The sequence below is a fragment of the Nocardiopsis ganjiahuensis DSM 45031 genome (assembly GCF_000341085.1).
GTDB lineage: Bacteria > Actinomycetota > Actinomycetes > Streptosporangiales > Streptosporangiaceae > Nocardiopsis > Nocardiopsis ganjiahuensis.
Genome location: NZ_ANBA01000002.1, coordinates 342,371 through 400,041, shown reverse-complemented (window position 1 = coordinate 400,041; position 57,671 = coordinate 342,371). Strand labels below are relative to the sequence as shown.

Below are 57,671 nucleotides of genomic sequence, written 5' to 3'. Positions count from 1 at the left end.
CTGGACCTGGTCCAGGGCACGGTCGCGCTGGTCGCGGTACTGCTGGTGATCCTCCTCGGGCTCATCGCGTTCATGATCACCCGCCTGGTGGTCACACCGGTGCGCTCGGCCGCGCAGTCGGCCGAACGCCTGGCCGCGGGGGACCTCACCGAACGCATGACGGTGCAGGGCGAGGACGACCTCGCCCGGCTCGCGATGTCCTTCAACGACATGGCGGGCAACCTCCAGGAGAAGATCCAGGAGCTGGAGGAGCTGTCCAAGCTCCAGCGCCAGTTCGTCTCCGACGTCTCCCACGAGCTCCGCACCCCGCTCACCACCATCCGGATGGCCGGGGACCTGCTCTTCGACGACCGCGAGGAGCTCGACTCCTCCCACCGGCGTTCCGTGGAGCTGCTCCAGAGCCAGGTCGAACGGTTCGAGGAGCTCCTGGCGGACCTGCTGGAGATCAGCCGCCACGACGCGGGCGCCGCCACCCTCGGCATCGAGTCCGCGGACATCCGCGACTCGGTGATGAAGGCGGTCGGTGACGCGGAGCAGATCGCCGAACGCCGCGGCATCAAGGTGGTCCTGCGCCTGCCCGCCGAACCCTGCGTCGCCGAGTTCGACACCCGGCGGATCAACCGCATCCTGCGCAACCTCGTGGTCAACGCCATCGAGCACAGCGAGGGGCGGGACGTGGTGGTCGCCGCCGCGGGCGACCGCGACGCCATCGCGGTGGCCGTGCGCGACTACGGGGTGGGTCTCAAGGAGGGGGAGGAGCACCTGTGCTTCGACCGCTTCTGGCGGGCCGACTACTCCCGGGTGCGCACCACCGGGGGCACCGGTCTCGGCCTGTCCATCGCCAAGGAGGACGCCACCCTGCACGGCGGCTGGCTCCAGGCCTGGGGCCTTCCGGGGCAGGGCTCGCAGTTCCGCCTGTCCCTGCCGCGGCGCTCCGGGGCCGAACTGCGCGGGTCCCCGCTGCCCCTGGTTCCGCCGGAGATCGCCCTGGGCCGCAACTTCACGGCCTTCGGTGACAAGGAGGGCGGCGCCAAGGAGCACGGCGCGGCCAGGGACGGAGACAGCGCGGCAGGGGAACCGAAGGGCCCGGCGAGGGGCCGAGCCGGAGTCGACGAAGAGGAGGCTCTGTGAGCGACGTGAGGAGTCCAGGACGCCTGGTCCGGGTCGCGCGTACCGCCGCGGCGGGAGCGCTCGCCTGCGTGTCCCTGGCGGCCTGTGCGAGCGTTCCCATGACCGGCCCCGTCGTGCCGGGCGAGGGCGGCGACAGCTCGGGCGACCCCTACGGCGGTTACGTGCGGCTCCTGCCCGCCGGGCCCCAGCCCGGTGTGGAGCCCGAAGGCCTCATCGACGGCTTCCTCAAGGACCTCGGCAGCTTCGAGGAGGACCACAAGGCCGCCCGCAGCTACATGCTCCCCGAGATGAGCGAGGAGTGGTCCCCGGACGGAGGCGTGCGGGTCTTCGCCGACCTGGACGCCGTGGACATGGACTCCGAGATCTCCACCGACGGCCTCAGCGCCACCGTGCGGATCCGCAGCAACGAGACGGCCACGATCGACGAGAGCGGCAAGTACGTTCCGACCGAGACCGGCACCGTGCTCGAGGAGACCTTCACGCTCGCCCGCGAGGACGGCGATCCCGAGGGCGAGTGGCGGATCCAGGACCTGCCCGACGAGATCATCCTCAGCCAGCTCGACGTCGAGCGCACGTACCGCCCGTTCAACCTCTACTACCTCAACCCGGCCGGGACCGCGCTGGTCCCGGACCCGGTCTACCTGCCGGTGAGCACCGACCAGCTGGCCGACCGCCTGCTGCGCAAGCTCACCGGCGGTCCCACCGACTGGCTGGACCCGGCCGTGGTGTCCGCTTTCCCCGAGGGGACCGTCCCCCGCACGGAGGTCGACTCCGAACGTGCCCTGATCAGCGTCAGCGGTGTGCCCGACCCGGACGAGTACAGCATGGGCGCCCAGATCGCCTGGACCCTGCGGCAGCTGCCCGAGATCCAGGAGTTCACCCTCCGGGTCAACGGCGAAGAGGTCGGCTTCCCGCATTCGGACTGGGACAGTTCCGAGCGGCCGCGCCCGGGCAGCGACTACTGGGCCCGGCTGAGCCCCGGAGCCACCTCCCCGGACGTCAACGCCTACTTCACGCACGAGGGCCAGCTGTGGTCCGCCTCCGACTGGGAGACCGACACCTTCGACGACGCCGAGCGGGTCCCCGGCCCCCTGGGCGCCGGGGACATCCAGCTGGACCGGTTCGCGGTCTCGCTCGACGAGAGCACCGTCGCGGGCATCACCCTGGGCGGCGGGGAGGTCGTCACCAGTTTCGCCAGCCCCGGGGCGGAACCCCGGGAGGTCCTCGGCGACGGCATGTTCACCGAGCTGTCCTGGGACGTGAACGGCGATCTCTGGGTGGTGGAGGAGACCAGGGACAGCGCGCGCTCTGACGACGAGGAGGACGAGCAGGCGGAGGACGCGGACGCCGAGGACGGGATGGACGCCACGGGCGGCCAGGACCCCCCTGCGCCCGGGGACACCGCGCTGTGGCTGCTGCGCGACGGGGACGAGGTCGTCCAGGCCGAGGTCAGAGGGCTGAGGGACCACTCCTTGGTGCACTTCAGGATCTCCCGGGACGGTACCCGCGCCGCCGTGGTCACCGAACGGGACGGGGAGCGCTCGCTCCAGGTCGGCCGGGTGGTGGAGGACGAGGACGGCCAGGTCTCGGTCGGCGCCTTCATCAGCCTCGCGGACCAGGAACTGGAGGACGTCACCGGCGTCTCCTGGCGTTCGAGCGACCAGTTGGTCATCCTGGGGAGCCGGGACGGCGGCACCACCCAGGCCCTGTTCGTCGCCCTGGACGGCGGTACGCCCGCAGCCAGCGCGGGCGCCCCGGTCGCCGGGATGATCACCATCTCCGGCGCACCCGGCCAACCCCTGCTCGCGGGTTCGGACGACGGTAATATCTGGGTGTCCAACGACCCCTTGAACTGGCAGAACGTGGTGGAGGGCGGTTCGCCGACCTTCCCCGGCTAGGGCCTGTTCCCCTGGTTGCTCCCGCGGATCCTTCCGGACCCGCCGCGCCCGTTCCGCCCCGGTCCCGGGGCAGGTCTTCCTGCGGGGGGCCGAGTTGTCCACAGGCTGGGGAACGGCGCTGGCGCGGGCGGCCGGAGCAGCCGATGCTGGAGACATGGACCAACGGACCGGTGCCCCCCGCGGGCGGCGGACGCCCGGTGTGCCCTCCCTGGTGCGCCGCCTCCTCGCCCTCCTTCTCGACCCCCTGCTCGAACTGCTGCTGCCGCGCGCCTGCGCGGGCTGCTCCGGCCCGGACGGCCCCCTCTGCGGGATCTGCCGCACCGTGCTGGAGCGCCGACCGCACCGGGCGGATCCGCGTGAGCGCTGCCCGCCGGTCTGGGCGTCCGGTCCCTACGCCGGACACCACCGGCGGGTCCTGCTCGCCCACAAGGAGCGCGGGGACGAACAGCTGACGGAACCCCTGGGGGAGCGGCTGGCCGCCGCCTACCGCGTCTCGGGGTGGGCGGCCCCGGACACGCTGCTGGTACCGGTTCCGGGACGCCTCGGGGCCTCGGCCCGGCACGGTCCGGTCGTCCGGCTGGCGCGGGCCTGTGCCCGACGGGCCGGGCCCGGGATGGTGGGCGGGGTCGCCCCGGTGCTGCGCTACCGGCGTCGAGCGCGGCCCCAGGTGGGCCTGGGGCGCTCGGAACGCCTGGCCAATCGTCTGGGGGCCTTCACCGCGGCGCCGAGGCCGCCAGGGCCCTTTCAGGGGCGCGGACGGGCATCTGAGCGGGGTCGGTGGGATCTGCGCGGGCGCAGGGTGGTCGTGGTGGACGATGTACTCACCACCGGCGCCACGGTCGCCGAAGCGGCCCGCGCCCTGCGCGAGGAGGGCGCCGAGGTGGTGGGCGCCCTGGTGCTGGCCGAGCGCTCCCGACCTTCGGAGCGTCCGTATCCGGTCATTCGGAGGGTGCCGGAAAGAAGGTTTTACAAACCCCCCTGAACAGGCGAAAGATGCCTGTTCGCAAGGGTTTGCGTCGCTTGCCGGGCGCTTGGGACTCCGTTCGCTACCTGACATCCGCGCTGGGACAGGTTACGGTCCAGGTATGGCACCCGTCCGGGTCCGTGGTTGCGCCGGATTTTCAGAGCCCTCGGGAACACCGAGGAGCGACTCCGGCAAGCCGATGCCAGGCGCAGGCGAAACGGCCCACGTAAGGCGACTTTTCGTCGACCGATCACGGTGCGCCTTAGAGGTAAGTCCTGCCCCGCGGAGGGTCCCGATGTCCCTCATGACAGGGAGAAGAGCAGTAGTCGCGGATAAGAGCGGCGAAACTCTCAGCAGGCGGATGTGGGGACGAAGACCAGGTCGGCCGGACGGGTGGCATGCCGACGTGCGGGGGTCCGTCGTTCCCGGAGCGAGAGCTCCGGGGGCGCGGACCCCCACCCGGCCCCTCGGTGTCCGTTCCACCCGAGTCCTCCCGGCCCGGACTCCCGCCCCCCGGGTCCCCGTCGGCCAAGACCTGTCCACCAGGGCCTCCGCGCCCGGTGAGCGAATCGCCTCAAACGGGTCAAACATCTTTCTTCCCAGTTCAGGGGTCCCGGGTAATCGTGTCCCTGGGGCGCGTGATGACCCTGCCTCTGATGGGTATACGCACTTCCAACCGAGTCGTGGCCCGGAAAAGAACGGGACACAGACGGAAGGGGGCTAGCGCGTCACACCCTCCCCACCGCAGGAGGGGAGCAGAGCCAGCCTGGCCGTCGCCTTCACGGCGGCCACGCGATGAAGGGGGTCCTATGGACATCATCGTCAAAGGTCGACGCACCGGCGTGAGTGAGAAGTTCCGACAGCACGTCGAGAACAAGCTCGACAGGCTCTCCAAGTGGGAGCGGAAGGGCATGAGCGTCGATGTGGAGGTGTCCCAGGAGCGCAACCCCAAGCTCGCCGACGTCCGCGAGCGGGTTGAACTGACCATCCACTCCGACGGCCCGGTCATCAGGAGCGAGGCTGCATCCGTGGACCGTCACGGCGCTCTCGACCTCGCGATCGACAAGATCGAGGCCCGACTCCGCAAGTCCGCGGACCGCCGCAAGGTCCACCGCGGCAATCGCACTCCGGTCTCCGTCGCGGCTGCTACCGCCGATCTCCCCGGGGATCTGCCCTCACCCACCCCGACATCAGCCGAGGCGCCCCCCGCCCAGCGCAGTGGGGACGAGGAGATCGACGGCGTCGAGGTCGACGACCGTTTCTCCGACGAGTTCGTGGAACTCGACACCCAGGGGGACGTTCCCGTGATCGTGCGGGAGAAGTTCCACCGGGCCAAGCCGATGAGCATCGACCAGGCGTTGATGGAGATGGAACTCGTCGGACACGACTTCTACCTCTTCCATGACGAGGTCAACGACACCCCGAGCGTCGTCTACCGCCGTAAGGGATTCAACTACGGCGTTCTCAGGCTCGTGGACTAGCACCCCGTCTCCCGACATCCCCCGCACGGGAGGTGGGAGAGCCGAACGCGCACCGCGGCGGGCCCGAGAGGCCCGCCGCGGTCCTGTCGTGGCCCGTGTCGTGGTCGGGCGCGGGCCGGACGGCCGCCGGTCAGGTCTCCTCCTCCTGCTTGATGTGGTGCAGCGGCGTCTGGTGCGGTTCCTCCGCCTCGTAACGCGGGGGGTCGAGCACCACATCGCTGAGGATGTCGAAGACCACGGCCACCACGGCCGCCGCGGCCATCAGGACCCCGGCCGCCACCAGGAGCGGGATCGACCAGTCGAGCACGATCGCCAGGCCGCCGAGGGCGAAACCCCCCACGGCGAGGGCGACACAGGCCCAGGAGGCCGCGCTGCCCCGGTGCCCGTTGGTGGGGGCGAGGGAACCGCCCTGGCGCTGGAAACCCCGGATCCGTCCTCGGCGGGACTGCTCCTCCTCGGTGGGGTGGTGTCGCTCCCACCCGAGCCCGGGGTCGTCCTCGTCCTTGGGGCCGAGGACGGTCGGACGTTTCCCCTCGACGAACTCGTCGACGGCGTCGACCGGGGTTTCCGGAAGGCGGGTGGACTCGTCCTTCGGGTTCGAGGTTCGTCGGCGTTCTCTCTTCGTCGGCATGGTGATCCCCCTGGGGACGCTGTTGCGTTCGGCGGTACTCGGACCGATCGCTCTGACGCGCAAACGTCCGGAACCGCCTCTCTCCCATTGCACTACCCGGAGAATTGCGCGAGTCTGCACAAACATCATGAAAAGGGCGGGAACATCTATACCCATCCCACTCGTTTGTCGGGAGGACGGGAAGCGGTTCCGGGTCCTCTAGGATGTAGGCCCGAGGACCCAGGATTCCCCCTGACCTCCGTTGCCACGGGAAGCGGTCAGCGGGCCTAGATCTGACTCTCCACCCCCTCCGGTGGAGCCAACCGCGATCTGCGAGGAGCGCATAGGAAGTGCCAGGCATACTCGACAAGCTCCTGCGCGCGGGTGAAGGTAAGATCCTGCGCCGGCTCAAGAAGTTGAAGGACCAGGTCAACGCCCTCGAGGACGACTACGTCGACCTCAGCGACGAGGAACTGCGCGACCTGACCCAGGAGTACAAGGAGCGCCACGAGGACGGGGAGTCCCTGGACGACCTGCTCCCCGAGGCCTTCGCGACCGTCCGCGAGGCGGCCAAGCGCACCCTGGGCCAGCGACCCTTCGACGTTCAGATCATGGGCGCGGCCGCCCTGCACCTGGGCAACATCGCCGAGATGAAGACCGGTGAGGGCAAGACCCTGACCGGAAGCCTCGCGGTGTACCTGAACGCCCTCGCGGGCAAGGGCGCCCACGTCATCACCACCAACGACTACCTCGCCCGACGCGACGCCCAGAACCTGGGCCGCATCTTCCACTTCCTCGGGCTCGAGGTCGGCGTGGTCGGACCGCAGATGACCGCGGAGGCCCGCCGCAAGGCCTACCAGGCCGACATCACCTACGGAACGAACAACGAGTTCGGTTTCGACTACCTGCGCGACAACATGGCGCTCTCGCTCAAGGACACGGTCCAACGCGAGCACTTCTTCGCCCTGGTCGACGAGGTCGACTCCATCCTCATCGACGAGGCGCGCACCCCGCTGATCATCAGCGGCCCCTCCGAGCAGAACTCGCGCTGGTACGCCGAGTTCGCGAAGATCGCGCCCCGCCTGAAGAAGGAGACCGACTACGAGGTCGACGAGAAGAAGCGCACCGTCGGCATCACCGAGTCCGGTGTGGCCAAGGTGGAGGACTGGCTGGGGATCGACAACCTCTACGAGGCCGTCAACACCCCGCTGATCAGCTTCCTCAACAACTCCCTCAAGGCCAAGGAGCTGTACCGCAAGGACAAGGAGTACATCGTCAAGGACGGTGAGGTCCTCATCGTCGACGAGTTCACCGGACGAGTCCTCGCGGGTCGCCGCTACAACGAGGGCATGCACCAGGCCATCGAGGCCAAGGAACGCGTCAAGATCAAGGACGAGAACCAGACTCTCGCCAAGGTCACGCTCCAGAACTACTTCCGCCTCTACGAGAAGCTCTGCGGTATGACCGGTACCGCCCAGACCGAGGCGGCGGAGTTCACCCAGACCTACGGCGTCGGTGTGGTCCCCATCCCCACCAACAAGCCGATGGTCCGCGAGGACGTCAAGGATGTCGTCTACAAGCACGAGGACGCCAAGTTCCAGGCCGTGGCCGAGGACATCGCCGAGCGCCACGAGGAGGGACAGCCGGTCCTGGTCGGTACGACCAGCGTCGAGAAGTCCGAGCTCCTCTCCCGGATGCTCAAGCGCGAGGGCGTCCCGCACGAGGTCCTCAACGCGAAGAACCACGCCCGTGAGGCCTCGATCATCGCCCGCGCGGGCAAGCTCGGCAGCGTCACCGTGGCCACCAACATGGCCGGTCGCGGTACCGACATCATGCTGGGCGGCAACCCCGACTTCATCGCCAACGAGGAGCTCCAGAACCGCGGCCTGTCCCCGCTGGAGACCCCGGAGGAGTACGAGGCGGCCTGGCCCGAGGCCCTGGAGAAGGCCACCGCTGAGTTCGAGGAGGAGCACGAGAAGGTCGTCGAGGCCGGCGGTCTGTACGTGCTCGGCACCGAGCGCCACGAGTCGCGCCGGATCGACAACCAGCTCCGCGGCCGTTCCGGCCGTCAGGGTGACCCGGGTATCTCCCGTTTCTACCTGTCGCTCCAGGACGACCTGCTGCGTCTGTTCAACTCCAGTCGTCTGGAGGTGTTCATGAACCAGCTGAACATCCCGGACGACCAGCCGATCGAGTCCGGCATGGTGAGCAAGGCGATCGCCTCCGCCCAGGGCCAGGTCGAGACGCAGAACTTCGAGATCCGCAAGAACGTCCTCAAGTACGACGAGGTCCTCAACCGCCAGCGCAAGGTCATCTACGCCGAGCGCCGCAAGGTGCTCGAGGGCCAGGACCTGCGCGACCAGGTCGTGGAGATGCTGGAGGAGGTGCTCCGCGGCTACGTCGTGGAGGAGACCGCCCAGGGCGACCCGGACGAGTGGGACCTCGACAAGCTCTGGCGGGCGTTCAAGCAGGTCTACCCGATCAGCTTCACCGTCGACGAGTTCATCGAGCAGAACGGCGACCTCCACACCCTGACCGGCGAACTCATCGCCACCCAGGTGGTCGAGGACGCCAAGGCCGCCTACGACGCCCGCGAGTCCGACCTGGGCGAGGAGGCGATGCGCGAGGTCGAGCGCCGCGTCATCCTCCAGGTGATGGACCGCAAGTGGCGTGAGCACCTCTACGAGATGGACTATCTCCAGGAGGGCATCGGCCTGCGCGCGATGGCCCAGCGCAACCCGCTGATCGAGTTCCAGCGCGAGGGCTTCGACATGTTCCAGCAGATGCTGGAGGCCATCAAGGAGGAGTCTGTCGGCTTCCTCTTCAACGTCGAGGTCCAGGTCCGCAAGAAGGACGAGCCGACCATCACCGCCTCCGCCGCCGCGCAGACCGCCGCCGCGGTCGGCGGGGCCACCGGTGCGGCCGCCGTCGCCACCGCCGTCCAGGAGGACACCGAGGCCGCGGAGGCCGACGCGCCCGCCGAGGAGGCGGAGCCCGCCGAGGACGTGGTGGTCCCCGGATTCGGCGAGGACCAGCCGAACCGGCTCCAGTACTCCGCGCCGAGCGAGGACGGCACCGTCGAGCAGCACAGCGAGACCGTGGACAACGAGTACGCGGGTACCGCCCGCAACTCCCCCTGCCCCTGCGGCTCGGGCAAGAAGTACAAGAAGTGCCACGGTGACCCCACGGCCAAGTAGCCGCTGAGGAGCACCGAGAACACGCGTGTGGGCGCGGTCCCTTCGGGGCCGCGCCCACACGCGTGTCAGCGGGTGTTGATCCGGGCGGCCCTGCGGGTCAGGTGGTCGCGCTCGGCGAGGTTGGTCGCCTTGCGGGCCGCCTCGGCGTACAGCCGCGCCGCGCCCTCCAGGTCGCCGTCGCGTTCGTGCAGATGGGCCGCGACCGCCGTGTACCGGGGGAGGGAGTCCTCGAGCTCCGCGAGCGCCGCCAGGCCCGCGCGCGGCCCGTCGGCCTCCCCGACGGCCACCGCGCGGTTGAGCCGGACCACCGGGCTGTCGGTCAACCCCACGAGCTCGTCGTACCACTCCACGATCTGCGGCCAGTCGGTCTCCTCGGCGGTGGGCGCGTCGGCGTGCAGCGCGGCGACGGCGGCCTGGGCCTGGAACTCGCCCAGCCGGTCGCGGGCCAGGGCCGCCTGGAGGATCCGGACGCCCTCGGCGATCGCCCCGGTGTCCCACCGGCCGCGGTCCTGCTCGTCGAGCGGTACGAGGCTCCCGTCCGGAGCGGTCCGGGCGGCGCGCCGGGCGTGGTGGAGCAGCATGAGGGCGAGCAGCCCCGCCACCTCGGGGTGGTCGATCACCGCCGCGAGCTGCCGGGTGAGCCGGATGGCCTCGGCCGCGAGGTCGACGTCCCCGGAGTAGCCCTCGTTGAAGACCAGGTAGAGGACGCGCAGCACGGTGGTGACGTCACCGGGGCGGTCGAACCGCACACCGGAGACGGTTCGCTTGGCCCGGCTGATGCGCTGCGCCATGGTCGCCTCGGGCACCAGGTAGGCCTCGGAGATCTGGCGGGTGGTCAGCCCGCCGACGGCGCGCAGCGTGAGCGCGACCGCCGACGAGGGCGTCAACGAGGGGTGGGCGCACAGGAAGTAGAGCTGGAGCGTGTCGTCCACCGCGCGCGCGGGCCCGGGCCGGGGTTCCTCGTCGACGAGCGCCTCGCGCCTGCGCCGGGAGGTCTCCGCCCGGGCCGTGTCCAGGAACCGGCGCCAGGCCACGGTGACCAGCCACCCCTTGGGGTCCCGGGGCGGGTCGGCCGGCCAGGTGCGGACCGCCTCGACCAGCGCTTCCTGCACGGCGTCCTCGGCCGTCGCGAAGTCGGCTCCGCGGCGGACGAGGATCGCGAGGACGCCCGGTGTGAGGCCCCGGATCAGGGCGGTGTCCGTTCCGGGGTTCACGTCGGCGCTCACTCCGTGACGGTGGGCGGTTCGGTCAGGAACGGGCGCAGCTCCAACCACTCGTGGATGGGTTCCCCGCCGGCCCCGGGAGCGGCCGACAGCTCCCCGGCGAGTTCGACGGCGCGTTCGTGGCTGTCGACGTCGATCACCATCCACCCGGCGATGAGGTCCTTGGTCTCTGCGAACGGGCCGTCGGTGACCGGCGGGCGGCCCTCGCCGTCGTACCGGACGAAGGTCCCCTCGGGGGCGAGCGCCTGGGCGTCGACGAACTCGCCGGTCTCCTCCAGCCGGGCCGCGAAGTCGTTCATGTACGTGATGTGGGCCGAGATCTCCTCGGGCGTCCACCGGTCCATGGGCACGTTGTTGATCGCGGCCGGGGCGCCCCGGTAGTGCTTGAGCAGAAGGTACTTGGCCATGATGTCTCTCCTCGACGCTGGTGCGACCCATTGTGGTCGCGTTCACAGCGGGGACGGAACCAGCCACGGCTTCTCGACACCATCGGCCGAACTTCTCCGACTTCTTTTCTTCAGCTCCCGCGCCGAAGGGGGAGGACCGGACAGAAAGGGGCCCGGCGCCGCCGTTGGGCGGGCGCCGGGCCGAGTGGGGGACCGGGGTCGCGGTGTCCCCGGAGACGGCTCAGGGGTTCGGTCTCAGGAGGTCTGGGTGACCTTGTTGAGCCCGCGCGGAACGTCGGGGTTGTAGCCCAGGCGGCGGGCGAGGTGCTCGGTGAGCAGCTGGGCGGGGACGATGAGGTTCATCGGTGACACCCACTCGGGCACGTCCGGGACGGGCACGGACAGGTCGCTCGCGGCGGCCAGGGCGGAACCGCCGCCGAAACCGAACACCGGGGCGCCCGCGGAGCGGACCCGCTCGGCCAGGGCGACCGTGCCCTCCAGGGTGGGGCCGCTGGGTGCGGCGACCAGCAGGGCCGGGGTGCGCGGGTCCACCACGGCGATCGGGCCGTGCAGCAGGTCGGCGTAGGACAGTCCCATGGCGTGCAGGTAGCAGGCCTCCTTGAGCTTGAGCGCCGCCTCCAGGGCCGTGGAGAAGGCCATGCCGCGCCCGGAGATCACCGCGCCCTGCACGGCGACCATCCGCTCCACGATCTCCTCCAGGGAGTCCGTGGGCGCCGCGAGGATCTGCTCGATGCCCTCGGGGACCAGCTCCAGCTCTCCGGCGTCCAGGTCGGCGCCCAGCCCCAGGGCGAGGACCGCGAGGGCGGCCAGCTGCGTGTTGTAGGTCTTGGTGGCGGGGACGGCCAGCTCGTTCCCGGCCCGGGTGACCAGAGCGACGTCGGCCTCGGCGGCGAGCGGGGAGTCCGCCCCGTTGGTGACACCGACGGTCCGGGCACCGCAGTCGGCGGCCCAGCGCATGGTCTCGACGATCTCCTCGGTCCTGCCGGACTGGGAGATGGCCACGGCGAGGACGCCCGAGAGGTCGATCTTGGCGCCGTAGGCGGTCGCGATGGAGGGCGAGCCCAGCGTGGCCAGGCGGCCGGTGTGCGCCTGGAGCAGGTAGCTCCCGTAGACAGCGGCGTTGTCCGAGGAGCCGCGGGCGATGAACAGGACGTGTCTGGTGGTGCGGCCGAGTGCCTCGATCTCGCCGCGCAGGGGCAGTAGCTCGGTGAATGTGCGGCGCAGGGCCTCGGGCTGTTCGGCGATCTCGGAGCGCATCACGCTCGTCGTGGTGGTCATGACGGAGCCTTCCGGTGTGGACGGGCGGTCCTGGACGAACGCCGGGGGCCGCGCTGGTCGCTCGTGGGCGGCCCGGAACTTTCTCTCTGGCCAGCCACGATGATGGTTCGCTCCGCGTGCCGCAAGGAGGATTGACACGCGGGTCGAGCTGTGGTCTAGTCCGGACTATACCAGTCGGAAACCGACATCCCCCGGCAAGCGCCAGATGCCGGGGCAGACGCCGCGCTAAGGTCTGACACCAGCCCGAATCGCCGACCGAGAAGGCCGCCCGCTCCATGTCGATCGACGCCAGCAACCCACTGCCCAAGTACGTCCAACTCCGCGACCTGCTCCTGGACTGGATCACCGCGGCCGGGCTGGGCGTGGACGACATGGTCCCCTCGGAGCGCGAGCTCAGCACCACCTACGGCCTCTCCCGGATGACCGTGCGCCAGACCATCGACCTCCTGGTCGCCGAGGGCCGCCTCTACCGGGTCCCCGGCAAGGGCACCTTCGTCGCCCGGCCCAAGATCGAGATGTCCCTGGTGCTGGCCTCCTTCAGTGAGGACATGCGGGCCCGCGGCTTCGAGCCGGGCGCCCGCGAGCTGATCCGGCAGGTCATCCCGGCCAGCGGCCACACCGCACGCATGCTCGACATCGCCCCCGGAACCCTCGTCCACCACATCGAACGCATGCGTACCGCCGACGACGAACCCATGGCGGTCGAGCGTTCCAACATCCCCGCGGCCATGGTCCCCGGCCTGGAGGACTACGACCTCGCCGAACGATCTCTCTACGAGGTCCTGGAAAACGAGTTCGACATCCTGTTGGATTCCGGAGAACAGACCATCGAGGCCGGGATCTGCGACTCGGCCGACTCCCGTCTCCTTGGCCTACCCGCTGGAAGCCCGGTGCTGATCATGCAGCGCCGCAGCTTCGCCAAGGGACAGTGCGTCGAACTCGCGCTGTCCACCTACCGTGCCGACCGCTACCAGCTGCACTCCCGGCTGGACCCGCGGCAGCACGGCGACTGACGTCTCGCGCCCTCGGGGCGCGTGTCCGAGAGGGAGGACCCCCCCACCATGTCGGACCCGACACCGACCAAGAAGTCCTCGGCCCAGGCCGGGGACGCCACCAACGCCAAACGCGGCTCCTCCACACTGGCCGTGCTCCAACGGCTCGGCCGCAGCCTGATGATGCCGATCGCGGTCCTGCCCGCCGCCGCGATCCTGCTCCGTCTCGGCCAGGACGACCTGCTCGGAGCCGACGGCCTGGCCGGGCTCAGCGGGATGGGCTGGATGCAACCCGTCTCCGGGGCGATCGGCACCGCCGGTGAGGCGATCTTCGAGGCGCTCCCGCTGCTGTTCGCCATCGGTGTGGCCATCGGCTTCGCCAAGCGCGCCGACGGCTCGACCGCCCTGGCCGCCGTGGTCGGCTACCTGGTGTTCGACCGGGTGGCGACCTGGACGATGGTGACCTTCGACGGCGCCACCGGCGACATCGGCTCACGGTTGACCACGTACCCCCTGCCCACCGATCCGGTGACGAGGGAACCGATCACCGACCCGGAGGCGATCAGCGCCGTCGCGCCGATGATCAACCACGCGGTCAAGAACCCCACCGACGTGCTCGGCGGGATCGCGATCGGCCTGGTCGCCGCCGTGCTGTGGCAGCGTTACCACCGGATCAAACTGCCCACCTGGCTCGGTTTCTTCGGCGGCCGCCGCTTCGTCCCCATCGTCACGGCCCTGGCCGGCCTGGGGATGGGCGTGGTGCTGGGCCTGCTCTGGCCGATCGTCGGCATGTGGATCCAGAACCTGGGCGAGGGCATCATCGGCGCGGGTGCGCTCGGCGCCGGTGTCTACGGCGTCATCAACCGCATCCTGCTGCCGATGGGCCTGCACCACGTGGTGAACTCGTTCATCTGGTTCGTCTCCGGTACGTACACCGCCGACGACGGAACGGTCACGCACGGCGAGATCACCCGCTACTTCGCCGGGGACCCGACCGCGGGCGGCCTGCTGTCCGGCTTCTTCCCGGTGCTGATGTTCGGTCTGCCGGGCGCGGCGCTGGCCATGTGGCTGACCGCGTCCAAGGCCCGGCGGACGCAGATCGGCTCGATCATGATCCCGGCGGCGCTGACCGCGTTCGTCACGGGCATCACCGAACCGGTGGAGTTCGCGTTCATCTTCGTGGCGCCGGTGCTGTTCGCCGTGCACATCGTGCTCACCGGCGTCTCGATGGCGGTGATGAACTTCCTCGACGTCCAGTTGGGCTTCGGCTTCTCGGCGGGCCTGATCGACCTGTTGCTGAACGCCACGAAGGACAACACCCAGGGGTTGGGGGTCCTGTTGCTGTTCGGGGTGTTCTACTTCCTGGTCTACTTCGGGGTCTTCTACCTGCTGATCACGAAGTTCAACTTCCCCACCCCGGGACGCGAGCGCGATGAGGAGGACCTCGAGGCGGCCGCCCCGCACACCGCCCCGGCCACCGCCGACGGCACCACCGAGCCCGGCACCGACCCCCCGTCCGGCGGGGAGTCCGGCAAGGGGCCCGATCGTGCGGACTGACCGCCGCGCCGCCCCTGGCATGTGAGCCACACCACCTCTAAGCTCTGCTCAGACCCCCCGGGTCACGTGAGCCCGGGTAGAGCACGGAGGACACATGGCGGACAAGGCAGCGGCGATCGTCGCCGGTTTGGGCGGCGCGGCCAACATCGAGGACATCGAGGCCTGCATCACCCGGCTGCGGACCGAGGTCGCCGACCCCGGTCTGGTCCGGGAGGCCGATCTCAAGGCGGCGGGAGCGCACGGGGTCCTCGTCTCGGGCAACGTCGTCCAGGTGGTGGTCGGTCCGGAGGCGGACAGCCTCACCGACGACATCCGGGACCTGATCGAGTGAGCCCGAGGGGCGGGCTCGGAAGAAGTCAGGACTTTGTCCTCTTCTGGTTGACCGATTTCCGGGTTAAGTCTCGCCCCAAGGGAAGGTTTCCTCCATGTCAGACGTGATCGGTGCGCTGCGCGTACTCTCCCCCGTAACCGGAACGGCCATGCCCCTGGAGACGGTGCCGGACCCGGTGTTCTCCCAGAGCATGGTCGGACCCGGGGTGGCGGTCCACCCCGAACCAGGTCAGGAAGGCGGCCAGGAGTCCCAGCACGAGGCCGTCGCGCCCATCGCCGGGACCCTGGTCAAGCTCCACCCGCACGCCTTCGTGGTCATGGCCGCCGACAACCGGCGCGGTGTCCTCGTCCACCTGGGCATCGACACCGTGCAGCTCGCGGGCGAGGGGTTCACACTCCTCGCCCAAGAGGGCTCGGAGGTGGCGGCGGGCACCCCGGTGATCCGCTGGTCGCCCGGCATGGTGGCCGCCCTCGGAAAGCCCTCGGTCGTGCCGGTGGTGGCCCTGGACGCCCGGCCGGAGGCCCTCTCCGAACACGCGAGCGGTGCGGTCGCCCCGGGGGAGGTGCTGTTCGTCTGGGAGTGACGCCGGGGCACCCGCCCCGGCGTCCTCCGGGGGTGACCTCGCCCCGAACCCTCCGCACCCCGGCGGGGTGCGTCCTGCCTGGTCCCGCGACCGGGTAGTCTCCGGCCGCAACCAGCGACCCGGCGGAGATGAAGTCCCACATGAGACCGTCCTTTCCACGCGCCCTGGCCCCGGCCTGCGTGGCCCTCACCCTGATCACCACAGCCTGTTCCACACCTGAGGAGGTGGACCCCTCGCCTGAGAACGACGACCGGAGCACCGACGCTTCGGCCGAGCCCTTCGAGCCGGTCCTGGCGCCGCAACTGCTCGCGGACATGGACCTGGACGACAAGATCGGCCAGCTCCTGGTGCTCACCGCCCAGGGAACCACCGCCGCTGACAACGCCGCCCAGATCGAGGCGCACCGACCCGGCGGCATCATCTACTTCGACGCCAACCTGAACGACGCCGAACAGATCGCCGAGATGTCGGCCGGCGTGCAGGACCTGGCGGCCGAACAGGGGCAGGGCGTCCCCCTGTTCGTCAGCATCGACCAGGAGCAGGGCCGGGTCGTCCGCATGCCCGTCGGCACCCTGTTCCCCGACGCGATGGCGGTCGGCGCCACCGGCGACACCGAGCTCGCCGCCCTGCGCGCCGCCACCACCGCCGACGAGCTCACCGCGGTCGGCATCAACATGAACTACGCGCCCGACGCCGACGTCAACACCGACCCCGACAACCCGGTCATCGGGATCCGCTCCTTCGGCTCCGACCCGGAGCGGGTGTCCGAGATGGTGCTGGCCGAGGCCGCCGCCTACGCCGAACACGGTGTCGCCCCGGTGATCAAGCACTTCCCGGGGCACGGGGACACCGACGTCGACAGCCACAGCGGACTGCCCGTCATCGACCTGCCCCGTGACCGGTGGGAGGCCGAGCACCTCCCCCCGTTCCGGGACGCGGTCGAGGCGGGCGTGGACGCGGTCATGACCGCCCACGTGCTCATGCCGCAGCTGGACACCGGCGAGGACCCGGACCCGGCCACCCTGTCCCCGGCGATCATCGACGGCATCCTGCGCGACGAGCTCGGCTACGACGGCGTCGTCACCACCGACGCCCTCAACATGGACGGTGTGCGCCAGCGCCACGGCGACGGTGAGATCGCCGTCCGGGTGGTGGAGGCCGGTGTGGACCAGCTCCTCATGCCGCCGGACCCGGGCGCCGCGGTCTCCGCGATCCGGGAGGCGGTCGAGAGCGGCCGTCTCACCGAGGAGCGCATCGACCAGTCGGTGCTGCGGATCCTCACACTCAAGGAGAAGCGCGGGATCCTCGAAGCCGAGTCCGCGGACCCGGCCGAGGCCGAGCAGGCCCTGGAGGACCCGGAGCACGCCGAGGCCGCCCAGCGGGTGGCCGACGCCTCCGTGACCCTCGTGCAGAACGTCGGGGACCTCCTGCCCCTCGCCGAGGGCACACGCGTGCGTGTGCAGGGAGTGGGCGCCGACCGGATCGCCCCGGCTCTGGCCGACAGGGGCCTGGAGGTCGTGGACAGCGGCGAGGAGGTGCTCGTGGTGGGCACCGACGGCGCCCGGGGTTCGCAGGAGCAGCAGGGCCAGGTCTCCGCGGGCGAGGCCGCGGGCACGCCCGTGGTCGTGGTCGCCCAGGGCGGCCCCTACGACCTGGAGGCCTTCCCCGAGGTGGAGGCCTTCATCGCCCTGTACTCGTCGGTGGAGGTCTCCCGGGTGGCCGCGGCCAAGGCGATCACCGGTGAGCTCGACCCGTCCGGGACGCTGCCGGTGGACATCCCCGGTGCCGGGGTGAGTTCCGGGACCGGGCTGAGCTACTGAGCGTTCCGCCCGCCTCACCCGCTTCGCGGGTTCTCGAAGGTTGAACCGGACGGGGAACGGGAAGAACCGTTCCCCGTCCGGCCCTTCGGACGCACGAAGGGCCGGACGGCTGTTCCCAACGGCGAAGGAGGCGATTGGATGAACGGCACCCGGCGCGGGGTCATCTCCGACTGGGGCGGTGTGCTCACGCCGCCTCTGCCCGACGGCATCCAGGCCTGGCTCAGGGCCGACCGGATCGACGTCGAGCACTACTACGAGGTCACACGCCCCTATTTCGACGGCAGCCTGCCCGACAACCCCGTGCACGCACTGGAGCGGGGCGAGATCGACACCCGCCAGTTCGAGCGCGACCTCGCGGCCGTGCTGCGCTCCACCCACGGCGGCCCGGTGCGGGCCGAGGGCCTGATCCAGCGCATGTTCTCGAACTTCGACCCCGTCCACGACATGTACGAAGCCCTCCGCCGGGCGCGGGGGAGCGGGCACAGCACCGCGCTGCTCTCCAACTCCTGGGGCAACGGCTACCCGCGCGAGCACTTCGCGTCCACCTTCGACACCGTCGTGATCTCCGGCGAGGTGGGGATGCGCAAGCCCGAGGAGCGCATCTACCTGCACACCTGCCGGAGCCTCGGCCTGGAGCCCGAGGACTGCGTGTTCATCGACGACCTGGCGCACAACGTCGAGACCGCCGAGTCGCTGGGCATGACCGGCATCCTGCACACCGACGTCGAGAGCACCCTCCGGGAGCTGTCCCGCTTCCTGGCCCCCGAGGGCGAGCCAGAACGCCAGCCGGCCTGACCACGGGAACCGGCTCCGACGGGGCGCCGGTCCGGTCACCTCGGGTTCTTTGGGAAACTCGTAGGACCCGACCGCGCCCTGGAGTGCCCATGTACGTCTTTCTGCCCAGCACCGTCCCCGCCCTGGCGGCCCTGCTCGACGCGGGTCGCCTGGAGGGTGAGGCCCTCACCGCCTTCACCGCCGAACCCGGTCCCGGCGGTGACCCCGAGGAGGCCGAGTACGACGCCATGTACGCGGCCGCCGACGCCTCGCTCGGGCTCCTCGCGCAGGAGCCCGAGGCGCCCCGCCGCCGTGTGGTGCTCGCCGCAGAGATGCCCGACCACGTCGTCGAACACGGGGCCCGCCACGCCGACGGCGTCGCCCGGGTCAGCGTCCGGGGCGGAGTGCCCTACAAGAAGCTGAGGTCCGCGCACGTGGACGACGCCGCAGCGGCCGCGGACATCGCCAGGGCCGCCGCCGACCCCGGCTCCGCGACCGCCGACGAGGTCACCGCCGAACACGAACTCATGTGGTTCGCCGTCCAGGAGCTGCGCTTCCTCGTCGAGGAACAGGCGTAGTCGAGGAACGGGCGTAGCGGCGCCCGAGCGGCTGGCGCGGTTCGTGCCGACCTTCGGTCCCCGGAGTTTTGTATTTTCTGGTCTTTCCCGCTGTGGCCTCGGCTGATTTTCTCCCGCAGTCCGAATCAGGGTGTCGCACCGGAAAATTTTCCACAATGGCTGGTCTGTTGGGAAACTGTTTTCCACATCGCTCTGACCAGGAAGGTTTGACAGTCTTTTCGGTGGTGGTACAGGATGCTCCACCAGCGCGCGGTTACCGGCCGTGACGGCCTTCGCGCGTTCACCGGCGGTTTTCCCTTGAACGACCCCCAGTCCCCGCTGCCGCCGGTCGAAAGGAAATCCATGTCCACTCCGAAAAAGAGACCTGCCCTCGTGGGGCTCGCCGCCACCGCCGGCCTCGGCCTGTTCGCGGGAGCCTGGTTCCTCGTCCCCGAAAGCACCGGCGGCGGTGAACTCAGCGGGAACACCGACCCGCTCGGGACCACGGCCGCCCCCGACCCCCTGAGCGACGAGCCGGTCGGCTACGCCTCGATGAACGGCGGCACCACCGGAGGCTTCGGCGGTGAGACCGTCAACGAGTACCTGCTGAGCGAGTACTCCTCCTGGAGCGACGAGAGCACCCCGGGCGAGGCCCTCTACGCGGTTCTCAAGGACCACAGCGGCTCCGACGACGGCCTGGTCGTCCACGTCGACGTCGCCGTGACCGCGGACCAGGTCAGCGAGGACAAGATCGACGTCAAGGACGTCTCCAACGTCTCCGTCCTCGGCGTCGGGGACGAGGGGCGGTTCGACGGGATCGGCTTCAAGGTCACCCGCTCCGAGAACGTCGTCTTCCGCAACCTGGCCGTTCGCGAGGTCTCGCAGGGCGAGGGCGACGCCCTGGAGGTCACGGAGAACAGCTCCAACGTATGGATCGACCACAACGAGTTCAGCAGTGAGAAGGAGGGCGTCGACAAGGACTTCTACGACGGCCTGGTCGACATCAAGCACGGCTCCGAGTACGTCACCGTCTCCTGGAACAGGTTCGAGGACCACTGGAAGACCTCGCTGGTCGGCCACAACGACACCGCCGGCTCCGCGCCCGACCGGATCACCTACCACCACAACCTGTTCAGCAACCTGAACAGCCGGGTGCCCCTGGTCCGCCACGCTGACGTGCACATGCTCAACAACGTCTTCGAGGACATCGACGGCTCCGCGATCAACGCCCGGATGGGCGCCCGCGTCCTCGTCGAGGGCAACCACTTCGACAACGTGGGATCCGGTGAGACGGACGGCCACGACGGTCAGATCCAGGGCCCGGTGGGCTGGTGGTACGGCAGCCCCGAGACCGGCTACTGGAACCTGGTCGACAACGCCTTCGTGGACACCCCCCACGAGCACCTGGAGTCGACCACCGACTTCACCGTGCCCTACGACTACGAGGCGGAGAGCCCCGAGGACGCCAAGGCCTCCGTCGAGGCGGGCGCCGGAACCGGCGTGATCGACGTCCAGCCCTAGGAACCGGGAGAATTCCGGCTCCAGGAACCGGGTGAACCCAGGATCTGGGAGAAGTCGTACCGGGCGCCGAGGACCGCGAAGGTCTTCGGCGCCTTTTGGTGTTCCGGAAGAAGACGCGATCCCAGAGGGCGGCTCGAACACGAACGACGCGCGGTCCCGGGTCGGATTCCGGGCCGGCAGAAGTTCTCTCCGGTAATCCCGGGGAACCGTTCACACAGTGAACGGCGATACCCCGGTTGTCTGTGATTCTCCGCAGAAGAGCGTTGCCCCCCCGGAAGAACGTCGCCCCCCAAGGAGAAGTGTATGAAGCGTGGAGCGCTGCTCCCCCTGATTCTCGTGCCAGGGCTGGCCGTCCCCCTCATGGCGCCGCCCGCCCTGGCCGACCCCCTCCCCGAGACCCCGGTCCGGAGCATCGACTGGGAGACGTGCGGGGAGGAGGAGAGTCCCGACGCCGAATGCGGCACCCTGACCGTCCCGATCGACTGGGACGACCCCGACGGCGAGACGATCGACCTCGCTCTGGCCCGTATCCCCGCGAGCGATCCCGACTCGCGGATCGGATCCCTGGTGATCAACCCCGGAGGTCCCGGCGGCTCCGGGGTGGGCTTCGCGCTCTTCGCGCCGGAGGTCTTCAGCCCCGAGGTCCTCGACAGGTTCGACATCGTCGGTTTCGACCCCCGCGGGGTCGGCGGCAGCCACCCGGTCCTGTGCTCGGTCGAGACACTGCAGGACAACCCCGGCGCCCTGTTCGACAGCCGGGCCGAACTCCAGGCGCGCGCCGCCTACAACGATGAACTGCGCGAGGACTGCCGGGAGAACACCGGACCGCTGCACGACCACGTCGACTCCCTCAGCGTCGTCCACGACATCGACGCGATCCGGGCCGCCCTCGGCGACGACCAGCTGTCGTTCTTCGGCGTCTCCTACGGGACGCTCATGGGCCAGCAGTACGCCCAGACCTACCCGGAGCGGGTCCGGGCAGTCGTGCTCGACAGCGTGATGGACCACAACCTCGACACCGGTGAGTACCTGGCGACCCAGGCGGAGGCCGCGCAGGACTCCTTCGACGCTTTCGTCGCCTGGTGCGAGGGCAGCGCTCAGTGCGCCCTGGACGGACAGGACCCGCGGGCGCTCTGGACGGACCTGCTCAAACGCGCTGATGCGGGCGAGCTCGTCATCGAGGACCCCGAAGGTTCGTGGGAGGTGACCGCGGAGGACCTCATCGGCATGGCGTTCTCCTCCGGCTACGGGCCGGACTGGCATGACTTCGCCTCGACCCTGGCGTGGCTGGACGATCCGGAGAGCGTCGGGTTCCCGGAGGAGGACGACCTGGCTGAGCCGGCGGAGACGGCTGACGGTCCGGCGGGGGACGACGAGTCGGTGCCCTACCCCTACCCGGCGGTGCTGTGCAACGACTACAGCCTTCCGGTGCGCGGCTACGGAGACTGGAGCGCGCTCATGCGCAGCGGCCAGAGGCTCTTCGCCCCCGACGTGCGCTACGGCATGCTCGCGGTCGACGACGTCGCCTCCTGCCTCGGACAGCAGGAGGTGCGCAACCCCCAGGCCCCGACCGACGTGAGCGGCAGCGAGCCCCTGATGGTCATCAACTCGCTCCACGACCCGGCCACCGGGTACAACTGGGCGGTCAACCTGGCGGACCAGCTCGGCGACGACGGCGTGTTCGTCACCTACGAGGGGGCCGGTCACGGTGTCTACGGCCGTACCGAGTGCACCACCGAGGTCGTCGACGACTACCTGATCCACCAGAAGCTGCCCGCGGACGGCACCCGCTGCGAGGCGGCCCCGGTCGACTTCGAGGAGGACCTGCCGCTCCTGGAGGCGGTGCCGGAGCCCGATGTCGCGTCGGTCGACGACGTCATGAGCCGGGCCCGAGCCGGGGCCGGCCGGGAGTAGGCCGGGACAGCGGCCTGGAGGGGCCGGGAGCGTGGAACCACGGTCTCGGCCCCTGCCCCGGAACCCGTGGTCAGGCTCAGGGGGAGGCCTCCTCGAACGGGCCCCTCTCCAGTGTTCCCTGGCCATGAGCCCTGTTCGGTCGTGCCGGACCCGCCCCGCACGGGCGCTGCCATGGAAGGATCGGGGTGTACCCGGCCACCCCCTTCCAGAAGGACTTCGCTCATGCACGACGAGAAGATCGGCGACTTCCTCGCCCGGCTCGCCGACCGCGTCCCGGCCCCCGGCGGCGGCGCCACGGCGGCACTCCACGCGGCCCAGGGCGCGGCGCTCCTGGGCATGGTCGCCCGCTACAGCTCCGGGGAGAAGTACGCCGAGCACGCCGGGGAGATCACCCGGGTCAGGGACCTGACCGACCGGCTCCGCGCCGACGCCCTGCGGCTCGCGGAGGAGGACGCGACCGCCTTCGGCGCCGTGGCCGACGCCTACAAGCTGCCCAAGGACACCGACGAGGCCAAGACGGCACGCTCGGCGGCCATCGCCACGGCCCTGGCCGGGGCGAGCAGGCCCCCGGCCGACGTCATCCGGCTCTCCGAGAGCCTCGTCGAACTCAGTGAGGCGCTGCTGCCGATCGGCAACCGCAACGTCGTCACCGACGTGGCCGCCGCGGCGGAGGCCGCCCGCGCCGCCGCGACCACCGCCCGGGTGAACGTGGAGGTCAACCTCGGCGGGGTCGAGGACCCCCGCGTCAGAGAGGAGCTCCTCGCGCTCACCGGCCGCGTGGACGGGATCGCCGCCCGCGCCGACCAGGTCACCCGCCGGGTCCGCGAGGTGATCAAGTGACCACCGGATCCCCTGACAGGACCGTGCTCTCCGGCAAGGAGCCGGCCGCGGCTATCCGCCAGGACACCAGGGCCACGGCCGAACGCCTCACCCGGCAGGGCACCCCGCCCGGGCTCGCGGTTGTGGTGGCCACGGCCGACGAGTCCAGCGCCTGGTACGTGCGCTCCATCGCCCGGGCCGCCGAGAAGGCGGGCATCGTCTGCGAGGTCGCCGACCTCGGCCCCGACGCCACCCCCGACCGGATCCGCGAACGCCTGCTCGGGCTGAGCGCCGATCCCGCGGTGCACGGGATCATCCTCCAGACCCCGCTGCCCGAGGGCGCGAACGCCGCCGACCTCGCGGGGGCCATCGCCTTCGAGAAGGACGTGGACGGCGCCGGCCCGGTCTCCCTGGGGCGGCTCGCGGCCGGTCTGCCCGCCTTCGCCCCGGCCACCGCCGAAGCCGTGCTGGCGGTGCTGGACCACCACCGGATCGACCTCAGCGGCCGTTCCGTCGCCGTGGTCGGCCGTTCCACCGTGGTCGGCAAACCCGTGGCCCACCTGCTGCTGGACCGGGACGCCACGGTCACCGTCTGCCACTCCCGCACCAAGGACCTGGCCTCGGTGACCTCCACCGCCGACATCGTCGTCGCGGCGGTCGGCCGTCCCCGCCTGCTCACCGGCGAGTACGTCCGGGAGGGGGCCGTGGTGGTGGACGTGGGCACCAACCCCACCGAGGACGGCGGCCTCGTCGGCGACGTGGACGCCGAGACGGTGGGACCGAAGGCGGCCGCCCTGACCCCGGTCCCCGGCGGCATCGGCCCGGTCACCACCGCCCTGCTCCTCCGCCACACCGTTCAGGCGGCGGACCGGGCCGCCGAGGGCTCTCGGAACCGACCGCCGGAGTGACGGGGCACGGAGCCCCCGGGGCCGGCGAACGCGTGCGTGCCGGGCCTGAGGGGCTCCCGCTCCCGGGCGGCTGGAACCGTGCCCCCGCCCTGCCTCCGCGTTCCGGACCCGCGCTCCGACCCCCGTGCCCTGGCCGGGTCCGGCCGCCGTTTCCTCCATGAATCGCCCATCCGGCACAATGGTGGCGTCCCCGAACCCCGATCGCCGAGGAGTCAGCCATCAGCCGCCTGGTGCTATGGAACATCGACCTCACCCTCCTCGATGTGGGGCAGGTGATGAGGGCCGCCTACGCCGAGGCCTTCGAGAAGGTCACCGGTGAACCGCTGGTCTACCTGACCTCCTCCGCCGGGCGGACGGACTCGGAGATGTTCTTCGAGTTCTGCGCCCGCAACTACGTCGACGTGGAGGCCGACACCGAGACCCTGGCGGACTTCCTGGCCGCCCTCGAGACGGCTTTCAGCGCCCGCCACGACCAGCTGCTGGCCAAGGGCCGGGTCATGCCCGGGGCGGCCGCCTCGCTGGCCGCTGTGGCCGCCCTTCCGGAGACCGTGCAGACCGTGGTCAGCGGGAGCACCAGGGCCAACGCCACCGCCAAACTGGTGGCCTTCGGCCTGGACACGAACCTCAACCTGGCCGTGGGCGGGTTCGGTTCGGTGAACTACCCCAAGTCCAGCCTCATCCAGTCCATCCGCCTGCACGCCTCGGGTGAGGGCGGCCGGGCCTACACCGAGGAGGAGACGGTGTTCATCACCGGTTCCGCCCCGGACGTGCGTGCGGCGCTGATCGGCGGGGCGACCCCGGTCGCGGTGCTCAACGGTTCAGCGACCGAGGGGCAGCTGCGTGAGGCCGGGGCGCAGATCGTGCTTCCGGACCTGAGCGATCCCAGAGCGGTGATGACCGCCGTTCACCAGGCGACGGCCCGATAACTAGACTGGGTCCGCGGTGCGCTTCCGCGTCCGCCGCGACCACTGCCGCAATCCGCTTCTAACAGTACGTAACTACCGTGTAACGGTGTTGGTCCTGTTCTCGGGCGCGAAAAGCAGTAGCCTGGTCACGGTCCCCGCCTGGCGGGGGCAGTGCAGAGGCAGGGACAACGACGTTCCACCGCCTCGTTTGACGCCACCTGTGCGCACAGGTACCAACCCAACCAACACCCTCGTGGGTTCCTTGCGGCCCAAGGTCCTCACGAGAAGTCACAACTCAGCACAGAAGTTCACAGGTCGACTGACGAGCCATACACGTCACATGACCGGGTGTTCTCCCATGCGCTCGTGCGACGTTGCTCACAAAGGAGTGAGAGATCCCTATGTCCGGGCAATCCGACGTCATCCTCCAGAAGCTGCTCAGCGACGCGGCCTCCCGCTGGAGTCCCGGGGACCGACTGAGCCCCGAGGCCGCCGACGCGGTTCGACGTTTCCTTCCCCTCTACTACCGGCACACGGACCCCGAGGAGATCAGCGGACGCAGCGCTGATCAGGTCTGCGGGATCGCGGAGGCGCACCGCTCCTTCGGCGCCGAACGCGCGCCGGGGCGGGCCAAGGTCCGGGTCTACACCCCGACCCTCGAACGCGACGGCTGGGAACAGCAGACCAGCATCGTCGAGATCGTCACCGACAACGCACCCTTCCTCGTGTCCTCGGTGACCATGGCCCTCAGGGAGCTGGGCGCCGGGGTGCGGCTGATCATCCACCCCCAGATGACCGTCGGCCGCGACCTGTCCGGCCGCCTCGTCGAGGTCGACCCGGAGATCGGCGGCGACGGCCTGCTGCCGACCGACGAGTCGTGGATGCACATCGAGATCGACCGGCAGAGCGACCCCGAGCGGGTCAAGGAGATCACCACCAAGCTGGAGCGCGTCCTCAACGACGTCCGCTACGTGGACGAGGACTCCGCCAAGATGAGCGACCGGGTCATCCGGATCGCCGACGAGCTCTCCGCCTACCCGGACCGCCTGGTCGCGGGCGGTGTCGACCCCCGTGAGATCGGCGAGAGCGTCGACTTCCTGCGCTGGATCGCCGGCCGCCACTTCACCTTCATGGGCTACCGGGAGTACTCCCTCGTCACCGACGAGAACGGCGACGACTCGCTGCGCCCCGAGCCCGGCACCGGACTGGGCGTCCTGCGCATGGACTCGCCCGCCTCCACCAGCTTCGCGGCCCTGCCCCCGGAGATCCGCGGCAAGGCCCGCGAGCCCTACGTCCTGGTGCTCACCAAGGCCAACTCCCGGGCCACCGTCCACCGGCCCAAGTACCTCGACTACATCGGCGTCAAGAAGTTCGACGCCCAGGGCAACATCGTCGGCGAGCGCCGCTTCCTCGGCCTGTTCACCTCCCAGGCCAACACCAGCAGCATCGCCCAGATCCCGATCCTGCGCCGCAAGCAGGCCGAGGTGCTGGCCCAGGCCGGTTTCGACGCCGACAGCTACGACGGCAAGGACCTGATCGAGCTCCTGGAGACCTTCCCGCGCGAGGAGCTCCTCCAGATCCCCGTGGGCGAGCTCTACAGCATCGTCCGCGGCGTCCTGCGCCTGCGCGACCGCCGCGGCACCAAGCTGTTCATGCGCCGCGACCCCTACGGCGGCCGGTACATGTCCTGCTTCGTGTACATGCCGCGCGACGAGTACAGCACCCAGGTGCGGCTCGACATCCAGAAGGTCCTGGCCGAGGCCTTCCACGGCGCCACCATGGACCACAACGTGATGATCGGCGCCGCCCCGCTGGCCCGCCTGTACCTGGTGGCCCGCGCCCAGCACGGCGAGACCCTCGCCGACATCGACCAGGTCGCCCTGGAGGAGAAGGTCCGTCAGGCGGCCCGCTCCTGGGACGTGGACTTCGACGACGCCCTCGTCGACGAGTTCGGCCCCACCCGCGCCACCACGCTCAAGGAGCGCTACGGCCCCGGGCTCACCGAGACCTACAAGGTCGACAACGACCCGACCGTGGCCGCCAAGGACATCGCCCGGATCGAGGAGCTGCTCCAGCGCACCACGCCGGGCGACCGCCAGGGCGAGTTCTCGGCCAGCCTCTACCAGCCCGACGGGGCCGACATCGCCACCTGGCGGTTCCGCCTCGCCCGGATCGGCGAGCCCATCTCGCTGTCGCGCGTGCTGCCCGTCCTGGAGCACCTCGGTGTCGAGGTCGTGGACGAACTCCCCTACGACATCACCGTCGGCGGGGTGGGCCGGGTCTGGATCTACGACTTCGGGCTGGGCCCGCTGGAGTCCTCCGACCTGTCCCCGGCCCGCCTCAAGGCGCTCTTCGAGGACGCCTTCGACGCCTCCTGGCGCGACCTCGGCGAGTCCGACCGGTTCAACGCCCTGGTCGTGCGCGCCGGTCTCGACTGGCGCCAGCTCACCGTGCTGCGCGCCTACGCCAAGTACCTGCGCCAGACCGGTTCGACCTTCACCCCCGACTACCTGGCCGACGTCCTGGTCGCCAACGTCGGGATCGCCAACCTGCTGGTGGAGCTCTTCGAGACCCGCTTCGACCCGGACCAGTCCGACGAGGGCCGTGAGGAACGCGGCTCCGTGCTGGTGGGCAAGATCGAGGGCGAGCTGGAGGGTGTGGCCAGCCTGGACCACGACCGCATCCTGCGCTCGTTCCTCGCGGTCATCCAGGCCACCCTGCGCACCAACCACTACCAGGGCGGCTCCGAGGGGCGCCCCTACCTGGTGCTCAAGCTCAACCCGCAGGAGATCCCGGACCTGCCCCACCCGCGGCCCCGGTTCGAGATGTACGTCTACTCGCCGCGGGTCGAGGGCGTCCACCTGCGGTTCGGCTCCGTGGCCCGCGGCGGCCTGCGCTGGTCGGACCGGTTCGAGGACTTCCGGACCGAGATCCTCGGGCTGGTCAAGGCACAGATGGTGAAGAACTCCGTCATCGTGCCGAGCGGCGCCAAGGGCGGGTTCGTCTGCAAGCGCCTGCCCGCCGGCGGCAGCCGCGAGGAGGTGATGGCCGAGGTCGTCTCCTGCTACAAGCAGTTCATCAGCGGCCTGCTCGACGTCACCGACAACCTCGTCGACGGTCGCGTCGTGCACCCCGAGCGCACGGTGCTGCACGACGGCGACGACTCCTACCTGGTGGTCGCCGCGGACAAGGGCACCGCGACCTTCTCCGACACCGCCAACGCGATCTCCATCGAACGCGGCTTCTGGCTGGGCGACGCCTTCGCCAGCGGCGGCTCGGTGGGCTACGACCACAAGGCGATGGGCATCACCGCCCGCGGCGCCTGGGAGTCGGTGAGGTACAACTTCCGCGAGATGGGCGTCGACGTCCAGGAGGAGCCCTTCACCGTCGTCGGTATCGGCGACATGTCCGGTGACGTGTTCGGCAACGGCATGCTGCTGTCCAAGCAGATCAAGCTGGTGGCCGCCTTCGACCACCGCCACGTCTTCCTGGACCCCGACCCGGCCCCGGCCGCGTCCTGGGCCGAGCGCGAGCGCGTGTTCCACCTTCCGCGCAGCACCTGGGAGAGCTACGACCCGTCGCTGATCTCGGAGGGCGGCGGCGTGCACCCGCGCACCGCCAAGTCCGTCCCGATCACCCCGCAGGTGCGCGAGGTCCTCGGGATCGAGGAGGGCGTCACCGCGCTCACCCCGGACGAGCTCATCCGCCACATCCTCACCTCGCCGGTGGACCTGCTGTGGAACGGCGGTATCGGCACCTACGTCAAGGCCAGCGGCCAGACCCACGCGGACGTCGGCGACAAGGCCAACGACCAGGTGCGGGTGAACGCCGCCGACCTGCGCGTCAAGGTGGTCGGCGAGGGCGGCAACCTGGGCCTGACCCAGCCCGCCCGGATCGAGTTCGCCCGCGAGGGCGGCCGGGTCAACAGCGACTTCATCGACAACTCCGCCGGTGTGGACACCTCCGACCACGAGGTCAACATCAAGATCATGCTGGACCGCGAGGTGCGCGCCGGCGAGCTCGAGAAGGCCGACCGCGACCAGCTGTTCATCGACATGACCGACGAGGTCGCCTCGCTGGTCCTGGACAACAACTACGCCCAGAACACGGTGCTGGCCGCGTCGCGCAAGCAGTCCCACGAGATGCTGCACGTCCACGGCCGCTACATGCGCCACCTGGAGCGCACCAAGGTCCTCAAGCGCAAGCAGGAGGATCTGCCCTCCGACAAGGCGATCGCCGAGCGGCGCTCCCAGGGCAAGGGGCTCACCGGCCCCGAGTTCGCGACGCTGCTCTCCTACACCAAGATCAGCCTCAAGGAGCAGATCGGCCTGTCCGACCTGGCCGACGACCCCTACCTGGCGTCCACCCTGACGGATTACTTCCCGACGCCGCTGCGATCGGACCGCTTCGCCTCGGGCGTGCAGTCCCACCCGCTGCGCCGGGAGATCATCGTCAACCAGGTGACCAACCAGCTGGTCAACCGGTCGGGCATCACCTACGCGTTCCGCCTGAACGAGGAGCTGGGCTCCAGCTCCGCGGACATCGCCCGCGCCTACCTGGTGACCCAGGAGATCCTCGGCCTGCGCCAGTTCTGGGGCGAGATCGAGGAGCTGGACCACAAGATCTCCGTGGACAGCCAGCTGTTGCTGCTGCTGGAGATCCGCAAGCTCGCCGAGCGCTCCGCCCGGTGGCTGCTGCGCAACCGCACCTTCCCGTTCGACCTCAGCAGCGAGATCGGGTTCTTCGCCGAGGGTGTGGGCGAGGTCCTGCCGCAGCTCAAGAACCTGCTGCGCGGCCGGGACCTGGAGGCCTTCGAGGAGCGCCGCGACCGGTACACCTCGCTGGGCGTGCCCGCCGAGCTCGCCGAGCGGATCGCCGTCATGGTGCCCGCCTACTCCACCCTGGACCTGGTGGAGATCGCGCACCGCACCGGCCGGCCGGTCGACCGGGTCGCCAGCCTGTACTTCGAGCTGGCCGACCGGTTCAACATCAGCTGGTGGCGTGAGCGGATCATCGACCTCCCGCGGGACGACCGCTGGGGCACGATGGCCCGTTCGGCGCTGCGCGACGACCTCTACTCGGCGCACGCGGACCTGACCGCCCGTGTCCTGGAGTCCGGCCCGGCCGAGTCCAACACCGAGCTGGTCGCCCAGTGGGCGGCCCAGAACGAGGCCTCGGTGCAGCGCGCCGGGATCACGCTCTCGGAGATCCAGGAGCACGAGCGCTTCGACCTCGCCACCCTGTCGGTGGCCCTGCGGTCGATCCGCTCGCTGGTCGACTAGCGGACGGTCCCGCCGACGGGGACGCGCACAGGAGGGGCGTACGGGAGACCGTGCGCCCCTCCGGCCTTTCCGAGGACCTTCTCACCCCTCGGAGGGCCCCGGTGCCCCCGTCTCCCGGTTCCCGAAGGGCCGTGGAAAGTCGCGGATGAGGGCTGCCCGTCCGCTGGGTCCTACACTGGGTCCCGTGGCAGAACTGGACCCAGCAGAGAAGATCAAGGAACTCGCGGCGACCCTGGCGAGTGTGACCGCCGTGTTGGACCTGGAGGCGATGCAGACCCAGATCGCCGAACTGCGCGAGCAGTCCGCGGACCCCGAACTGTGGGCCGACCAGGGCAACGCGCAGAAGGTGACACGCAAGCTCTCCGTCCTGGAGTCCATGGTCAACAAGGTCAACGGCATCGACCAGCGCCTCGACGACCTCGGGGTGCTCTTCGAGCTCGCCGAGGCCGAGGACGACTCCGACACCAAGGCCGAGGCCGACCGTGAGCTCGAGCAGCTCCGCAAGGAGATCGGTGAGCTCGAGGTGCGCACGCTCCTCAACGGGCCGCACGACGAGAGCGAAGCCATCGTCACCATCAACTCCCAGGCGGGCGGCGTCGACGCCGCCGACTGGGCGCAGATGCTCCAGCGCATGTACCTGCGCTGGGCGGAACGGCACGGATACCCCACGGAGGTCTACGAGACCTCCTACGCGGAGGAGGCGGGCATCAAGTCCACCTCGTTCGCCGTCAAGTCACCCTTCGCCTACGGCACCCTGAGGGGCGAGCACGGCACCCACCGGCTGGTGCGCATCTCGCCCTTCGACAACCAGAACCGGCGCCAGACCTCGTTCGCGGGCGTGGACGTCGTCCCGATGGTGGAGCAGAGCGACCACGTCGACATCGACGAGACCGAGCTGCGGGTGGACGTGTACCGCTCCAGCGGCCCCGGCGGTCAGGGCGTCAACACCACGGACTCCGCGGTGCGCATCACCCACCTGCCCACGGGCATCGTGGTCTCCTGCCAGAACGAGCGTTCGCAGCTGCAGAACAAGGCGACCGCGATGACGATGCTCCAGGCCAAGCTCCTGGCCCGCAAGCGGCAGGAGGAGCAGGCCGCCCTGGACGAGATCCGCGGCGACTCGGTGAGCAGCTGGGGCACCCAGATGCGCAACTACGTGCTGCACCCGTACCAGAGCGTCAAGGACGTGCGGACCGGAGCCGAGACCGGGAACACCTCGGGTGTCCTGGACGGCGAGATCGACGCCTTCATCGACGCCGAGATCCGGTGGATGCGCAGCCGGGAGAAGAACGAGCAGAGCTGACCCGCGGTGTCCCCGCCCACGGGCGGGGACACGCCCGGTCGCGTGAAGGGCACCCAGCGTGAGTGAATCCGCGCTGCCGGCGTCCCGTATCCCAATGGTGACGCCCGCGTCTCCGCAGTTTTACCGAAACTGCTATATGTGAACGTTATCATCGGTTGACACCTCCGATATGCTCGTGGCTGTTGTCCGATAGTGCTCTGATCTCCACAGATCTCACGGGTGCGACGGGACCTGGACAATCCGGGCCGCTGCCCCCTCTAAACTGTCGGTGGCCATGCGGCCGGTACGATCCCGAGCGGTGCTCAGTCCGCCGGGTGCCCATACCTTCGAGAGCCTTGTGATGCGCCTGTGATCCACTTCGATAACGTCACCAAGCTGTACCCGACTCAGAAGCGCCCCGCGCTCGACGGTGTTTCCATCGACGTGGACAAGAGTGAGTTCGTCTTCCTGGTCGGTCCGTCCGGTTCGGGCAAGTCGACCTTCCTCCGGCTGGTGCTCAAGGAAGAGAAGCCCAACGAGGGCCGCGTCCACGTAGCGGGCAAGGACCTCGCGCGGCTGTCCAACTGGAAGGTCCCGCACCTGCGCCGCCGTATCGGCTGCGTCTTCCAGGACTTCCGCCTGCTGCCGAACAAGAACGTCTTCGAGAACGTCGCCTTCGCACTGGAGGTCATCGGCAAGCCCAGGCGGTTCATCAAGAAGGTCGTGCCCGAGGTCGTCGAGCTCGTCGGCCTCGAGGGCAAGGCCGGACGCATGCCCGGGGAGCTCTCCGGTGGTGAACAGCAGCGCGTGGCCATCGCCCGCGCCTTCGTCAACCGCCCGCAGATCCTGCTGGCCGACGAGCCCACCGGAAACATCGACCCGGCGACCTCCATCGGCATCATGAAGGTGCTGGACCGAATCAACCGCACGGGCACGACCGTCGTCATGGCGACTCACGATGCCGCCATCGTCGACTCGATGCGCAAGCGCGTGATCGAGCTTGAAGAGGGCTTGGTAGTGCGCGACCAGACGCGCGGCGTCTACGGCCAGGCGTACTGACCTCTGGCACGTCGTCGCCGGGCGGTCGGTCGGCGACCGCGAGACCACCGGCACGGCGAAGCCCCGAAGGATGGACCTTTAACAGATCATGCGAGCACAATTCGTTCTCTCAGAGACGTGGATCGGCCTACGTCGCAACCTGACGATGACCATCGCCGTCATCACGACGGTGGCCATCTCCCTCACCTTGTTCGGGGCCGGTCTGCTGGTCAACCAGCAGGTCTCCGAGATGCGCAACTACTGGGACCAGCGGATCACGCTGACCATCTACATGTGCAGCGACATCTCGCCGTCGCCGGCCTGCCAGGAGAACGGCGCTGCGTCCCAGGAGGACCGGGAGGCCCTCGAGGCACAGCTGGACTCGCTCAGCGAGGTGGAGGACTACCGCTACCTCAACGCAGCCGAGGCCTGGGACGACTTCCAGGAGCGCATCGGCTCCTCCAACGAGGCGCTCGCGGAGGCCGCGAAGGAGGGTGACATCCCGGAGAACTTCCGGGTGCAGCTCACCAACCCCGACCACTACGACACCGTGCGCGCGGCCGTCGACGGTGCGGCCGGTGTCGACTCCGTCTCCAACGACCAGCGCATCCTCGAACAGTTCTTCGGGCTGCTCGACGGTCTCAAGTGGGCCGCCCTCGTGGTCGCCGGCGTCCAGCTGGCCGCCGCCGCGCTGCTGATCGGCAACACGATCCGGCTGTCGGCGTACAGCCGCCGCCGGGAGACCGGCATCATGCGCCTGGTCGGCGCGTCGAACTTCTACATCCAGTTGCCCTTCCTCCTGGAGGGCGCCATCGCCGGTCTGATCGGTGGTGTGATCGCGTCCGGGTTCATCGTGGCCACCAGGTACACGCTGCTCACCCAGATCGAGGAGTGGTTCCAGTTCGACGTGGCGCTGGGCACGGGCGCGCTGCTCTACGTCATCGGTGTGTCGATGATTCTCGGTGTGCTCCTGTGCACCATCACCTCGTTCCTCACTCTGCGCCGCTACCTGAAGGTCTGACGGGTCACCGCCGGGCACAGGCGGGCGCCGGGTACCGGGGGGCCACACACGTGGCCCCCCGGACGCATGAAGGGATACAACCGTGGCCAAGGAAACCGGGCGGAAGCTGATCGCCCAGAACCGCCGGGCCCGGCACGAGTACCACCTCGACGAGACCTACGAGGCGGGGCTGGTCCTGACCGGTACCGAGGTGAAGTCCCTCAGGGAGGGGCGCGCCTCCCTCGTGGACGGCTTCGCGCACATCCACGACGGTGAGGTGTGGCTCGAGGGCGTGCACATCCCGGAGTACTCACAGGGCACCTGGACCAACCACTCGGCCCGCAGATCACGTAAGCTACTCCTGCACCGCGAGCAGATCTCCCGGCTCATCGGTAAGACCCGAGAGCCCGGGCGCACACTGATCCCGCTGTCCCTGTACTTCAGCGACGGCCGGGCCAAGGTCGAGATCGCTCTGGCCCGCGGTAAGCGAGAGTACGACAAGCGCCATGCCATCGCCGAACGTGAAGCCAAGCGTGACATGGAACGCGCGCTACGCCGTCGGCGTTGAGCTGTCCCAGTTGAGTGCCACCGAGTCGAGTGTCACAGCCGAGGCGCCTGAAAGGAACACATAGAGGTGTCCCCCCGTCCCCTCGGCCGCAAGATCGCGGCCGTCAGCAGTGGCCTGATCGTCGCCCTGAGTCTCGCGGCGTGCACGACCCACCCCAGTCCGGAGGTGGCCGTCAGGTCCTTCCTGCTCGCCTGGCAGGACGGGAACCACGCCGAGGCCGCCCGCAACACCAACGGCGACCCCGAAGAGGTCGAGCGGGCGCTGACCGACGCGCACGACCAGCTGGACCTCGCCTCCATCCGGTTCGACCTCGGACGGATCTCCACGGAGGGCGGTTCCGCGACCGCCGAGTTCGGCGCCACCGCGGACCTGGGCATCGGCGACCCGGTGTGGAACTACACCGGTGAGATGTCCCTGACCAACGGCCCCTCGGGCTGGCTGATCGACTGGTCGCCGAGCGTGATCCACCCCGATCTCGGGGAGGGCGAGCGCCTCGCCGTCAGCTACGAGATCGAGGAGCGCGGCCAGATCCTCGACCGGTCCGGGGAGCCCCTGGTCTCCGCGGACAGCGTCACCGCCTTCGGTGTGCTGCCCGCCGACATGGAGGACAAGGAGGCGGGCGTCACCGAGCTCGCCGAACTCCTCGACGAGGACCCCGACCCGCTGCTCAACCGGGTGCGGTCCGCTCCGCCCGAGCAGTTCCAGCCGCTCGTCCTCATCCGCGACGCCGACAACGCCCTCATGCGCGAGGCCGGGAACATCGCCGGCGTCGACACCCAGGAGGTCGAGGTCAACCTGTCTCCGCGGGTCGCCCCCTTCGTCCTCGGCGAGGTCGCGGGCACCGCGGAGCACCGGGTCTCCTCCCGGGTCGCCGGCCCCTACCAGGCGGGCGACACCGTCGGCCTGAGCGGCCTGCAGAACATCTTCCAGCAGGAGCTCGCCGGAACGGCCACCACCCAGGTGGTGACCCTCGGCGACGACGGTGAGCAGACCGACGTCCTGGAGGCCTGGGAGGGCGTGCGCAGCGGCGGCATCGAGACCACATTGGACCTGGCCACGCAGAACGCCGCGGAGAACGCCCTGGAGTCGCTGCCCGGCGACGGGTACGTCGTCGCGGTGGACACCACCAACGGTGAGGTCCTTGCCGCGGCCAACGCCTCGGGCAGCGCCGCCGACGACGGAGCCTTCACCGGCGCCTACGCCCCGGGCGGCACGTTCACCATGGTGTCGGCCCTGGCCGCCCTGGACACCGGAGCGGTCACCGCCGACAGCCCGATGCCCTGCGGCTTCCAGTCCGAGGTCGGAGACCAGGTCTTCACCAACCCCAGCAACGGCTTCCTCGCGGAGAACCCCACGCTGGTCCGCAACATGACCTACCTGTGCACCGTCGGCTTCGTCGACATCGCTCCCGAGGTCGGCCCGGAGGCGCTCACCGAAGCCGCCGCCCGGCTCGGTCTGGGCGCCGACTGGCAGCTCCCGCTCCCCGTCTCCTCGGGGACCGTCGACATCGACGACGACGCCGCCGAACTCGCCTCGGCCATGGTCGGCGACCACGGTGTCCAGGTGAGCCCGCTCGCCATGGCCCTGGCCGCCGGAGCCGTCGCCGACGGCTCCTGGCACGGCCCCACCCTCGTCCGCGAGGAGGGCCCGGCCCCGGCCGGCTCCACCGAGCTCGACGAGGCCCACCTCGAAACCGTCCGCGAGGGACTGCGGGACGCGGTGAGCCTGCGCATCCCCGAGGTGAACGTCGGCGAGGAGCAGGTGTTCGGCCAGGCCTCCCGCACCGAGCAGGACGGCACCGCCCTGCACTGGTTCGTCGGTTACCAGGGCGACGTCGCCTTCGCCGTGCTCGCCGAGGTCGACCCCGAGATGAGCCAGTGGCAGCAGTACGCCGTCACCGCCGCCACGAGCTTCCTCGACGGCCTCGCCAACGGGACCACCGTCGGAGACGAGAGCCTCGCCGCCGAGGACCCGGCGCCCCCGGCGGACCTTCCCGTCGAACCGGGTCTTGAGGGCGAGCAGGGCGCCGAGGCCGACCTCAACGGGAACTGATCGGAAGACCCCGCGCAAAAAAGACGCCGCCGGAGCAACCCACGGGTGCTCCGGCGGCGTCTTTCCCTATGACTGGGACCGCCACAGGGGGTAGCGGACCAGTGCAGAGACAGGACCTCGTCTCGGGGGAGGCCCTGTCGGTTCCGAAGGTCGGCTCCGACCCTGGCCGACCGCCCCCGTGAGTTGCGTCGACCTCTCTTGCGTCCGCCTCACGGGGGTTTCTCCCTGCCCGGTGAAAGAACTTCGGGTTCCTCGCCCCCACCGGGAATCTACTTGGACCCCGCACTGTTCAACAGGTAGAGTGACGAACACGCGAGTGCTCGTTCACTCGCATGTCGGCCTCCCGGAGCCCTCGGGTGACAGGTGGTCTTGACAACTTCACAGGGGGTGATCGGTTTCGACTTCGGTAGTCGTTCCAGGGGAAGCGGGTCGAGGGTTGTGTTTGTGACCTCGTTAATCCTGCATTCGCATAAATTCAAGTGCCAATTCCAAGCGCACTGAGTTCGCTCTCGCTGCTTAAGCGATTGTGACTCTGTCGGTCCGGGCTCGTCATCGGCTCGGGATCCGGCACCATTTAGATGACTCACTGCTCAGATCAGGCCACGGGGTCTGAGCGGGACATTTTCGTGGCTGGGCCTGTCAGCGATGTGTCTGTACAAGCGCTGAGGCCGAGCAGAACGACACTACAGACTGCACCCGGAGAAGCCCTGGCTCGGTGCTGAAGGACGCGGGTTCGATTCCCGCCACCTCCACGAGAAACGGGCCGCTGCTCGGGGGACTTCGTCCTCCTCGCCGCGGTCCGTTCCTGTTTTCGGGGGGACGACCCCCCGGCCCCCCCCGAAGCTCTCAGGCGGCCCTGCTCGCGCGTGAACGCGCTCGCCGGGTCGCCTTCGTTGTGCCCTCTGGGGGGCGACCTCCAGACCCCCGATGGGCGCAAACGGGCCGCTGCTCGGGGGACTTCGTCCTCCTCGCCGCGGTCCGTTCCTGTTTTCGGGGGGACGACCCCCCGGCCCCCCGAAGCTCTCAGGCGGCCCTGCTCGCGCGTGAACGCGCTCGCCGGGTCGCCTTCGTTGTGCCCTCTGGGGGGCGACCCCCAGACCCCCGATGGGCGCTCGCATCCGACGCGCCCCTGAGGTGTGGGGCTTCGTCCCCTTCCTCCGGGGCGCTTTGTCGTGTGCGGGGTCGGTGAAAGGGTGATCTGTGGTTCAGGTCCCTGTGGTGAGGAATGGTGTTTGTGTGACGCGCCCTTGTGGTGTGGGGGATTTCGTCCTTCTCGCCGCGGGGCGCTTTGTCATGTGCGGGGTCGACTGACCCGGGCTGGGGAGACATCCCCTCACGAATTCCCGGAGCGCCGCTGTCCCTGTGCGGTGAGGGCGTTTCCCAGCGGCGAGCGGGCGTAGAGGACCTGGCGGCCCACGCGCCAGGACTCCAGGAGGCCTGCGTCCCTCAGCGCGATCAGGTTGGTGGAGACGGTGGCCCGGGCGAGGCCGAGGCGGATGGCCAGGTCGTGAGTGGTCTCCGGTTCGGTGAGGTGGATCAGGATCCGGGCCCGGGTGCGGCCCACCACCCCGGCGAGGGCCTCGGGCGGGCTGCCCGGAGCCGCCCACAGGTCGCCCACGCCCCGGACCGGGTAGACCAGGGTCGGTTGCCAGGGTTCCTCGCTGATGAGGATCAGCTCCGGCCAGATGAAGGCGCTCGGCATCAGGACCAGGCCCCGGTGGCCCAGGTGGAGCCTCTCGGGGGCGGAGGGGCCCGCCACGTTCAGGGTGTCGCCCTTCCAGCGCAGGCGGTCGTCCAGGCCCGTCAGAAGCGCTTCCAGGCCCTCGAGGGCGAGGACGCGCGAACGCAGGGAGATGTCGGCGTCCAGCAGGGCCTGGAGGCGGGGCCAGTGGGGGCGGACCAGGTGTGTCCAGCAGGTGGTGAGCAGGTCGGCCAAGGTGTCGCGGGTGGCGGCGGGGTCGGCGAGGAACGGTTCCGTGGTCGCCGGTGGGAGACCGCGGTGCGGGGCGAGCAGGCTCAGGCGCAGCTCGTGCTCCACGCGGTCGGCCGGAGCGGACCGCAGCCGGGCGATCCCGTCCTCGAAGCTGGTCAGCGGCGAATCCGGCGGGGGAGTGAGGAAGTCCGGCACGTATCCCGGGCGGGGGAGCAGGAGCCGGAGCGGGGAGAGGTCGACGTGCTCGGGCAGCCGGGCGGTGCGGACCCACGGCAGGTGGAAGCTCTGCCGGTGCGGTTCGAACAGGGTGTGCACGGCGGCGAGGGTCTCCCACAGCGGGGAGACGGCGAACCGGCAGCGCATCAGGTCCTCGCGTGCGAAGACCACCTGGCCTGGCATTCCGTCCACCTTTCAGGAGGATTCGAAGATATCCGAATCCGTTGAGCCGCACGGGCGGCAGGCCCAGAGTGGGCGCCATGTCCTCTTTTCGCCGGGTGCTGTCCGTACCCGAGTTCCGTGTCCTCTTCCTCGCGGAGGTCCTGTCGATCCTGGCGCTGGTCGCGGTCCAGATCACCCTTTCGGTGCTGATCTTCGAGCGGACCGGCTCGCCGCTGCTGTCGGCGCTGGCCTTCGCCCTGGGCTTCCTTCCGCACCTGGTCGGGGCTTCGCTGCTGTCGTCGGTGGCTGATCGTTTCCCCGCGCGCCGGGTCATGGTGCTGGCGCAGCTGCTGAGCGGGGCGGTGATGGCGTGCATGGCGGTTCCGGGCACACCGGTGCCGGTCATGCTGGTGCTGCTGGTGGTGAGCGGCACGGTCGCTCCGGTGTACTCGGGCGCGCGCTCGGCCGCGCTCGCGGACGTGTTGGACCGGGGTGGTTTTCCGCTGGGGCGCTCGCTGATGCGGATGGCCGCGCAGACCGCGCAGATCGCGGGGTTCTCCTTCGGCGGCGTGCTGATGCTGGCCACCTCCCCGACGGTGGCGCTGCTGGTGGCCGCCTCCCTGATGGCCGGATCCGCCCTGCTGGTGGGCCTGGGTACCCGGGCGAGGCCGGGGAGGGAGGTCGCCGGCGGGCTGGTCGGTTCCTCGTTGGGCGGGGTGCGTGAGGCCTTCCGGTTGCCCCGGCTCCGGTCGGTCTTCCTGCTCAGCTGGGTGCCCGCCTCGCTTTTCGTGTGGTCGGAGGCGTTGGCCGCCCCGCTGGCGGCGGGGATGGGCGGCGGCCCCATGGTGGTGGCGATGCTGCTGACCGCCGGCCCGGTCGGCACGGTGGTGGGTGAGCTGTTGGCGGGGGCGCTGCTGACGGCCGGGCAGCGGCGGCGCTGGATGCTGCCGCTGGCCTGCTTCACCTTCGTGCCGTCCCTGCTGTTCGTGTCGGATCCGGGCCCGGTGCTCGCGGTGGCCGCGCTGGCGGTGGGTGCGCTCGGCTACGGGTACACGCTGGCTCTGGACGCACTGTTGTTGGAGGCGACCCCGGAGAAGATGCGCGGGCGGGTGTTCTCACTGGGTTCGGCGGGACTGATGATCACGCAGGGCCTGGGGTTCGCCCTGGCCGGGGCGGTCGCGGAGTTCGTGCCCCCGCACCTGGTGGTGGCCCTGGCGGGGGCCGGCGGGTTGGCCGCGGTGGCCGTGTTCGGGCGGAGGTTCGGCCGCAGGGGAGAGGCGAGAGAGGGAGTCGCACGGCTACTTAGGTTGTAATCCTAACTAGGTTGCTTTACCGTCTAGGTAGAGCAACCGATGAAGGAGACACCGATGCCCCCCGAGCTCTCAGTCCCCGCCTTCTCCGCCCCGGCCCTGGCCGTCACCCTGGTGCTGGTCGCCTACCTGGTTCTGTGCGAGCCCCGGTGGGGCAAGGCCTGGTTCGAACGCATGAAGCGCGACCGCGACGTCGACCCGAACGCCTACACCCGGTTCTTCGGCTGGGGGATGGTCGGCTCCTGGCTCATGGCCGGTCTCGTGCTGGTGGCCGTCCTGATGTCGCCCCAGGTCACCTGGGCCCACGTGGGACTGAGCTTCGACGGTGACTGGGAGACCCTGGCCGGGGTCCTCGTCGGTCTGGGTGTCGCGGGCGCGGTACTCGCCCTCCTGGCCGTGAAGTACGGGATCTCCCCCAGGATCCTGGAGGACCTGCGCCCCAGGAACCGGCGTGAGCGCGGTTACGCCGCCGGAGCCTCGGTGACCGCCGGGATCTGCGAGGAGATCGTCTTCCGCGGCCTGTTCATCGCCGTGGGCGTCTCCCTCGGGCTGCCGGTCGTCGCGGCGGCCGGGCTCAGCCTCGCGGTCTTCACCCTCGCCCACCTGTACCAGGGGCCGAGGGCGATGGCCGGGGTCGGTGTCGCCGGGCTCGCACTGACCTTTCTGTACCTGAGCACCGGAAGTCTGCTGCTGCCGATCATCGCGCACGCCGCGGTCGACCTGCGCGGCTTCCTGCTCTCGCCCAAGCCCAGGGGCGCCGAGAAGGCGTCCGCCCCCGTGGCCACCGCGGCCTGAAGGAGAAACACGTGGATCGACGATCGAGCTGGTTGAAGGGGGTCCTCGACCTCCTGGTACTGGCCGGGCTCACCGAGGGCGAGAGCTACGGCTACGCCCTGGCGGCCAGGCTGGACGAGGCCGGGTTCGGCAGGATCAAGGGCGGCACCCTCTACCCGGTGCTCAACCGGCTGGAGGAGGCGGGCCTGGTCGTCGCGGAGTTCCGCGCGGCGGAGAAGGGGCCCGGACGGCGCTACTACCAACTGACCGACGAGGGCCGTGCGGTCCTGGCCGAGCAGGGCGCCGCCTGGCTGGAGTTCGACGGATCGGTACGCGAGGTCCTGCGGAAGGGCGGAATCCGATGAGTTACCTGGACGAGCTGGAGACCCTGCTGCGTGAGCGGGAGGTCGCGGAGGAACGGATCCGGGAGACGGTGAACGACCTGGCTGCGTTCGTGGCCGAGGGAGACGCCGACCCGGAGGAGGAGTTCGGGCCGGTCGCCGAGTTCGCCGACGACCTCACCGGAGGCGGCGGCGGGTCCGGGCCCGGGGGCGAGGCCCTGGTCTGGGGAGCGGACGCCTTCGAGGCTCCCGCCCGGATGAACGAGATGGGCGCCCAGGGCTGGGAGATCGACCTGGTGGACCGGCAGGGCCGGTTCGTCAGTCACCGGGACGAGAGCCCGCAGGCCTGGGAGTACCGGCAGGAGTCCGCGCTCGGGAGGAGGGAACGGGCCCGGATGGCGGAGCGGCTGGCTCCCGAGGGGTGGGAGCCGTGCGGCCACTACTTCACCCACGCCTACTTCAAGCGGGCGCGGGCCGCGCTGGTCGGCCCGGAGGCGGAGCTGGCCGAGCGCCCCGCGCCCGCCCGGAAGCGTTTCTTCTGGGGGGTCCCCGGCCTGGTGGTGACCGCTTTCTCCCTGGTGGTCGGGGTCCTCGCGCTGCTCAGCCTGGGGCGGACCCTCTGGGACGGCGACAACGCGGACCGGGCGGCCACCCTGCTGGGCGCGCTGGTGGGCGCGGGCGTCGGCCTGGGCGCCATGACCGTCGTGGTGTGGCTCTTCTTCAAGCTGTTCGCACGGCTCAGGAACCGCTGACCAGAGCCTGGGACAGCCGGTGACGGGCGCCGACCAGGGAGGGGCCGTACCAGGTCAGGTCGCGGCCGGACACGGGGACCGAGGGCGGGCCGAAGGCCTCCGGCCCGTCCTCGGGGCCGAACGCGTAGGGCTCGTCGGGCAGGACCACCAGGTCGGCCGCGGTCGCGTCCTCGGGTTCGGCCGAGGGGTAGCGCCCCTCGCGGTCGGCGAACACGTTCTCCGCGCCCAGCCGGGCGAGCAGGTCGTGGGCGAAGGTGTCGGCGCCCACGAACATCCACGGGTTCCGCCAGATCGGAACCGCCACCCGCACCCGCCGCAGCGGGGGCGGGGCGGCCCACACGGCGTCGGCCTCGGCCAGCCACGCGGGGGAGGAGCCGGGGGCCAGCACGCGGAGCAGCCGGCGCAGCGAGGCGAGGGCCCCCGGCACGGTGCGGATGTCGGTCACCCACACCGGGATCCCGGCTTCGCGCAGCTGGAGGACGTGCCGTTCCCGGTTCTCCTCCCGGTTGGCCACCACCAGGTCCGGGGCGAGCTCGACGATCCGCCGCACGTGCGGGTTCTTGGTGCCGCGCAGCCGCTCCACCGCGAGGCCGGGCGGGTGGGTGCACCACTCGGTCGCGCCGACCAGCGCCTCGGGCGCGGTGTGCGCGATCGCCTCGGTGATCGAGGGCACCAGGCACACCACCCGGGCCGGCGGGGAGTCCAGCCGGACCGGATGCCCCAGGTCGTCCTCGGCGTCCCCGCCCGGGAAGAAGTCGTTCATGGGGACGATGATGCCCGTCGGCGGCGGCCCGGGGGTCCTCAGAGGCCGACCACGGGGCGGGGCGTGTAGTGCTGCTCCAGCTCGGCGGCCTCGTCGTCGGTCAGCTCGACGTCCAGGGACTCCACCGCGTCGGTGAGGTGCCGTGGCTCGGTGGCACCGATGATGGGCGAGGTCACCGCGGGGTTGCGGGACACCCAGGCCAGGGCGACCCGGGCCCGCGGGACACCGCGCTTCTCGGCGATCCGGCCCACGGCGTCCACGATCGGGCGGTCCTCGTCGCGGTACAGCGTGCCGCCGAACACGTCGCCCCTGGTCCGGGTGGTCTCGGTGCCCCACTCGCGGGTCAGCAGACCGCGGGCGAGCGGGCTCCACGGGATCACCCCGATGCCCTCGTCCGCGCACAGCGGCAGCATCTCCCGCTCCTCCTCGCGGTAGAGCAGGTTGTAGTGGTTCTGCATGGTGGAGAACCGGGTCCAGCCGTTGACGTCGGCCACACGCAGGGCCTTGGCGAACTGCCAGGCGTACATCGAGGAGGCGCCCACGTAGCGGGCCTTGCCCGCCTTCACCACGTCGTGCAGGGCCTCGACGGTCTCCTCCAGCGGAGTGGTGGGGTCGAAGCGGTGGATCTGGTAGAGGTCCACGTAGTCGGTGCCCAGCCGCCGCAGGCTGTGGTCGATCTCCGCCATGATGTTCTTGCGTGAGAGCCCGCCGCCGTTGGGACGGCCCGGGCGCATCGGCATGAACACCTTGGTGGCGAGGACGATCTCGTCGCGGTCGGCGTAGTCGGCCAGCGCGCGGCCGACGATCTCCTCGCTGTGGCCGTCCGAGTAGGCGTTGGCGGTGTCGAAGAAGTTGATTCCCGCGTCGAGGGCCTGCCGGATGAACGGCCTGCTGGTCTCCTCGTCGAGGCTCCAGTCGTGGCGTCCCCGTCCGGGGTCGCCGTAGCTCATACAGCCGAGGGCGACGCGCGAGACGTCCAGGCCGGTCCGGCCCAGCTTGACGTACTCCATGTGCTCTGCCTCCGCCGAGGGGTGTGTGGTGTCGGTGGTGTGGACGGGGTGCCGAGGGGCGGCTCCGAAACCGCGACCGAGCCTAACCGGCGCCTGGCTCCGGGTGAAGGGTCACCGGACTTCGGTCAGGGGGCCGAAGTGGTTTCGGGTGTCCTTGATCAGGGAGGCGAGCAGGGACTCGGCGAGGGGCCGGCCCAGCTGCATGGCGCTGTCCAGGCCCTTCCAGGGGGAGAAGGCGAACGACCACACGAGCTTGCTGCCGCCGTCGAAGGGGACCACGTGGTAGTCCTCGGCGAAGGAGTTGAACACCGGGAGGTTGGCCGCGTCGGCGTGGAAGGACTTGCGCCGTTCGGCCTCGTCCCAGCGGAAGAACCTCTCGCGCATCCGGTACGTGCCGAGCACGTTCGCCTCGCGGGTGGTGCCCACGCCGTAGGGCGCCTCGGTGGTGTAGGACACCTCGGGGAGCGCCCGGCACCAGGACAGCGGACGCGGTGAGGTGAGACCCGCCCAGACCTCGTCGGGGGACGCCGCGAGTTCCAGGCCCACGCGCCAGCGCATGGGCGCGGTCTCGAAGAAGGTCTCGTCAACGGCGTGGAGCCCGTAGCGGAAGGTGGTCACGAGGGGTCCTGTTCGTCCGGGGGCGCTTCCGGTGAAGGTACCAAGCCCCCTGAGGGCAGTCGACGGGGGCGGTGCCCGTCGGCTCCGCCCCCGTTGTCTGGTTCTTCCTACTCCTTGGTGGCTCCGACGAGCCATGCGACCTTGTGGGCGGTCAGCGAAACGCTCCCGCTGTTGCCCAGGTGGACCCCGAACGAGGCGATGAAAGCGAAGTCGTGTTCACGACGCTCGCAGATCACGTCCTCGACCGCGTAGGTGGAGGACGGGTTGCGCACCCGCAGGCACAGGGCGGGTTCGTCCATCACCTCCGCCTGGACCTCGTATCGGGACAGTTCGTTGGCGAGCTTGCCGAGGTGGTCGCGCTCCTCGGAGGGCACGCGGGTCGGCTGCTGGTCGTTGGCCTGTCTCGACTGAGCCATGGTGGATCCTTTCGTGTCAGGCACGGTGCTTTCCTCGACGCCCTGTCCGTAATTGTCGCTCAGGGTCAAGTTACTAATCCGTACCGTGCTCACGACACGCCGTCAGGACACCGAACTGCCTTCGACCCAGGCGCCTCGGTACATCACCTCGGAGACCGAGAGGTCCTCCTCGAGGATCACGAGGTCGGCGTGGCCCCCGACCTCGATCCGCCCCGCGCCGGACAGGCCCAGCGCCGCGACCGGGACCGACGACGCGGACCGCACCGCCTCCGCCACGGGGACGCCCACGGCGACCGCGTTGCGCACCGCCTGCGGGAGCACGATCGTGCTGGAGGCGATCGCGCCGTTCTCCACCAGGCGCGCCTCGCCCCCCTGGACCCGGACCCGCAGGTCGCCCAGCGTGTACTCACCGTCGCCCAGGCCGGTCGCCGACATCGCGTCGGTCACCAGCGACACCCGCCCGGGGCCAGCGGCGGCGAATACCAGCCGGGCGGCGCCCGGGTGGACGTGCACGTTGTCCAGGATCAGCTCCACCGTCACCCGCTCGTCGCCGAGCACGGCGGCGATTGGCCCCGGGTCGCGGTGGTTCAGCGGCCGCATCGCGTTGTAGACGTGCGTGGCCACGGTCGCCCCCGCGTCGATCGCGGCGAGGGTCTGCTCGTAGCCGGCCTCGGTGTGGCCGATCGCGGCGACCACCCCGCAGGAGCGCGCCGCACCGATCAGGTCCAGGGCGCCGGGCAGCTCCGGGGCCACCGTGATCATTCTGACGTGCCCGCGCCCGGCCTCGAGCCAGGCGTCGAACTCCGAGGTGTCGGGGTCGCGCAGCAGGTCGGGGTCGTGCGCCCCGCACTTGGACCGCGCGATGAACGGCCCCTCCAGGTAGATCCCGGCCAGTTCACCCGCGTCGCACAGGTCGGCCAGCACCGAGACCTGCCGCAGCGTGGCCTCGGGGGTGGCCGCGACCAGGCCTCCGACCAGGGAGGTCACCCCGGCCCGGCGGTTGAAGGCGACGATCTCGCGGATCCCCTCCGGGTCGGCCTCGGGGAAGGCGTGCCCCGTGCCGCCGTGGATGTGGGTGTCGACCAGCCCCGGAGCGACCAGGCGTCCGCCGACGTCGTACCGGTCTCCCGCGCCGGGGTTGCCGGTGCCGAGTCCGGCCACCCTGCCGTTCTCGATCCGAACCCAGCCTTCGTGGGTTCCGTCGGCCGTCACGACGCGAGCGCCGGTCAGGGTGAGGGGTGTCTGGGCCATGTCTCGGGCTCTCCCTGTGTCTGGAGGTGCCGCCCTCAGGCGGGGTGTCGGAGTGGTGTGTCGTAAATTACATTCGCGTGGCCGGATGGTTCGGCGAGGGTCGTGCGCACCCCCGACAGGCCACGTATTCCCAGCGGAGACAGGGTGATCCCGCTCCCTGGGACGGTTGTCCGCGAGGTGGACCGGACCGCGCGGAGCCCGACGCCCCCGGAGGAGGGGCGGCGGCACGCATTGACGATAGCGGCCGAGGCGCCTCATGATGGAGACATGTCCGCCGGTGAGCTGCTTGTCCAGCGCCTGCATGTCGATCTCAGACAGCAGGCAAGCGCGCTCTGTTGTAGCTAGCGCCTTGCGGGGCCCACGTGCCCCGCGCCACGGTTCTGACCCGTGCCCCCTGGCCCTTACGCAGACACCGGACGCTCAGCTCTCCCACTTGGGTCCTGGACCATTTCTCCGGTCCGTGTGAGCACCCCCGCATGAGCCGACGCACCCGAGCCCCGGACGACGAAGTCCCGCTCCGCTTCGGTTCATGAGGAACAACGGTCCTCCTCCGGTGTCAACGATTCCGATCACCGCCCCCCGCGTTCCTTCCGGTCGATCCCGGCTCGCTCTGACCGAACCCAGGAGTTCTCCGCTATGACTCGCTTCACTGTGCTCGTCGCCGCTCCCCAGCCCCAGTCCTCCGTGCGCAAGGCCGCCCTGCGCGCCGCCGCCGAGGTCGCCACCCGCGCCGGGGTCACCTCGCGCCCCGAGATCATCGACCTGGCCGAGCTCGGCACGGACCTGCTCACCGAGTCCGCCGTCTCCGTCACCGACGCCCTGGAGAGGGTCCGCCGCAGCGACGTGCTCCTGGTGGCCTCTCCCCAGGTGCACGGCACCTACACCGGGCTGCTCAAGGTCTTCCTGGACCGGCTGCCCGAACTCGGACTGGGCCACACGGTCGCGGTCCCGCTGGTCGTCGTCGACGACCTGCGCAACAGCCACGGCATCGAGGAGGACCTGCGCGTCCTCCTGGCCGACCTGGGCGCCTGGGTCGCCGAGCCCGGCCTGATCCTGGCCGCTGACGAGACCCACCGGCCCGAGAGCGTTGTGCGCGCCTGGGCCGACGTGGCCGCGCCCGGCCTGCGCGAGGCCGTCTCCGTCGCCGCCTAGCCGAAACCGGCCGGTTCGAGCAGTCCGGCCGGTGCCCGGCTCCGGTTGCCCGGGTGCGCCAGCCCGGGCAACCCGACTCGGGCGACACCGGCCCCGCGCGTGGCTGGTGGCCGTGCCGCCCATTGCCTAGGCTCGAAGAATGCTCTCTTCGGCGCAGTTGGCCGTTTTCGTCCCCGCCGCGCTGGCCGTGGCGGCCTCGCCGGGCGCCAACAACCTGCTCGCGTTCCGCAACGGCCTACGGCAGGGGCTCCGTCCGGCCGCCGTCGCACTCACGGGGCGGTTCGCGGCCTTCGCCCTCATGCTCGGTGCGGTCGTCACCGGGCTGGGGGCACTCCTGCACACTTCCCGGACGGCTTTCGAGATCCTTCGGGTCGTCGGGGCGGTCGTCATGGTCGGTCTGGGTGTGTGGGTGGTGTGGTCGGCGCGCGCCGCAGCCGCCGCACCCGCCTCCGGCGGGGATCCGCCGGGGCAGGAGAGCGAGGGCGTCCGCGGTACGGCGGTGTGGAAGCCGGCCGCCCAGGAGTTCGTCACGGCGGCCGCCAACCCGAAGGCCCTGCTGCTGTTCACCGCCTTCCTGCCGCCGTTCGTCTCCGCTCAGCCCGGGGCGGCCGCGGCCGGAGCGCAGTTGGCCGCGTTGGGCGCGCTCTACATGGTGTGCGAGGCGGCCACGGCCCTGGGGTGGGCGGCGGCCGGGCGTGTGCTGGCCGGACGCCGGCTGCGTCCGGTGACCCTGCGCCGGTTGGACCAGGCGTCGGGAGGCGCGCTGATCGCCTTCGGCGGCGGCCTGGCGCTGGCGGACCTGTCCCGCCGGTGACGCGGGCTGACGGGGCTCCGGGGTACGGGGCGGCCCCGGGGCCTACTCGGCCTTGGCGGGGGTGCGCTCCTCGCGGAGCCTGCTGGTGTCGGCCTCGGCCTGGGCCACGTTGCCGCGTACCAGGACCACCACGGCCAGGGTCAGCGCGAATCCACCCGCACGCAGCGCCAGCATGAGCGGGTCCTCGGGCAGCTGCTCACTGAAGAGCAGCGTGCCGACCACCACCACGAACACGTTGCCGACCACGTTGGACACCGGTGCGGTGATGGAGGCCCGGGAGCGCTGGAGCGAGGTCTGGAAGAGCACGATGCCGACCGCCCAGCCCAGCGCGTACAGGTAGGGGAAGGGCGAGAGCAGGGCGGGGACGATCGCGGAGAGGAAGCCGTTGTCGGCGAGCAGGCCGCCCAGCCCCTTGCCCTGGAGTCCGGCGCTGCCCTGCGCGAGCCCGGCGGCGGCACCCATGGCGGCGGCGGACACGTACTTGCCCCGGCCGCCCGCGAAACCCATCACGGCGACACACGCCACGACCGTGACCACGCTGACCGTGACCAGCAGCGGGGTGTTCGCGGTCGTCCCGGTCTCCGCGCCGTCCACGGTGGAGAGGCTGAGCAGGGTCAGGGCCACCGGCATGACACCCAGCGCCACGTATTCGCCGCGGGTGATCCGATCGCCCGCCACCAGGGTGATCACCAGCAGCATCGAGGCCACACCGGCGGCGAAGGCGGGCTGGGCCACCGACACCGGGGCCAGGCCGAGGGAGACGATCAGGCCCACACTGCCCATAGCGGCGAAAGCGCATCCGAACACCCATCGCGGGTTACCCAGCAGTACCCTGGCGAGGTGAAGAGGACGGTTGATCGAGATCGACTCGGAGCCGTGCAGTGCGCGCTGTTCCACGGTCAGGCCGATCGTGTAGACCACTGCGGAGAGCAGCGCGACCAGGAGTCCGATCACGGGGGGCCTTTCGGCTCGGTGCCGTCGAGTCCGGCGGGGCCAGAAGGTTGACGCCCTCCATATAACCAGTTCTAGTCTGGTCTGGCGAGCGTCTACCCCCTGGTCGCCCGACCGGGGACAAAGGTGCTCCGGTGCCGAACAGGAACCTGTGACTACCCGCGTGACGCGGCGGCGAGAGATGGGGCATGGTGCAGGACCCGGGCGAGGACGCCACCCCCGAGGACGGGCCCGTCCCCGAGCAGACCCCCACGGAAGAGAGCTCCCCGGAGCAGGCGGCCCCGGCACGGGGGGCCTGGCGGAGCCGGTGGGAGGAGCACGCCCCGTACTGGCTCACCGCCGCACCCTGGCGCCGCCTGGTCTGGCACCTGCCCGGGGCGCGGCGGCCCGGTTCCCGGTTCGAGCCGGGCCCTCTCGGCCTGCTCGGAGTCATGCTCGCGGCCATGGCCGTCACGCTGCTGCTCCTCCAGAGCGGCTCCGGCGGACTGGGCGGCGAACACGGTGAGCTCGCCGACGAACCCGCCTCCGTGCCGGGCCCGCCCGACGGAGAGCTGCGCATCATGGTGGTGGGGGACTCCTCGACCCAGGGCAGCAGCGGCGACCACACCTGGCGCTACCACCTGTGGTCACACCTGACGGAGCAGGACGTCGAGTTCGACTTCGTCGGCCCCGACGACGACCTCTACTCCCTGGACGGGCAGGAGCCCGGCGACCACAGCTACGCCGTGCCCGACTTCGACACCGACCACGCCGCCCGCTGGGGCGCGAGCGCCCAGGACCTGTCCTCCGACATCGCACGGGTCGCCGCCGAGCACGAACCCCAGTACCTGCTCCTCCAGGCCGGGACCGAGGACATCCTGTCCGGCGGCAGCGCCGACCACGCCCTCGACGGCATCGCCGAGACCGTCTCCACGGTCCGGGTGGTGCTCGACGGCGCCCGGTTCGTGGTCGGTGAGCTCCCGGACGTGGAGGGCTCCGACGACGACGGCCGGGTCAACGCCGAGATCGAACGCTTCAACATGGGCCTGGTCGACCTCGCCGGGCAGCTCAGCTCCGAGACGTCGCCGGTGGTGGTCGCCCAGGTCGCCAAGGAGTACACCCCGGCCTACGACAACTGGGACGCGACCAACCCCAACGTGCGCGGCGAGCTCAAGATCGCCGCGGCCTTCGCCGACGCGCTGGCCGAGCCGCTGGGAGTGGGGGAGGGCTTCCCGCGGCCGCTGCCCGAACTCTCCGCGGGGCCGCTGACCGCGCCCGAACCCGACTACGAGGAGACCGACGAGGGGCTCAGGCTCTCCTGGGAGAACGTGCCGGGCGCCACCGACTACCGGGTGGAGCAGCGCAGGGTGGCCCCCGCCCCGGACGAGGCCTCGGTGATCCCGGCCGAGGTCGAGAGCGACGGTGACGAGCGCTTCCTCATGGTCGAGTCGCTCTTCAGCGGGGCCCGCTACGAGTTCGTCGTGCGCCCTCTCAAGGGCCGGGACAAGGGCACGGAGTCCGAACCGCTCCAGATGGTGTGGGACGGCGAACCGCCACCCGGTCCCGCATGGGTGCGGGTACAGGACGGGGGCGCGCAGGTGTCCTGGGAGGACGTGGAGGAGGCCGGGCACTACGAGGTGTGGGTCCGGCAGTTGGAGTGCGTCCCGGACGAGCGCCGGGTCCCCGGGGACCCGGCCACCGACGACCGCCGTTCGCCCGCCGACACCACCGGGTTGTCCGGGGGCTCCCGGACCGGGGACTCGGCCACCGACGACCAGGACACCCCCGGCGGCGGGGACCGGGATACCGAGGAGCCGAGGCCGAGCCCCTCGCCTCCGCCGGTGACACCGCGCCCCGACCCCGAGCCGGAGCTCGATCCCTCCGACCCCTCCGGTCCCACCGGCTCGCAGCCCCCGTCCGGTACCTCCTGTGAGCCCCGGGACGGTCTGGGGCCCGAGGACGGCGACGGCTGGCGCACGCTCGGCTCCGCCGGGGAGAGCCCGCGCTGGACGGCGACGGTCTCCGGCCCCTACGAGATCGTGATCCGCTCCTACCGGGACTACGTGGAGGGCGGGTACTCCGACAGCGTCCTCCTGGAGGACTGATGGGCGCCCGGTTCCGGGTCGTGGCGGTACTGCCGTGGCTGGTGGGACTGGTTGCGGGCGCGCTCGCACTGGGGCCGGCCCTGGGCCCCGGCTACGTGCTGCGGTACGACATGCTCTTCGTCCCCGACCTGTCGCTGTCCACGGTGCTGGCCGGGGCGGACGGCTTTCCGCGGGCGATCCCGAGCGACGCCGTGGTGGCGCTCCTGTCGCTCGTGCTGCCCGGGGACGCGGTGCAGACCCTCGCCCTGCTGGCGGTGTTCACCCTGGGCGGCGCGGGGGCCTTCCGCTTACTGGCCGGGCTGGTCTCCGGGGACGGCCGGATGCCGGGCGCGGTACTGGCCGCGGGGGCGGCGGCCGGGGTCGCCTACGTGTGGAACCCGTTCGTGGCCGAGCGCCTGCTGCTCGGCCAGTGGGCGGCGCTGCTGGGGTACGCCGGGCTGCCGTGGGTGCTGCGGGCGGTGGTCCGGACGGCTTCGGCCCGCCCGGGCGCGGGGCTGGCCGGGCTGGTGCGCTCGTTGGTCCCCGCGGCGGTCGGCGGGTTCTCCTCGGTGGTCCTGAGCGCGCTCACCGCCGGTCCGCAGGTCCTGGCGGGGCCGCGGCGCGGGCGGAACGCCGGGCTGTTCGCGCTCGGACTGGTCCTGGTGTCCCTGCCGTGGCTGCTGCCGTCGCTGACCAGTGGAGCGGCCACGGATCCGGCCGGGGCGGAGGCCTTCGCGGCCCGTGCGGACACCCCCTTCGGAACGGTGGCCTCCCTGCTGGCGCTGGGCGGGGTGTGGAACTCGGGCGCGGTCCCGCCGGGGTACGGGGAGCCGGTCACGGCGCTGGCGCGGCTGCTGCTCAGCGCGGTGTCCCTGACGGGCTGGGCGTGGTGGCTGTACCGGTCCCGCCCGGTCGTGGGCGTCGGGCTCTCGGTGTCCGCCGCGGTGGGGTTCGGGATCGCGGTCCTGGGTGTGTCCGCCCCGGGGAGGGAGTTCCTGGCCGCCCTGATCGGCCTGTGGCCGGGGTTCGGGCCGTTGCGCGACGGTCAGCTGTACCTGGCGCCGCTCGCCTTGGTGCAGGCGCTCGGGCTGGGCGCCGTGGCCCTGTGGCTCCTGCGTGCGCTTCCCGGCCGCGGGGGCGGGGATTCAGCGCTCCCGGTGCGGTTGGAGGTCCAGGAGGCCAGGGGCGAGCGAGGGGACCGGGGGGAGTCCGGGGCGTGGTCGCTGCCGCTGTGGCGCGTGGTGGCGGTGGTGTTCACGATGCTTCTGCCCGTGGTGGTGCTGCCGGGGCTGCTGTGGGGGGCCGGAGGCAGGCTGACGCCCGTGGAGTACCCCGGGGCGTGGCTGGCGGCTCAGGAGGCCGTGGCGGCGGACGAGCGCCCCGGTGCCGTTCTCGTGCTGCCCTGGAGCGCCTACCGGGGGCTGGAGTGGTCGGGTGAACCCGTGGTGGTGCTCGATCCGGCGACCAAGCTGTTCGACCGCCGCACGCTCTGGAACGACGACCTGAGCATCGGTACCCCGGACGGGGGGAGGGTCGTGGTGAGCGGAGAGGACACCCGGGCGCGGGAGGCCGCCCGTCTGCTCGAGCCCGACCCCGTGACCGGCCTGCCGAGTGCCGAACGGGTGTCCGATCAGGACGCGTTGGCGGAGCTCCTCGGTGGTCTCGGGGTGCGGTACGTGGTGGTGTCGGCGCCGGTCGATAACCGGTTCTGGTCCGGGTCCGAGGCTCTTTCGCCGGTGGTCGAGGGGGCCGACATGACGCTTTTGGAAGTGCGCGAACAGCACATCAGCGTGGACAAAGACGACATTTCAGGGTTGGAAGTTACCAGCGGGTTAGTTACAGTTGGGGCAATCATCTGGTCTATGGCTAGATCAGGTTCTAGTCTCGGGTTCCAGCGCCCCCAACCACTGAAGGAGCGGGGCGCGCGGAAGGAGATCCCCAAGTGATCAAGGTAATCGCCGCCTGCGTGATCGGCGCGGCTCTGGCGGGTGGTGCCACCGTGGTGGCCACCAACCTCGCCACCGAGTCGACCGCGACCGCGGAACCGGTGAACGAAACCCTCTACAACTACGGCGACCGCTAGTTCTCCGGTTCGCCGTGATCGGTTGAGGTAGGCGGGCGCCCCGCCACCAGTGGGGCGCCCCGCCCCCTCCGCGGCCGCACCTCCCGCGGCCGCCCCCCATCCCCAAGACGTCCGGTCGACGGGCCTGTTCGGCGTGCGCTCGGTGCTTCCCCAGAGTGCCTACGCACAGTGCTCGTGCGTGTTCGGCGAGTGTTCGATCCCAGGGTCCTCGCCGGGCACCGCGCGGAAGGAGAGCGTGTGGTCTTCCAGAAGGTCCCATCCCGGGTGGAGCCCGGCCTGCTCACGATCACCCCCGCCCCGGCCGCGATCCCCGCCCCAGCCCCGGCGGAGTCCGCCGAGTCCGCAGTACACGGCCCGGCCACCGTTCCGGGACCGGCCGCCGCCCCGGCAACCCCCGACCCCGCGGTCCCGGACCCGGCCGACCCCGGGCCCCGCCTCGACGGCGTCCGGATCGTCATGGTCAACTGGCGCGACCCCTGGCAGTCCACCGCGGGCGGCGCCGAGGAGTACGCCTGGCGGATCAGCCGCCACCTGGCCGAACGCGGCGCCATCGTCACCTTCCTGACCAGCCGCGAACCCCACCAGGCCAGGGTCGAGACCAAGGACGGCGTCGTCATCCGCCGGATGGGCGGCAAGTTCACCGTCTACCCGCGGGTGATGGCCTGGCTCGCCCTGTGGCGCCGCGAGTACCACCTCGCCTTCGACTGCATGAACGGCATCCCGTTCTTCACCCGGCTGGTCCTGCGCCGCAGCACCAGGGTCGTCAGCGTCGTCCACCACGTGCACGACCTCCAGTTCAACGCCTACTTCTCCGCGCCGCTGGCCTGGTTCGGCCGCTTCCTGGAGTCGACCGTGGCCTCCCGGGTCTACCGGAACTGCACCACCGTCACCGTCTCCGAGTCCTCCCGCGCCGCCATGCGCGACAAACTCGGCTGGCGCGCGCCGATAGAGATCGTCCACAACGGCGGGGTGGCGCCCCAGTGCGCCGACGACCGGTCCGCCGGCTCCGCCCCGGACGCCGGACCCGCTCCGGACGCCGCGCCCGCGCTGGTCAGCCTCGGCCGGCTCGTCGTGCAGAAGCGCGTCTCACGGGTCGTGGACCTGGCCCGCACGCTCGGCGACGACCACCCCGGCCTGCGCGTCCACATCATCGGCCGCGGCCCCGAGGGAGAGCACCTCGCGGAGAAGGTCGGCCGCGACGGCCTCCACGGCCGGGTGGAGCTGCACGGCTTCCTCTCCGAGGAGGACAAGAACACCGTCCTGGCCTCCTGCCACCTGCACGTGACCGCCTCCGAGTTCGAGGGCTGGGGTCTGACCGTCATCGAGGCCGCACGGCTCGGCGTGCCCACCGTGGCCTACGATGTGGACGGACTTCGCGATTCGGTCCGCGACGGAGAAACCGGGTGGCTCGTCCGCGAGGGCGAGACCCTCGAGGACGTCGTCTCCCGCGCCCTCACGGAACTGTCCGACCCCCGGAGGGCGGAGGAGGTCCGGCGCGCCTGCCGCGCCTGGGCGGCCCGGTTCACCTGGGAGGCCAGCGGGGCCCGCATGACCCGCCTGGTCGCCGCCGAACTCGACCTCACCCACCACCCCCGGACGTCACCCACGGCGCAGCCCCCCTCCGGCGCCCCCGACCCCACCGCAGGCAAGAAAGCGAAGATGTGACTTCGGCGGAATCCACCGCCAGGCGCGAACCGGAGGATTCCAGAGCACCGACCGCCCCCGGCGGAGTGGACGAGAAGCTGCTGGTGCGGCTCAAGGTCCTCGCGGTGTGTCTGCTCCTGGGAGCACTGGCAGCGAGCATCGACCCCGGCAGGATCGTCAGCGACACCAAGATCGACCTGACGGTCAACCCCCTGGGGTTCATGGAGCGAGCCCTCCACCTCTGGGACGCCTCCTACTTCGGGCAGATCCAGAACCAGGCCTACGGGTACTTCTTCCCCAACGGCCCCTTCCACCTGCTGTTCGAGGTGCTCGGCATGCCCGAGTGGCTCATCCAGCGCCTGTGGATGGCCGTGCTGCTCATCGCCGCCTTCGTGGGTGTGTACAAGGTCGCCGAGGCCCTGGGCCTGGGCACCGTCAACACCCGCATCCTCGCCGGTGTCGCCTACGCGCTCGCCCCGCGCGTGCTCACCCTGCTCTCGTACAACTCGGCAGAGCTCCAGCCCATGCTGCTCATGCCGTGGATCCTGCTGCCGCTGATCCTGGGCGCCAGGTACGGCTACCCGCCGGCGCGCATGGCCCTGCTGTCGGGGCTGGCCTTCCTCCTGTGCGGCGGCACCAACGCCGCCTCCGAGCTGGCGGTCCTGGTCGTCCCCGGCCTGTACCTGCTCACCCGGGCGGGCGGTCCGCGCAAGCGGCGGCTCATCCTCTGGTGGGCGGTCGCGCTCGTGCTCGCCTCGTCCTGGTACATCGTCCCGCTGCTCATCATGTCGCGGTACGTGTACTCGTTCATGCCCTACACCGAGGACGCCGCCGTCACCACGGGGATCACCTCCCTGTTCAACTCCCTTCGCGGCACCTCCAACTGGATGGGCTTCCTGCCCGACATGGGCAACACCGCCCTGCCCTCGGGCGCCGAACTCTCCCTGACCCCCTGGCTGGTCGCGGTCACCGCGCTGGTCGCCGGGCTGGGCCTGGCCGGGCTCATCAACCGGCGCACCCCCGAACGCCTCTTCCTCATCAGCAGCCTCCTGGTGGGCACCGCCATCGTCGTCGCGGGCTTCACCGGAGCGCTCACCGGCCCCTTCGCGCCGTACATGCGCGAGCTGTTCGACGGCGTCCTCGCGCCCTTCCGCAACGTCCACAAGTTCGACGCCCTCATCCGCCTGCCGATCGTCCTCGGCCTGGCGCACCTGCCGGTCGTGGTCGCCCGGGACCTGGCCGACCGCCGGGGCGGCGGCAGCGGGACGAGGACCCGCGTCAGGCGGGCCGTGGCCGGGGGCGGCGCCGTCGTCTTCCTGGTCACGCTCACCCCCATCGCGACCGTCGGCATCGCGCCCCGCGGCGGGTTCGAACAGATCCCGGACCACTGGTACGAGGCCGTGGACTGGCTGGAGGAGCGCGGTGACGAGCGCGGCATGACCATGGCGCTGCCCGGTTCGGCCCGCGGTGAGTACGAGTGGGGACGCCCCCTCGACGAACCCCTGCAACCCCTGCTCTCCGGCGCCTGGACCAACCACCAGATCATCCCCTGGGGCTCCTCGGGCATCTCCCGGATCAACCACGAGATCGATCAGCGGGTCTCCTCCGGGCGCGGTTCCGAAGGGCTCGCGGACACCTTCGCGCGACTGGGCGTCACCCACCTGATCGTTCGCAACGACCTCCAGCGCGTGGGCAACAACGGCGGCTGGCCCGCCCGCGTCCACCAGTCGCTCCAGAACTCCCCGGGCATCACCGAGGCCGCCGAGTTCGGGCCGGTGATCGGCTCCCTCGACCACCAGTCCGCCTCCCAGTGGTTCGACCAGCCCTACCGGTCACTGACGATCTACGAGGTCGAGGGCGCCGCGCCCCAGGTCGGAACCGTCCCCTCGGAGAACGCGCTGCGGGTCACCGGAGGCCCCGAGTCCGTCCTGCACCTGGCCGAACAGGGCCTGGTCAACGACGACCGGCCGATCCTGCTCGGTGACGATCCCGGCGCCGAGGAGATCGCCGCCGAGGACACGATCGTCACCGACACCGCCCGCCGCCGCGAGGTCGTCTACTCCGACGTGCGCCGCAACGTCTCGGCCACCATGACGAAGGACCAGGAGCTCGAACGGGACGTCCCCGCACCGGACGTCATGGACCCCGCCTGGGAGGGGTACGTCGCCCACGCGGAGGACCTGGGCGTCGCAGGGGTCACCGCCTCCACCTCCGAGGCCGGGGTGGAGGCCCGGGCCAGCGACCGCGACCCCGGGCACGCCCCCTACGCCGCCTTCGACCCCGACCTCGGCACCGCCTGGCGGTCGAGCGCCTTCGCGGGCGCCCTCGGCCAGTGGATCGAGGTCGAGTTCACCGAGCCCCGCGACCTCAGCGGGCTGAGTGTGGCCTTCGAGCAGCTGCCGGACGAGCCGCCGCCCTCGCGGGTCTCCCTCATCACCGACTCCGGCCGGTCCGAGGCCGCCGTCGCCGCCACCGACGAACCCCAGGAGCTCGCCGCCCCGCCGGGACAGACCTCCACGCTGCGGGTACGGATCGACGAACTGGCCTGGGAGCCGGAGTACCGCTTCGGCACCCGGGTGGGTGTCTCCATGATCTCCCTGCCCGGGCTGGAAGCCGAGCGTACCCTCAGGGTGCCCGGTCCCGAGGACGCCGGCACGCTGCTCTTCACCGGGTCGACCGGCACCGCCCCCGGCTGCATGGAGGGTTCGCACGTGTGGGTGTGCAACCCGCGGCTGGAGGTGAGCGGTGAGGACGCCCGCAAGCTCGACCGCACCTTCGAACTCTCCTCCGGAGCGGCCGCCGCACCGCACAGGATCTCCGGCGAGGTGGTCCTCACCGACCCCCGCGAGGCGGAGAACGCGGCCAACCGGGCCAGCGGGTTCCCGCACGTGACCGGCTCCTCCACCGCCGTCCAGCACCCCGCGGCCATGGGCCGGGGCGCACTCGACGACGAGGAGGGCACCGTCTGGTACCCGGACCCGGAGGAGAAGGCCCCCTGGCTCGACATCGAGCTCGGCGCGGCGACCACCATGGACCACCTGAAGGTCGACTTCCCCCGGGCCGACAGCGTGATGCGGCCCATCAAGGTGACGGTCGAGGGCGGCGGGACCGTCCGCGAGGGCTGGCTCGACGGCAGCGGCCGGATGGACTTCGCCGAGCTGACCGCCTCGTCCCTGCGGCTGACCTTCGAGCGCCCCGAGGGACAGGCCCTGGAGATCGGCACCGTCGAACTCCCGGGGGTACCCGCGGTGGACCCGCTGCCCGAGGGCGACGCCTCCACGACCTGCGGTCTGGGCCCCACACTGAGGGTCAACGGCCAGCGGGTG

The 57,671-nt window shown here is 70.7% G+C and carries 45 protein-coding genes and 1 other RNA gene (2 of these 46 running past the window's edge); 35 read left to right on the top strand and 11 right to left on the bottom strand.

What is annotated here, in order from left to right; genetic code table 11:
- The 4 genes from mtrB to hpf form a co-directional block, all read left to right on the top strand.
- Positions 1-1,131, top strand: partial view of an MtrAB system histidine kinase MtrB gene (gene mtrB, locus D458_RS0102360; protein WP_017585124.1) — the 3' portion only. The gene continues 684 nt to the left of window position 1, outside the view; the window shows 1,131 of its 1,815 coding nt (coding positions 685-1,815); the start codon falls outside the window, past its left edge; it ends in the stop codon at positions 1,129-1,131.
- Positions 1,128-3,029 (top strand): LpqB family beta-propeller domain-containing protein, encoded by a 1,902-nt coding sequence (locus D458_RS0102355; protein ID WP_040702062.1) that lies wholly within the window; start codon positions 1,128-1,130, stop codon positions 3,027-3,029. The genes mtrB and D458_RS0102355 overlap by 4 nt, the downstream gene beginning before the upstream one ends.
- Positions 3,030-3,183: 154 nt before the next feature.
- Positions 3,184-4,011 carry a ComF family protein gene (locus D458_RS0102350; RefSeq protein WP_017585122.1) on the top strand — a complete coding sequence of 276 codons (828 nt, stop codon included), beginning with the start codon at positions 3,184-3,186 and terminating at the stop codon, positions 4,009-4,011.
- A gap of 791 nt (positions 4,012-4,802) precedes the next feature.
- A complete protein-coding gene (hpf, locus tag D458_RS0102345; protein WP_017585121.1) occupies positions 4,803-5,474 on the top strand; it encodes a ribosome hibernation-promoting factor, HPF/YfiA family in 672 nt (223 codons plus the stop codon).
- A gap of 130 nt (positions 5,475-5,604) precedes the next feature.
- Here hpf and D458_RS0102340 read toward each other — a convergent pair whose 3' ends face one another.
- On the bottom strand, positions 5,605-6,105 hold the full coding sequence (locus tag D458_RS0102340) for a hypothetical protein (RefSeq protein ID WP_152521026.1): 501 nt from the start codon (positions 6,103-6,105) through the stop codon (positions 5,605-5,607).
- 329 nt (positions 6,106-6,434) lie between these two features.
- Here D458_RS0102340 and secA point away from each other — a divergent pair, with 329 nt between their 5' ends.
- The gene (secA, locus tag D458_RS0102335) at positions 6,435-9,281 is read left to right on the top strand and encodes a preprotein translocase subunit SecA (RefSeq protein ID WP_017585119.1); all 2,847 of its coding nucleotides are present in this window, start codon (positions 6,435-6,437) and stop codon (positions 9,279-9,281) included.
- 65 nt (positions 9,282-9,346) lie between these two features.
- Here secA and D458_RS0102330 read toward each other — a convergent pair whose 3' ends face one another.
- The 3 genes from D458_RS0102330 to D458_RS0102320 form a co-directional block, all read right to left on the bottom strand.
- Positions 9,347-10,507 (bottom strand): RNA polymerase sigma factor, encoded by a 1,161-nt coding sequence (locus D458_RS0102330; RefSeq protein WP_017585118.1) that lies wholly within the window; start codon positions 10,505-10,507, stop codon positions 9,347-9,349.
- Positions 10,504-10,911 (bottom strand): YciI family protein, encoded by a 408-nt coding sequence (locus tag D458_RS0102325; RefSeq protein WP_017585117.1) that lies wholly within the window; start codon positions 10,909-10,911, stop codon positions 10,504-10,506. The genes D458_RS0102330 and D458_RS0102325 overlap by 4 nt, the downstream gene beginning before the upstream one ends.
- A 234-nt stretch (positions 10,912-11,145) precedes the next feature.
- Positions 11,146-12,189 carry an SIS domain-containing protein gene (locus D458_RS0102320; RefSeq protein ID WP_017585116.1) on the bottom strand — a complete coding sequence of 348 codons (1,044 nt, stop codon included), beginning with the start codon at positions 12,187-12,189 and terminating at the stop codon, positions 11,146-11,148.
- 275 nt (positions 12,190-12,464) lie between these two features.
- On the opposite strand from D458_RS0102320, the gene D458_RS0102315 reads away from it, so the two are divergent.
- The 19 genes from D458_RS0102315 to ssrA all read left to right on the top strand — a co-directional run bounded on the left by D458_RS0102315 (position 12,465) and on the right by ssrA (position 36,847).
- Positions 12,465-13,202, top strand: a complete 738-nt coding sequence (locus D458_RS0102315; RefSeq protein ID WP_017585115.1) for a GntR family transcriptional regulator — start codon at positions 12,465-12,467, stop codon at positions 13,200-13,202.
- A gap of 48 nt (positions 13,203-13,250) precedes the next feature.
- Entirely contained in the window at positions 13,251-14,738 is a 1,488-nt protein-coding gene (locus tag D458_RS0102310) for a PTS transporter subunit EIIC (protein ID WP_017585114.1), read from the top strand.
- Between the two features lie 94 nt (positions 14,739-14,832).
- On the top strand, positions 14,833-15,069 hold the full coding sequence (locus D458_RS0102305; protein ID WP_017585113.1) for a glucose PTS transporter subunit EIIB: 237 nt from the start codon (positions 14,833-14,835) through the stop codon (positions 15,067-15,069).
- A gap of 94 nt (positions 15,070-15,163) precedes the next feature.
- A complete protein-coding gene (locus D458_RS0102300; protein ID WP_026118914.1) occupies positions 15,164-15,652 on the top strand; it encodes a PTS sugar transporter subunit IIA in 489 nt (162 codons plus the stop codon).
- Positions 15,653-15,792: 140 nt separating this feature from the next.
- The gene (locus tag D458_RS0102295; protein WP_026118913.1) at positions 15,793-17,472 is read left to right on the top strand and encodes a glycoside hydrolase family 3 protein; all 1,680 of its coding nucleotides are present in this window, start codon (positions 15,793-15,795) and stop codon (positions 17,470-17,472) included.
- Positions 17,473-17,610: 138 nt separating this feature from the next.
- The gene (locus D458_RS0102290) at positions 17,611-18,267 is read left to right on the top strand and encodes an HAD family hydrolase (RefSeq protein WP_017585110.1); all 657 of its coding nucleotides are present in this window, start codon (positions 17,611-17,613) and stop codon (positions 18,265-18,267) included.
- Positions 18,268-18,356: 89 nt separating this feature from the next.
- Entirely contained in the window at positions 18,357-18,824 is a 468-nt protein-coding gene (locus D458_RS0102285) for a DUF6912 family protein (RefSeq protein ID WP_017585109.1), read from the top strand.
- Between the two features lie 342 nt (positions 18,825-19,166).
- Positions 19,167-20,324: a pectate lyase family protein gene (locus D458_RS0102280; RefSeq protein WP_040702061.1), complete on the top strand. Its 1,158-nt coding sequence runs from the start codon at positions 19,167-19,169 to the stop codon at positions 20,322-20,324.
- A 303-nt stretch (positions 20,325-20,627) separates the two neighbouring features.
- A complete protein-coding gene (locus tag D458_RS0102275) occupies positions 20,628-22,238 on the top strand; it encodes an alpha/beta fold hydrolase (protein WP_017585107.1) in 1,611 nt (536 codons plus the stop codon).
- 222 nt (positions 22,239-22,460) lie between these two features.
- The gene (locus D458_RS0102270; RefSeq protein ID WP_017585106.1) at positions 22,461-23,078 is read left to right on the top strand and encodes a cyclodeaminase/cyclohydrolase family protein; all 618 of its coding nucleotides are present in this window, start codon (positions 22,461-22,463) and stop codon (positions 23,076-23,078) included.
- On the top strand, positions 23,075-23,965 hold the full coding sequence (locus tag D458_RS0102265; protein WP_017585105.1) for a bifunctional 5,10-methylenetetrahydrofolate dehydrogenase/5,10-methenyltetrahydrofolate cyclohydrolase: 891 nt from the start codon (positions 23,075-23,077) through the stop codon (positions 23,963-23,965). Before D458_RS0102270 ends, D458_RS0102265 begins: the two co-directional genes overlap by 4 nt.
- Before the next feature lie 230 nt (positions 23,966-24,195).
- Positions 24,196-24,891 (top strand): HAD family hydrolase, encoded by a 696-nt coding sequence (locus D458_RS0102260; protein ID WP_017585104.1) that lies wholly within the window; start codon positions 24,196-24,198, stop codon positions 24,889-24,891.
- Positions 24,892-25,271: 380 nt separating this feature from the next.
- Positions 25,272-30,152, top strand: a complete 4,881-nt coding sequence (locus D458_RS0102255) for an NAD-glutamate dehydrogenase (protein ID WP_017585103.1) — start codon at positions 25,272-25,274, stop codon at positions 30,150-30,152.
- Positions 30,153-30,336: 184 nt separating this feature from the next.
- Positions 30,337-31,455: a peptide chain release factor 2 gene (gene prfB, locus D458_RS0102250; RefSeq protein ID WP_017585102.1), complete on the top strand. Its 1,119-nt coding sequence runs from the start codon at positions 30,337-30,339 to the stop codon at positions 31,453-31,455.
- 348 nt (positions 31,456-31,803) lie between these two features.
- A complete protein-coding gene (gene ftsE, locus D458_RS0102245) occupies positions 31,804-32,493 on the top strand; it encodes a cell division ATP-binding protein FtsE (RefSeq protein ID WP_017542492.1) in 690 nt (229 codons plus the stop codon).
- Positions 32,494-32,581: 88 nt separating this feature from the next.
- On the top strand, positions 32,582-33,493 hold the full coding sequence (gene ftsX / locus D458_RS0102240; RefSeq protein WP_026118912.1) for a permease-like cell division protein FtsX: 912 nt from the start codon (positions 32,582-32,584) through the stop codon (positions 33,491-33,493).
- An 82-nt stretch (positions 33,494-33,575) separates the two neighbouring features.
- Positions 33,576-34,040 carry an SsrA-binding protein SmpB gene (smpB, locus tag D458_RS0102235; protein ID WP_017542494.1) on the top strand — a complete coding sequence of 155 codons (465 nt, stop codon included), beginning with the start codon at positions 33,576-33,578 and terminating at the stop codon, positions 34,038-34,040.
- 66 nt (positions 34,041-34,106) lie between these two features.
- Positions 34,107-36,092: a penicillin-binding transpeptidase domain-containing protein gene (locus D458_RS0102230; protein WP_017585100.1), complete on the top strand. Its 1,986-nt coding sequence runs from the start codon at positions 34,107-34,109 to the stop codon at positions 36,090-36,092.
- Positions 36,093-36,475: 383 nt separating this feature from the next.
- Positions 36,476-36,847, top strand: a transfer-messenger RNA (tmRNA) gene (gene ssrA, locus D458_RS35065).
- Between the two features lie 578 nt (positions 36,848-37,425).
- Here ssrA and D458_RS0102225 read toward each other — a convergent pair.
- Positions 37,426-38,424 (bottom strand): ArsR/SmtB family transcription factor, encoded by a 999-nt coding sequence (locus D458_RS0102225; RefSeq protein ID WP_026118911.1) that lies wholly within the window; start codon positions 38,422-38,424, stop codon positions 37,426-37,428.
- Between the two features lie 77 nt (positions 38,425-38,501).
- On the opposite strand from D458_RS0102225, the gene D458_RS37825 reads away from it, so the two are divergent.
- Genes D458_RS37825 through D458_RS0102205 form a run of 4 tightly spaced genes read left to right on the top strand, consistent with a single transcriptional unit; the run spans position 38,502 to position 41,580 of the window.
- On the top strand, positions 38,502-39,716 hold the full coding sequence (locus tag D458_RS37825; protein ID WP_051049555.1) for an MFS transporter: 1,215 nt from the start codon (positions 38,502-38,504) through the stop codon (positions 39,714-39,716).
- 54 nt (positions 39,717-39,770) lie between these two features.
- Positions 39,771-40,508, top strand: a complete 738-nt coding sequence (locus tag D458_RS0102215) for a CPBP family intramembrane glutamic endopeptidase (protein WP_017585097.1) — start codon at positions 39,771-39,773, stop codon at positions 40,506-40,508.
- Positions 40,509-40,519: 11 nt separating this feature from the next.
- Positions 40,520-40,852, top strand: coding sequence for a PadR family transcriptional regulator (locus D458_RS0102210; protein WP_026118910.1), 333 nt, complete (start codon positions 40,520-40,522; stop codon positions 40,850-40,852).
- Positions 40,849-41,580 (top strand): hypothetical protein, encoded by a 732-nt coding sequence (locus tag D458_RS0102205; RefSeq protein WP_017585095.1) that lies wholly within the window; start codon positions 40,849-40,851, stop codon positions 41,578-41,580. Before D458_RS0102210 ends, D458_RS0102205 begins: the two co-directional genes overlap by 4 nt.
- Here the strand turns inward: D458_RS0102205 and D458_RS0102200 are convergent.
- From D458_RS0102200 to nagA, 5 genes are all read right to left on the bottom strand, one after another.
- Positions 41,567-42,343, bottom strand: a complete 777-nt coding sequence (locus D458_RS0102200) for a helical backbone metal receptor (protein WP_017585094.1) — start codon at positions 42,341-42,343, stop codon at positions 41,567-41,569. The two genes, D458_RS0102205 and D458_RS0102200, sit on opposite strands and share 14 nt — an antisense overlap.
- 38 nt (positions 42,344-42,381) lie before the next feature.
- Positions 42,382-43,353: an aldo/keto reductase gene (locus D458_RS0102195; RefSeq protein WP_017585093.1), complete on the bottom strand. Its 972-nt coding sequence runs from the start codon at positions 43,351-43,353 to the stop codon at positions 42,382-42,384.
- A gap of 111 nt (positions 43,354-43,464) precedes the next feature.
- Positions 43,465-43,971 (bottom strand): SRPBCC family protein, encoded by a 507-nt coding sequence (locus D458_RS0102190; protein ID WP_017585092.1) that lies wholly within the window; start codon positions 43,969-43,971, stop codon positions 43,465-43,467.
- A 107-nt stretch (positions 43,972-44,078) separates the two neighbouring features.
- Positions 44,079-44,387, bottom strand: a complete 309-nt coding sequence (locus D458_RS0102185; RefSeq protein WP_017585091.1) for a hypothetical protein — start codon at positions 44,385-44,387, stop codon at positions 44,079-44,081.
- 102 nt (positions 44,388-44,489) lie between these two features.
- Positions 44,490-45,638, bottom strand: coding sequence for an N-acetylglucosamine-6-phosphate deacetylase (gene nagA, locus D458_RS0102180; protein ID WP_017585090.1), 1,149 nt, complete (start codon positions 45,636-45,638; stop codon positions 44,490-44,492).
- A gap of 636 nt (positions 45,639-46,274) precedes the next feature.
- Here nagA and D458_RS0102175 point away from each other — a divergent pair.
- Together D458_RS0102175 and D458_RS0102170 are read left to right on the top strand one after the other, a co-directional pair.
- On the top strand, positions 46,275-46,790 hold the full coding sequence (locus tag D458_RS0102175; protein WP_026118909.1) for an NADPH-dependent FMN reductase: 516 nt from the start codon (positions 46,275-46,277) through the stop codon (positions 46,788-46,790).
- A 139-nt stretch (positions 46,791-46,929) separates the two neighbouring features.
- Positions 46,930-47,604 (top strand): LysE family translocator, encoded by a 675-nt coding sequence (locus D458_RS0102170; protein ID WP_026118908.1) that lies wholly within the window; start codon positions 46,930-46,932, stop codon positions 47,602-47,604.
- A 42-nt stretch (positions 47,605-47,646) separates the two neighbouring features.
- Here the strand turns inward: D458_RS0102170 and D458_RS0102160 are convergent, their stop codons facing one another.
- A complete protein-coding gene (locus D458_RS0102160; RefSeq protein ID WP_017585087.1) occupies positions 47,647-48,558 on the bottom strand; it encodes a hypothetical protein in 912 nt (303 codons plus the stop codon).
- Between the two features lie 185 nt (positions 48,559-48,743).
- Here D458_RS0102160 and D458_RS0102155 point away from each other — a divergent pair, with 185 nt between their 5' ends.
- From D458_RS0102155 to D458_RS0102135, 5 genes are all read left to right on the top strand, one after another.
- Positions 48,744-50,639, top strand: a complete 1,896-nt coding sequence (locus D458_RS0102155; protein ID WP_017585086.1) for an SGNH/GDSL hydrolase family protein — start codon at positions 48,744-48,746, stop codon at positions 50,637-50,639.
- On the top strand, positions 50,639-52,564 hold the full coding sequence (locus D458_RS0102150; RefSeq protein WP_017585085.1) for an NACHT domain-containing protein: 1,926 nt from the start codon (positions 50,639-50,641) through the stop codon (positions 52,562-52,564). The genes D458_RS0102155 and D458_RS0102150 overlap by 1 nt, the downstream gene beginning before the upstream one ends.
- Positions 52,561-52,701, top strand: coding sequence for a hypothetical protein (locus D458_RS36885; protein WP_017542507.1), 141 nt, complete (start codon positions 52,561-52,563; stop codon positions 52,699-52,701). The genes D458_RS0102150 and D458_RS36885 overlap by 4 nt, the downstream gene beginning before the upstream one ends.
- A gap of 237 nt (positions 52,702-52,938) precedes the next feature.
- Entirely contained in the window at positions 52,939-54,366 is a 1,428-nt protein-coding gene (locus D458_RS0102140) for a glycosyltransferase family 4 protein (protein WP_017585084.1), read from the top strand.
- On the top strand, positions 54,363-57,671 hold the 5' portion of the coding sequence (locus D458_RS0102135; protein ID WP_040702060.1) for an alpha-(1->3)-arabinofuranosyltransferase. The gene runs 1,206 nt beyond the window's last position; only the first 3,309 of its 4,515 coding nucleotides appear in the window; the start codon lies at positions 54,363-54,365; its stop codon lies off the right edge, out of view. Before D458_RS0102140 ends, D458_RS0102135 begins: the two co-directional genes overlap by 4 nt.

Excerpts from the sequence above, each read along its gene's own strand:
- D458_RS0102340 (WP_152521026.1), bottom strand. The coding sequence starts at position 6,105 with ATGCCGACGAAGAGAGAACGCCGACGAACCTCGAACCCGAAGGACGAG.
- D458_RS0102295 (WP_026118913.1), top strand. The coding sequence starts at position 15,793 with ATGAGACCGTCCTTTCCACGCGCCCTGGCCCCGGCCTGCGTGGCCCTC.
- D458_RS0102175 (WP_026118909.1), top strand. The coding sequence starts at position 46,275 with ATGACTCGCTTCACTGTGCTCGTCGCCGCTCCCCAGCCCCAGTCCTCC.
- D458_RS0102200 (WP_017585094.1), bottom strand. The coding sequence starts at position 42,343 with ATGAACGACTTCTTCCCGGGCGGGGACGCCGAGGACGACCTGGGGCAT.
- D458_RS0102215 (WP_017585097.1), top strand. The coding sequence starts at position 39,771 with ATGCCCCCCGAGCTCTCAGTCCCCGCCTTCTCCGCCCCGGCCCTGGCC.
- ftsX (WP_026118912.1), top strand. The coding sequence starts at position 32,582 with ATGCGAGCACAATTCGTTCTCTCAGAGACGTGGATCGGCCTACGTCGC.
- hpf (WP_017585121.1), top strand. The coding sequence starts at position 4,803 with ATGGACATCATCGTCAAAGGTCGACGCACCGGCGTGAGTGAGAAGTTC.
- D458_RS0102285 (WP_017585109.1), top strand. The coding sequence starts at position 18,357 with ATGTACGTCTTTCTGCCCAGCACCGTCCCCGCCCTGGCGGCCCTGCTC.
- D458_RS0102195 (WP_017585093.1), bottom strand. The coding sequence starts at position 43,353 with ATGGAGTACGTCAAGCTGGGCCGGACCGGCCTGGACGTCTCGCGCGTC.
- D458_RS0102185 (WP_017585091.1), bottom strand. The coding sequence starts at position 44,387 with ATGGCTCAGTCGAGACAGGCCAACGACCAGCAGCCGACCCGCGTGCCC.
- D458_RS0102270 (WP_017585106.1), top strand. The coding sequence starts at position 22,461 with ATGCACGACGAGAAGATCGGCGACTTCCTCGCCCGGCTCGCCGACCGC.
- D458_RS0102150 (WP_017585085.1), top strand. The coding sequence starts at position 50,639 with ATGGGCGCCCGGTTCCGGGTCGTGGCGGTACTGCCGTGGCTGGTGGGA.
- D458_RS0102205 (WP_017585095.1), top strand. The coding sequence starts at position 40,849 with ATGAGTTACCTGGACGAGCTGGAGACCCTGCTGCGTGAGCGGGAGGTC.
- D458_RS0102300 (WP_026118914.1), top strand. The coding sequence starts at position 15,164 with ATGTCAGACGTGATCGGTGCGCTGCGCGTACTCTCCCCCGTAACCGGA.
- D458_RS0102315 (WP_017585115.1), top strand. The coding sequence starts at position 12,465 with ATGTCGATCGACGCCAGCAACCCACTGCCCAAGTACGTCCAACTCCGC.
- D458_RS0102255 (WP_017585103.1), top strand. The coding sequence starts at position 25,272 with ATGTCCGGGCAATCCGACGTCATCCTCCAGAAGCTGCTCAGCGACGCG.
- D458_RS0102305 (WP_017585113.1), top strand. The coding sequence starts at position 14,833 with ATGGCGGACAAGGCAGCGGCGATCGTCGCCGGTTTGGGCGGCGCGGCC.
- D458_RS0102325 (WP_017585117.1), bottom strand. The coding sequence starts at position 10,911 with ATGGCCAAGTACCTTCTGCTCAAGCACTACCGGGGCGCCCCGGCCGCG.
- D458_RS0102320 (WP_017585116.1), bottom strand. The coding sequence starts at position 12,189 with ATGACCACCACGACGAGCGTGATGCGCTCCGAGATCGCCGAACAGCCC.
- D458_RS37825 (WP_051049555.1), top strand. The coding sequence starts at position 38,502 with ATGTCCTCTTTTCGCCGGGTGCTGTCCGTACCCGAGTTCCGTGTCCTC.
- D458_RS0102280 (WP_040702061.1), top strand. The coding sequence starts at position 19,167 with ATGTCCACTCCGAAAAAGAGACCTGCCCTCGTGGGGCTCGCCGCCACC.
- D458_RS0102275 (WP_017585107.1), top strand. The coding sequence starts at position 20,628 with ATGAAGCGTGGAGCGCTGCTCCCCCTGATTCTCGTGCCAGGGCTGGCC.
- D458_RS0102170 (WP_026118908.1), top strand. The coding sequence starts at position 46,930 with ATGCTCTCTTCGGCGCAGTTGGCCGTTTTCGTCCCCGCCGCGCTGGCC.
- D458_RS0102155 (WP_017585086.1), top strand. The coding sequence starts at position 48,744 with ATGGTGCAGGACCCGGGCGAGGACGCCACCCCCGAGGACGGGCCCGTC.
- D458_RS0102350 (WP_017585122.1), top strand. The coding sequence starts at position 3,184 with ATGGACCAACGGACCGGTGCCCCCCGCGGGCGGCGGACGCCCGGTGTG.
- D458_RS0102225 (WP_026118911.1), bottom strand. The coding sequence starts at position 38,424 with ATGCCAGGCCAGGTGGTCTTCGCACGCGAGGACCTGATGCGCTGCCGG.
- D458_RS0102310 (WP_017585114.1), top strand. The coding sequence starts at position 13,251 with ATGTCGGACCCGACACCGACCAAGAAGTCCTCGGCCCAGGCCGGGGAC.
- nagA (WP_017585090.1), bottom strand. The coding sequence starts at position 45,638 with ATGGCCCAGACACCCCTCACCCTGACCGGCGCTCGCGTCGTGACGGCC.
- D458_RS0102290 (WP_017585110.1), top strand. The coding sequence starts at position 17,611 with ATGAACGGCACCCGGCGCGGGGTCATCTCCGACTGGGGCGGTGTGCTC.